The following is a 43,193-nucleotide window of genomic DNA, read 5'->3' on the forward strand; positions in this document are numbered from 1 at the left end:
ATGTTAATCGCTGTTCCCCAAGAAGGCAAAATAAGTATCACAGAGAATACTGAACCCAAAGTCTGAATCCAATCTGGCGTAGTCGAATAAATAAGGTGATGCCCGCCAGCCCAAATATACACAAACATCAATCCCCAGAATGAGAAAAGTGTAAGTTTATATGAGAAGATTCTTTGTCCAGATTCTTTTGGAAGGAAATAATAAATAAGCCCGATAATACCGGAAGTAAATACAAATGCCACAGCATTATGTCCCCACCACCATTGCACCATCGCGTCATTTGTCCCACCATAAAATGAGATAGAATGCCAAATACTACCAACACCTGCTACAAGCCCTGTTGGGACTGAAAGGTTATTGAAAATATAAAGTGTTGCGATACCTACAAATGTCGCGATGAAATACCAAAGCGAAATGTAAATAACTTTCTCTCTTCTCACACCCATACTTCCAAACAAGCTCACACCCCAAAGCACCCACACAAGCACCACAACAATATCAAGAGGCCAAATAAGCTCTGAATATTCTTTGCTTTGAGTAAGTCCGCCAAAAAGCGTGATAACAGCTAGTACCATAAGCACCATATAAAGCCAAAAATGCGCCAAGCCAACAGCTTTCAAAAACGGATGCTCGTGGTAAGTGATCTTAAGCACTCTTTGTCCTAAATAATACCAAGACGCCCAAATACCGCTTAGTGTGAATCCATAGATAATCCCATTTGTGTGCAATGGTCGCATCCGCCCAAAAGTCCCATATTCTGAAGCTAAGTGATTAAGCTCAGGGATTGCTAGCTGAAAGGCTGCTACAACGCCTATCAACAACCCGACAAATCCAAATAGCAACACAGAAAAGACAAACAACTTTGCTATCGAGTAGTCATACTCCAAAGTATTACTCTGCATACCCACTCCTTATTCTTGATGTTAGAGAAACTTACATTCTAATACTTCCTAAATTAAAGCTTTATTAATATGCAAATATAGATTAAATACTCTAAGAAATTTCAAGAAGATATTACTTTTTTACTCAAAATGAGAAGTGAAAGCCCAAGATTCCCTTTAGAATTCTTAAATGAATATAAAATTTTGTAGTTTTTGAGGAAGAAAATAGAGAATCTCACAACGCTTTTGCCAAAGTTTTTAGAATCTGCTTTAAAAAGATGATTAAACTTATCCCAAAAGCTCAAACATATTGCGATATTTTTAACTTCTCCTTAGCCTCCGGTGTGATAAAACGCACGCGAGGAAATTTGCGCGCCAGATTCTGCGCTCCATTGATTTTTTTCAGGTTTATTTATTACAGCAAGCTTGAGAAGCTCCTCCATACGCGCTTTATCACCATTTACAATAGCTTCGCTCACATCAACAGAATCTTGATAAAACAAGCAAGGGCACAGCACACCTTCACTTGTAAGGCGGATTCTATTGCAACTTTCACAAAAATCATCTTCATGCGGCGCGATAATCCCAAACGCATAAGGCTTGCGCCCAGCGCTCTTAGGCTCATCAATTTCCCAAATCTTTGCCGGTCCAAAATTTTCTTTTTGCAAAGGCTTCAGCGCATAACGCGTGGAAATGATGGAAAGAATCTCCTCGCTACTAAGCGAGCTTACATCATCTTTGGCGTGGATATTCTCCATAAATTCTATATAGCGCAGCATGATTCCGCGCGCCTTAGCAAATTCGAGCATATCTAAAATCTCATCTTGTGTGTAGCGCAGTGCCACCATATTGAGCTTAACTTTGAGCCCGGCTTTTTGGGCAGATTCTATCCCGCGCAGGATTTGAGGCAGAGCGTCTTTTTTAGAAATCACCCTTATACGCTCATTTTTTAGAGAATCTAGCGAAATATTAATGCGCTTTAGCCCCGCGTCTTTGAGCTTTTGGGCGAATTTTTCAAGCAAAAAAGCATTGCTTGTAAGCGCGATTTCTGTGTCTTTATTATGCGCATAGATTCCAGCAATAAACTCCGCAATATCTGGGCGCAAAAGTGGCTCGCCACCGGTTAAGCGGATTTTTTTAATACCATTATCAAGTGCGATTTTGACAAATTCCAGCAGTTTTGAAAGCTCCAAAGCCTTCGTATCAAAAAAATCTTCCGGCGTGTCCGGCATACAATACGCACAGCGGAAGTTGCATTGCTGTGTGAGCGAGATACGCAAGTAATCAATCTTGCGCCCAAATGAATCTATAAGCATCATCTAACCTATTTTTGAAGTAGGCGCAATCATACCTCAAAAAATATAATGCTTTTTAAAATATAAACACCGCGCGACAAAGTTTATATAATTTATGAAGTTTGTAAGGGATTACGCGCGATTGATAAAAGCCTATTTTTTGCCCTCATCAACGATACTAAAGCTCAAATCCAAAATTTCACTATGGGCTTTGATAAATTCATTTATCTCTTCAAGGCTTAAATCCGTGATTTTTGCGATATCTTGCTTGTGGCTATCAAGTGGCATGGAACGCAAATAGTTTGCAAACTTTGTATTCAAGCGCTGTGAAAGTGTCTCCTCGCCCAAAGGCTCACTGCCGAGCAAAAATGCCTTTGCGGAATCTAGCTCCTCTTGCGTGATTCCATTTTTGATAAATTCTGCCATAACCTCTTTTAGCACGCTTATAGCCTCATCTTTGGAATCTAGTCCTGTTTGCAATGCGCCAGAGCCGAAATTCACCAAATCACTTCCGCCATTAATACTAAAATACACAGAATACGCAAGCCCGCGCTTGACGCGCACTTCCTCCATAAGGCGCGAGCCAAAGCCAGAACCACCCAAAACAAAGCTCATCACTTTTGTTTTGTAATTTTCCTCTATCGATGCGTTAAAAGGCGAGGCAAAGTAGATAAACGCCTGCTCTGTTGGCTTTGTTTCGGTTATAGAAGTAAGCGTTGCACGCGGGGAAATATGAGGCTTTTTCACACTTTCACCCTTTGGCAAAAAGCCTAAACTCTCCTTCAAGCTCTTTTTTAGAGAATCTAGCTCCATATCGCCCCCAGCGACGATGACAAGGCGAGAAAGCACGAGATTTTTTTGCAAATAATCTTTAATATCTTGCAAATTTATAGATTCTATACTTTGCAAATCACCATTAGCAGGGAAAGCCATCGGTGTGCCTTCAAAGAAAATAGCGCGCAGATTTTTCTTTGCAATGTAATCAAAGTCATTTTCCTTGGCTAAAAGCGAGGCTTTGGTGAGCATTTTTACTTTTTGCAAAGCGCCTTCGCTTACATTTGGATCTTTTAAAAGCTCAAGCAAACAGACTTGCGCAAAATCTTGATACTCTTTCAAAAACTCCAAACTAAAGCTAAGCGTTTGCGTGCTTGCGCTTATACTTAAATCAATTGCCTTGCTTTCAAGCTTTTTGGCAAACTCCACACTTCCTAGATTCTGTGTGCCTTCATCTAATAAAAGCGCGCTTAGCTCCGCAAGCCCGGCTTTTGAAGGCGCATTTAGATTCTCCACATTATCATACAAGCTCCCGCCACCATTGAAAACAAGCTGGATAAAGCCCCGCGGTAAAAGTGTGCTTTTTTCAAAAATAATGGGCACGCGCACATCGTTGATTTCCACATATTCCACACTTTGATCGTCTTTTTGCTGACTTACCATCAAATACACACCCCCTATAAGTATCATAATCGCAATAATACCACTTAGGATTCTTGCTTTCATCACGCGCTCCTTAACAATGTTTTCAAAATTTTAATAGCGCTCTAAAATTTCATACGCCGTATTGCGCTTTGCAGCGTTGTAGCCTAAATCTTTGATAAGGCTTATCATCTCTTGCTCATTCATCGAGTGGCTCACACCTGCAGAAGAGACGACATTTTCTTCCATCATCGTGCTTCCTAAGTCATTTGCGCCAAAAAGCAAGGCAAGCTGTCCGATATATGAGCCTTGCGTCACCCACGAGCTTTGGATATTTGTAAAATTATCAAGGTAGATTCTACTGCAAGCCAAAAGGCGCAAATAGCGGTTTGAGCTAGCACGCTGGATATGAGGGAATTCAACTTTTAGCGGGGTATTATCCGGCTGGAAACTCCACAAGATAAACGCGCGGAATCCATGATATTTATCCTGCAGCTCCCTTATGCACTCCCAATGCGCCACGATATCTTCGTCCTTTTCTACTGAACCAAACATCATCGTCGCCGTGCCTTTCATACCGATTTTATGCGCGCTTTCATGCACTTCAAGCCATTCTCTTGTATCAAGCTTTTTTGGCGCGATAATATCTCTCACGCTATCGCTTAAAATCTCCGCGCCCGCGCCCGGAATCGAGCTAAGTCCGGCTTTTTGCAAACGCAATAAAACTTCAGAAATCGGAATCTTTGAAACCTTTGCGATATAATTAATCTCAATCGCGGAAAAGCCATGTATGGTGATTTGCGGGTATTTTGTGTGGATATGACTTACAAGCTCTTCATACCATTCGATTTTGAGCTTTGGATGCACGCCCCCTTGAAAGAGAATCTGCGTCCCGCCAATTTCTAGCAATTCATCGATTTTTTGATCAATCTCTGCAAAGCTTAGCACATACACGCCCTCTTCGCCAAGCCTTCGTTTAAATGCACAAAACTTGCAATCTACCCAGCATGCGTTGGTGTAGTTAATGTTTCTATCAATGACAAAGGTGATGGTTTTGCTCGGGTGGAGCATATCGCGGATTCCCCGCGCGCGCAAGCCAAGCTCTTTGAGCGAGGCATTTTTCATCAAATACAAAATCTCATCATTGCTAACGCGATTAGGTTTTAGCGTTTGTGTAGGTGTGTTGCTCATTAGATTTGCCCTCTTTGTTTAATCTTAGAATCTCGTCCCCCTAGAATCTCGTCCCCATAGTGAATTCAAATTTTGAAGTATAGTCATTTGGCTTTGGATTAATCGCTTGTGGGAATACAAGCACGATAGGACCAATGGGGCTAACCCACTCAATCGCCACGCCCCACGACGCGCGCTGCGTCTCTGTGAGGGAATTAATACCTATCATACCATAATCTGCAAAAAGCGCGATACGCATTTGCGCCTTTTCAAGCAAACCATAGCTTAGTTCCACAGAGTTTGTCAGCATATAGTTACCACCCACGCGGATTCCATTAGGCGCGGCGTCGTGGTAGTAGCGCGGTGTGAGCGAGCTTATTTGATAGCCCCTCACGCTTGTGATACCCCCCATGTAAAATTTACTTGTAATCGGTGCATAGCCTTGATCAAATATCGCGCCCCCTTGCGTTTTATAGCGCGCGATTAAGTCTAGTCCGATGAGGCTTTTTAAATGTTTGTAAGCAGCAAATTTTCCATAAATTTTGGTGTATTTCTCACTCCCGCCAAGCCCGGCGTATTCGATATAAACAGAGGCGATGATACCATTTTTAGGGAAGTAGTAGTCATCAGTATTGTCAAAGCTAATGCTCGGGCTAATCGCGCTTTTTATCGGACCATCTAAAGGCGTGACGCCGTTTTTGTAAGTTTGGGCGAAGTAAGCTTCATAGGCGGTTTGGATTGTAGAATCATAGAAGTTTAGAATCTGCGTGGTTGAAAGCGTGTAGCCTAAAGAGATTCTAAAAGTATCACTTAGCAAGCGCCCAAAGGTAAGGCTCACGCCATTTGTGCGCTCGCGATAGTCCCAGTTGTAGTAAGTAGAGACAAATGCGCTCACAGATTCACTATATTCAGAATCAAAAATGCGCGGGTTTGAAAGGGTGAAGTTAAAAAGCTGGCGTCGATAAGACCAATCCACATACAACTGCCCGCTATGCCCTGTCCCAAAGAGATTGCGCTCCCTAATAGAGGCATTCACCATAAATCTATCATAGCTCCCATAGCCAAAGCCAAACATAAGCTCGCCTGTGCGCGACTCCTCCACACTCACAAGCAAATCCATAGAATCTTCGCTCACCCTGCGCTCTTGTATCTCAACTTTCCCAAAATAGCCAAGCCTTTTTAGCGCATTTTCTGAGCGTCTTAATTGTGAGAGGCTGTATTCATCGCCCGGTGCCAAAAGTAGCTCGCGGCGGATGATTCTATCGCCTGTGCGTGTGTTTCCTGTGATGATTACATCATTAATCTTTACTTTCTGCCCCACCTGCACATAATAAATCACCTTGACTTCAGAATTTGTAGAATCTTTATCCAAATCCGGATTCGCCCGCGCAAAGGCATAGCCCAAATCCGCAACTTCTTGCTTGATAATATCAATATCTGCACGTAAGTTTTCAATATTAAAATACTCGCCCTCTTTGATTTTAAGCTTTTTTACTAAAACTTCTTCATCCATAACCGGAATCTGCAAAAGCACCTTCACTTCTGAAACCTTATAGCGCTCGCCCTCGTTAATTTTATAATGCAGCTGCGCGGTGTAGTCGCTAAAGTTTGCCTCCAAAAACGCCGGGCTCACATTTGCATCTAAGAATCCTTTGCGCATATAGGCATCTTGGATTCTCGCGTTATCATATTCTAAGTCATTTAAGCGCAGTTTCCCATCATTGCGCCCCCACAGCCAGCCAGCAAATTGCTTTTGCCTATTTGCCGCTAGCTCCTCGACTTCGCTAATGCTAAGCTTCTCTCTGCCCTCATACTGCGCTTTTGTGATGGTGATATTTTCGCCCTGATTGACATTGAGCGTGATAGCATACGCACCATCGCCGCCCACACTTTTTAACTCCTCATTCACCACGCTTCCATAATAGCCTTGGTATTCTAAAATCGTTTTTATCACAAGTTTTGCGCGCTCTAACTTGACTTCATCAAAGCTATCGCCTTTTTTAATGCCTATTTGGCTATAAAGTGTCTCTTTTTCTTGCTCGCTTCCATAGCCTTTAATTTCGACACTTGCGACTTTTGGGCGTTGCTTGAAATGAAAAGTTAGCACGCCAGATTCAAAGCTTGCATATACATCTTCAAAATAGCCCTGCTTGAAAAACTCCTGCACCGCAGTATCCACAGCTTGGATATTAAGCTCATCACCGGGCTTAATCTTAGAAATCTCGCTTGCAAGCACATCTGAGATAACTTGCGAGCCTTGATAACGCACCGCACTAATTTGCACCGCACCTAGAATCTGCACGCTACATTGCAAAAGCACAAATATGGGAAAAAAGATTCTGATAAAAGTTTGCATATTCCTCTTAAAATGATGTATTTTTTGGGACTTAAACGCCCTTGCAAGCGCAAGAAAATGCACTTGAATCTAAAGAGGCGCAATTATACTTTAAATTTCTAAAGATAATTTAAAAATTGATGAAATTAAAAGTATTCTAAAGCTATAATGCGCCTGCAACTTCGTGCAACTTCAATTTTATTTAAGGAGAATCTATGTCTTACACAAGCAATGTTTTAGCCAAGCTCAAGGAACAATATCCTTCACAAACACTTTTCCATCAAGCAGTAGAAGAAGTTTTTGAATCTCTCGAACCAGCGTTGCAAAAAGATAAAAAATACGAGTCTTACTCGATTTTGGAACGCCTCGTAATCCCTGATAGAGAAATCCATTTTCGCGTGAGCTGGGTAGATGATAAAGGCAAGATTCAGACAAATCGCGCGTATAGAATCGAGTTTAACTCTGCAATCGGACCATACAAGGGCGGTTTGCGCTTTCACCCAAGCGTAAATGAAGGCGTGATTAAATTCCTAGGATTTGAGCAAATTTTCAAAAACTCACTCACAACGCTTGCAATGGGCGGGGGCAAAGGCGGAAGCGACTTTGATCCAAAAGGCAAGAGCGAGGGTGAGATTATGCGTTTTTGTCAGGCATTTATGAATGAGCTTTATCGCCACATTGGCGCGCATACCGATGTCCCAGCGGGCGATATAGGCGTGGGCGGACGCGAGATAGGCTATCTTTTTGGGCAATATCGCAAGATTACCAACCGCTTTGATGGCGTGCTTACAGGCAAGGCGCTTAGCTGGGGCGGAAGCCTTGTAAGGACAGAGGCTACAGGCTATGGTTGCGTGTATTTTGCACAAGAAATGCTAAAAGCGCGCAAAGAAAGCTTGGAGGGCAAAATCTGCGCAGTTTCTGGAGCTGGAAATGTGGCAATTTATACCATTGAAAAGCTCTTGCAGCTTGGCGCAAAACCTGTGACTGCGAGTGATTCTAAAGGTATGATTTATGATGAAGATGGCATTGATGTGGCACTTTTAAAAGAAATCAAAGAAGTGCGCAGAGAATCTTTAGAAGAATATGTAAAAGTGCGAAAAAGCGCAAAATACACAAAAGTAAGCGATTACAAAGACGGCACAAATGCTGTTTGGAGCGTGCCTTGCTTTGCAGCATTCCCAAGCGCGACACAAAATGAGCTTAATTTAAACGACGCAAAAACACTTCTTGCAAATGGCTGTAAATGCGTGAGCGAGGGCGCAAATATGCCTTCAACAATAGAGGCTGTGCATCAATTCTTGCAAGCAAAAATCTGCTATGGTCCGGGCAAAGCTGCAAATGCTGGTGGCGTGGCAGTCAGCGGGCTAGAAATGGCACAAAATGCAAGTATGAATCCATGGACTTTTGATGTGGTGGATGCGCGCTTGCATAATATTATGGAAAATATTTTCCAAAACGCCTCGCAAACTGCTGCGGAATTTGGCGATCCTACAAACCTCGTGTTGGGCGCAAATATCGCAGGCTTTAGAAAAGTCGCTGGAGCGATGATTGATCAAGGTGTGATTTAAGGATTTTTCCTTAAATCTAGCGGGGGATTTTATCCCCTTCCCACCATTTCATTTTAAAATTTCAGAATCTGCTATTTTTAAACTTAACCTTACAAATCTTATTTTTTCTTTCCAAGTACAAAAACGCATTCATACTCAAGGTTGTTGTCGTAGCGCGTGCTGTATTCTTGCAAAAGGGCTTTTTTAAGGAAAAATCCTTTTTTTAAACCATTGACACCGCTCAAAGCAAGGTGTTTGAAAACTTTTAACGCGCTGTTAAAATGCAAAGTTTTTGTCTGCGCGCTTAGGTGCAAAATCTCAAATTTGCTCTCCATCAACGCGCGGTATTCCTCCAAATCCAAATATTCTAACCCCACATTGCAAAGCTCTTTTACCTGCCACAGGTTGCGCTTGCCAAAAGTGCTAAACGCAAGCAATCCCTGCGGGCGCAGAAATGTTGCAAGTTGTGCTAAAACTTTTCTTTGCTCTAGCCACTGCAAACAGGCGTTTGAAGTAATGCAAGAAAATTGCTGGGTGAGAAAATTTGCGCAATCATTCATATCAAAACGCGCAAACTCCACGCCAAAATCGCTAAATGGCGGATTCTCAAAAACTTTTTTATAGTCATTAATGTCGTTACAAAGCATTTTTTTGGGTGCGAAATTTTCTAACAAAAGGCGCGTATATTGCCCCTGCGCGCAACCAAATTCAAAAACATTGCTAAAAATATCAGCTAAATTTTCACTTTGCAAAGGCGCAAACTCGCGCAAAAGTGCAATCAAATACCGCGCCATAAATTGCTGCACCAAAGCTTCAGAATCATAGCTCCTTGCGCGCTTTACAAACTGCGTGGCAAACATTGCTCCTCCCAAAGTTTTTCATCAATAAATACAAAATGTGGCGCGTTGGTATGTAAAATCACAAAATCCTTATGCGTTTGTTTATAAGATTCCCACGCGAGATTCTGCGCTTTTGGTGGGAAGATTTTGTCATCATCACTTATAATTGCCTTGTTCCAAACAAATGCGCTTCGGCGCGGATTTTCGCCCCTTTGTGCGCAAAATTCTTGCAAATTTTTAAGCTCATTTTTTAGAGAATCTATAGGCGCAAGCAAAGATTTTTCACGCATATTTTCATCTCTCAAATCCCCTCCAAATGCCGAGTTTAAAAACGCCTCACGCTGTAATTTCTGCTGTGTGAGCGAAAAAATTTTAGGCGAGATTCCAAAATTCTTATGCACGCCAAAAATCGTCCCATTAATGCCAAGCGCGCTTTTAACTTGCAAACTTGAAAAAAGCTCTTGCGCCACGCACACGCCCATAGACCACGCGATGAGATGGATTTGCGGGAAAGATTCTAAAATTTTTTGCAAATTTTTGGCATTAGAAAAATCGCTGTAATCATACAGCATCGCACTAAGCGCATTTTGCGGGAGTTTTAAACTTTCAAACGCGCAAGGCAAAAAGCCAAAGCCACTTACAAAAAGTAAAAGTGGCGCGTTAGCGGGCGTGAGGTTTTCACGCGTTTTTAGGTTGATTAGCTTCATTTTGCCCCTTTAGTGCTTGTGCGCGAAAAACTCTTCTAGCGCGCAAAGTGCTTGCTCTAAATGCTCTTGTTGCATGAGCGCAGTGAGTGAAAAGCGCAGGCGCGCAGTGTTTTTAGGAATCGTAGGATAGCGGATCGCAGGGGCGAAAATCCCATGTTTGCCTAAAATCTCATACGCTTTTAGCGCGCGCTCATTACTTCCAAGTACAAGAGAGAGAATCTGCGAGTTTCCAAGCACAAGGTTTTGAGGCGTAAAATCTGCATTTTCCTGCGCGTCTGCGTGTTTCTCCACAAGCAAGGAAAGATTTTTTTTGAAAAATGTGCTTAATTCCTGCAAATGCACCCTTTGTGCGTTAAAATCCGCAAGGTGCGAAAAAACAAAATAGCTAAAGGCAATATTTATCGGTGGCAAGGCAGTCGAGTAGATGAGTGAACGCGTGAAATTAATAAAAAATTCCCTCGCGTTTATCTCACATAGCACGCACGCGCCCACAGAGCCGATAGCTTTGCCAAAAGCAAGCATGATAAAATCAACTTCATTTTCCACGCCCAAGCTTTTTGCTAACCCTAAACCCAAATCCCCGTACACGCCTATGCTATGGGCTTCGTCAAGGTAAATTTTGAGATTGCTAAATTCTTTTTTTAAAGCAATGAGTTCTTTAAGTGGCGCAAAGTCCCCGTCCATCGAAAATAGCGCTTCAGTTACGATAATGCATTCTTTATATTTGCCAGCATTTTTTTGCAAAAGTTCACGCAAATGCGCCAAGTCATTATGCCTAAAACGCGCAAAACGCGCACGAGAAAGCTTAATCCCATCAAAAATGCTCGCATGCACGAAGCTATCAAGCAAGAAAAACACGCCTTCAATGCGGGAGAGCGATTCTATAAGTCCGATATTTGCGTGATAGCCGCTATTAAAAAGCAAGCAAGTTTTATTAAACATCGTCTCCAAAAGGCTTTCAAGCTTATGCGAAATCTCAAATCCCCCGCTTAAAAGTCGCGAAGAAGAGCTTGAAAAAAACGCATTTTCCTTCATAAGTGCAGAATCTAAAAACGCCGCACTCTGCGTACTTAACCCCAAATAATCATTTGAAGCAAAGTTAAGAAGCTTTTTTGCCTTTGGATTTTCTACAATATACACACCACAATGCTTGAAATCGCGCAAAGTGCGTAAATTGTGAGAATCTTTTAGCGCATTAAGGGCTTGGGTAAAAAAATCCACTTTCAAATTCCTTGTCATAATTTTGCAAAATTAAGTCTGAAATTATAGCACTTATGCAGGAAGTCGCGCACAAGCTATGCTAAAATGCGCGCGAGAAAAGCATTGGGGGAATTATGTATATTGGGATTTTAAATTATAACATTGGCAATCTTGCAAGCGTGCAAAATGCGCTTAACAATGTCGCGCAAGAGTTTTCAAACATCACAATCAGTGTGGAATCTGATCCTTGCAAAATTGTGAAGTTTGATAAGATTATTTTGCCCGGCGTTGGGGCATTTGGCGATGCGATCGCGCATTTAAGGCAAAATGGCTTAGATGAGGCGATTTGCTCTTTTGCAAAAAGCGGAAAGTATTTGCTTGGAATCTGCCTTGGCATGCAACTTCTTTTACAAAAAAGCTATGAATTTGGCGAACATTCCGGGCTTGGGCTGATAGAAGGCGAGGTGGTAGAGTTTGACAAAGCGCGCTTATTAGCCAAAAGCACGGAATCTAATGTGCTCAAAATCCCCCAAATTGGCTGGAATAAATGTATTTTGAGTGAATCTGGCGCAAAAAATGGGCTTTTCAACGACTGTGAAAAAGAATTTTTCCTCTACTTCGTGCATAGTTTTCACGCAAGCAAAGTCACAGATTCTCACACTTTAGCGCGTTGCGAGTATGGCTACAGCTTCCCAGCAATCATTGGCAAGGACAATATCCTAGGCATACAACCCCACCCAGAAAAAAGCCACAAAATGGGCTTAAAGCTTCTAAAAAACTTCATCGCACTTTAAAAATGAGGATTTTTTGCTAGCTTTTAGCAATATTTTTTAGATTCTCACAAAATTTTTCTGCAAATTTGTCAAAAAACCTTGTTTTTTTTTTTTTTTACTTCTGTAATATTATACCTCTTTAAATTTTATTTCAAAGGAAAAACAATGGCTTTAAGTATGCAAACACAAATGCTTTTCGCGCAGTGGGGCTCAAAAATCCCTGATACCAACAGGCTAGCTATCCAGCAGGCGCTTGAAAAAGTCCCAGATGATAAAATCGCTAGCCTTAGCTTTATCCCGCTCAAAGATCCCATTATAGGGCTTATTTTGGGATTATTTTTCGGGGTGTTTGGCGTGGATAGATTCTATAAAGGTGATATTGCACTTGGTGTTGCAAAGCTTCTTTTTGGCTGGGTTACGCTTTTTATATGGAATCTGCTTGACTTATATTTCGTGTGGAGCGGGATTAAAAAGGATAATTTCTACAAGATTATGCAGGCAATCACCTTTGCAAAATAAATCTACTTCAAGGAGAAATTCATGGATTTAAATTCAATTCTTATGATAGTGCAGGATAAGATTCCAAAAAATAGAGATAGCATCAATGCCTTGAAAGAACAGCTTGACAAACTCAATGAAAGCCAAAAAGAAAATGTTGCATTCAAAATCAGTTTTCTTGGACTTAAGAATCCTGTGCCTGTGTTTTGGGTAGGGAGCTTTTTATTTGGCGTGTTTGGCGTGGGACGCTTTATGATTGGTGATGCGGGATTAGGTATTCTAAGATTAATTGCGTTTATAGGGTGTCCTATATTGAGTTTTATCGGATTTTTTGCGTATATTTTATCGACTCCAGATGGTGTTTTAGGTTCAGACACCTACTCAAAACTTTTTACTGCTTTTGGAATTTTTTTGCTCATAGTAAGTGCTTTACTAGCTTTAACTACGGCGCTTTGGTGGTTTATTGACTTATTTTTGGTGGGTAAAAAAGTGCGAAAAAAGAATTATGATGCATTGATGGAGCTTATTTCTGCAGAGCAAAAGAAGTAGGCGCCTTGCTTTTTGCGCGTTTTTTGTGTAGAATCGCGTCCTTTTTGTGTCATCAAAGCCAAAGCCCAGCCCAAAGCTAGATGACACTTAAAAATCTTATACCATCACAAGGAGGTCGTTATGGCTTTAGATATGGCGAAAAAGAAAGAGATTATTGCAAATTTTGCAAGAGATTCTAAGGATACTGGTTCTTCAGAAGTGCAAGTGGCGCTTTTGACGCAACGAATCGCTGACTTGACAGAGCATTTGAAAGCAAATCCAAAGGATCACTCAAGTCGCCTAGGACTGCTTAAGCTCGTAGGACAGAGAAAATCGCTTCTTGCGTATCTCAAACGCACGCAGTATGAGCGCTATGCAAAGCTTATCAGCACGCTAAAACTCAAAGATAGATAATCTCATCAGGCTAGCCTTTTGGCTAGCACGCTACGCAAAACCTCTTAAATACTTCTTGCAAATTTCCTAGATTCTAAACTTTCAAACACACAACTTGTTGCTTTAAGCCAGCAATCCTTTTTTAGGACCGCTTTTGCCATGGCAGAGCTTGTATTTTTTGCCACTTCCGCACGGACAAGGATCATTGCGCGAAATTTTTGCTTTTGGCGCGTTTGTCGCGCTTTCATCTTTATTGAATGAAAAATTCTCTTCGCTTGATTCTAAAGAATCAAGCACTTTTTGCGCGGCTTGTTTCTCGTCCTCTTGGGATTTTAAGCGCACGATTTGCAAGGTTTTGGTGGTGTCGATTTTGAGATTCTCGACAAATTCCAAAAAGAGGTTGTAGCTCTCTTTTTTGTATTCCACGAGCGGATCTTTTTGGTTATAGCCACGCAAGCCGATACCGGTTTTGAGATTATCCATCGTGTAGAGATGCTCGCGCCATGAGTTATCAAGCACCTGTAAATAGATGATGCGCTCGATTTCATTGCGTTGCTCTTTACTCAAAAGCGCCATTTTGGCTTCATATTCCTGCGTGATTTTGGCATTGAGCGCCTCTTGCAACTCCTCATATTCTAAGCCTTCTAAATTTTGAGCAGATTCAATGCCCAACTCCTCTTTTAAAATTGCCCGCAGTGTGTCTAAATCAAAACTCGCACTATCTTCATTTGGGAAAATCTGCGCGCGCTCTAGCAAGTAGCTAAGCGTAGCAGTGCGGTTTTGTGCGATTTTTTCGCCCATATCAAATTCCGCATTTAACAAATCATCGCGCAGGCGGTAAATCGCCTTTCTCTGCTCGTTTGCGACATCATCGTATTCAAGCAAATGCTTGCGGGATTCAAAATGCAGGCTCTCCACCTTTTTTTGCGCGTTTTCAACTGATCGCGTCACAAGGCTAGATTCAATGTATTCGCCATCTTTGAGCCCCAAGCGCTCCATGATATTTTTTAGTTTATCGCTTCCAAAGATTCTAAGTAGAGAATCTTCCAAGCTCAAATAAAATTGACTAACGCCCGGATCACCCTGCCTACCAGCGCGCCCGCGCAATTGATTATCAATGCGGCGGCTTTCATGGCGCTCTGTGCCGATGATATATAGCCCGCCAAGCGCGCGCACTTCATCATCGATTTTAATATCCACACCGCGCCCCGCCATATTTGTAGCGATTGTCACCGAGCCTTTTTTGCCCGCGTCTTTGATGATTTCAGCTTCTTTGGCGTGCTGTTTGGCGTTAAGCACATTGTGCGGGATTCTGGCTTTTTTTAGCAATTCGTGCAAAACTTCGCTTTTTTCAATGCTAGCAGTCCCCACAAGCACAGGCTGTGTGCTTTTGTAAAGCTCGATAATCTTTGCCACAACGGCATTAAATTTTTCCCTCTCGCTTTTATAAATCAAGTCGTTTAGATCCTTACGCTTGATTGGGACATTTGTAGGGATTGAGACGACATCAAGGCTATAAATTTGCAAAAATTCGCTTGCTTCAGTTTGCGCTGTCCCCGTCATCCCCGCGAGCTTATCATACAAGCGGAAGTAATTTTGGAAGGTAATGTCTGCAAGCGTTTGGGATTCTTCTTTAATCGCGACATTTTCTTTGGCTTCGATTGCTTGATGTAAGCCCTCGCTAAAGCGCCTGCCTTCACTTAGTCGCCCTGTAAATTCATCGACAATCACCACTTCGCCCTCACGCACCACATAATCTTTATCTTTCAAAAAGAGATAATTTGCCTTAAGTGCTTGATCGAGATGGTGGGAAAGCGCGGCATTTTCGATGCTGTAGAGATTATCAACCTTAAAAAGCGTCTCGGCATTTTTAATGCCCTCTTCTGTGAGCAAAATCACGCGGTTTTTCTCATCAATGCTAAAATCAGATTCTGCCTTGAGCTTCTGCGCCACGGTGTTTGCAAGCTGATAGTTTTGCATAGTGCGATTTACAGGAGCTGAAATAATCAAAGGCGTGCGCGCCTCGTCAATCAAAATAGAATCCACCTCATCGACAATGGCAAAAAAATGATGCTTTTGCACCTTTTGCGCAAGATCGTATTTCATATTATCGCGCAGGTAGTCAAAGCCAAATTCATTATTCGTGCCATACACGACATTGCTTGCGTATGCGTTAAGCTTAAGCTCATCATCGCGCAAATCTGAAGTAATAATGCCAACGCTCAAGCCCAAAAAATTATAAAGCGGTGTAAGCTCGGTGCCATCGCGGTTTGCTAGATAGTCATTCACCGTTATCACATGCACGCTCTTGCCACTTAACGCATTGAGTGCCACTGCCAAGGTTGCCACAAGCGTTTTTCCCTCACCTGTGCGCATTTCAGCGATTTTCCCTTCATGCAATGCCATACCGCCAATAAGTTGGACATCAAAATGTCTCATTCCTAGCACCCTTTTGCTCGCCTCGCGCGTGATTGCAAAGCTTTCATTGAGCACAGAATCTAAACTTTTTCCTTCATTTTGCACGGCATTTTTGAGTGATTCAAATTTTGCTTGTAATTCCTCATCGCTTAAAGGTTGCAGGCTGGATTCTAGCGCGTTTATGGCATCTACGCGCTTTTGGTAGATTTTGAGCATTTTGGTATTTCGTGAGCCCAAAATTTTATTAAGTATTGCTTTTAGCATTGTTTCCTCGCTGATTTTAAAGTGGATTGCCTAAATTAAAGCGCGATTCTAGCATATTTTATTAAAGTCTTTTGCTTGAAAACGCGCCTAAGTTTGAGCATATTTACATTTTTTGCTTAAGATTTTGGGATTTTGGCATGCAAAATTTTGGCATATGAGAAATTTAAAATAAATTTTGGAGCAAATATCTAATGAAGCGCGTGATAAGAGTGTGTTTTTTTGGGCTTGTGGGCTTTTTGGCTTTTGGTTTTGGGGCAGAATTTGAGCTAAAAAATCTTAAGAGTTTAGAAGCGGATTTCGTGCAGGTGGTAAGCACGCAAGAAGAGATGACTCTAAGCTATAGTGGCAAACTGCAAGCAAAAGCGCCAAATAAGGCGAAGTGGAGCTATGAGCCGCCAATGCAAAAAGAAGTTTTTGTCAATGATAAAGAACTTATCGTCTATGAGCCAGCGTTACAGCAAGCGCATATTCAGAGTTTGAGCACACAGCAGGATTTTTTTGAGATTCTTAGCAAGGCAGAGCAAATTGAGGGTGAAAAGCGCTTGAAGGCTGAAATTGATGGCGTTGTGTATGATATTTTTTTAGATTCCAAAGGCTTACCAAAACGCATAGAATATAGCGATAACTTAGAAAACACGACAATCATCACGCTAGAAAATATCAAGGTAAATCCAAAAATAGCAGATTCTGTGTTTGTCTTTGTCGTGCCAAAGGGCATTGATATCCTTAAACATTAGGGTTTTGCAGGGCGAGAGATTTTGCAAGTTTAGATATTTTGCGGATTTAAAAAATAGCGGATTGAGGCAAAACCGCGTAGATTGCAAGTATTATCAAAGTTAGCTTTGAGGGCGGATTCTAGCTCTGCGCGTTTTTGTGGCGTATCTATCCCGCCGAGTGCAAAAATGCGTGAAAGAAGTGCAGAATCTAAGCTTAAAAGCGTCTCTATCCCTAATGGTGCGCCCTTATTTGGTGTGGAAAAAATAGGGCTAAGCGTGCAGTATTGCGCTCCAAGCGCGAGTGCAGATTCTACTTCTGCAATGCTGTGCGCGCTAAAGCCTAGGCTAAAATTTTTTGGCAAATCCCGCAAAATGGGTAGCAAATCTCTTTGCGCACCTTTTAAATGCACGCCATCAAAGTGGGCAAAAAGCTTTTCTTGCATTTGTGTATTTTGAAAAATCTGCGCGATATTTGGAAGATTAAGAAAACTTAAAACTCCATTTTGTTTGCAAAGCTTTGCAAAATCTAATGCGAGAGCGAAAATTTCAGAATCTAGATTCTCTAAATTGTAAGAATCTACTCGAAACATCGCGAGATTTGGTTTGAAAGCAAAGAGAATCTGTGGAAAATCGCGCAAATAATCGCGCGTAGGGTTTGGGGTGATAAGATATGAGCGCAATGCCTAGTGGTCGGAATCCACCACCACAGCACCATGCAAATACACATAAGTAAGAATCATAAAAACAAAGGCTTGCAAAAACGCCATAAAAGTAAGAATCGCAAATGGCACCGCTGGCACAACCCAAGGCGCGAGCATTAGGATAATAAGCAAAAACATATCATCGCCCTTGATATTCCCAAACAAACGGAATGAAAGCGAGATAATGCGCGAAAAATGCGAGATGATTTCAACCGGCAACATCAGCGGAGTGAGCCACCACACCGGACCAGCAAAATGCTTGAAGTAGCTAAACACACCTTGTGCGCGAATACCTTCAAAATGATAGTAAAAAAACACCACAAGCGCCAGCACAAGCGTAAAGCTAAGGCTTGAAGATGGTGCCTCAAATCCGGGGATAATACCAATCAAGTTAGCAAAAAGCACCATAAAGCCAATTGTCCCAGCAAGCGGGAAATACTTCCTTGCGACTTCCTCACCCACAATATCTTTTGAAAAATTTATCACGCCACTAAGCAATGTCTCATACACATTTTGAATCCCGCTAGGCACGAGTTGCATCTTACTTGTAGCAAGTTTGGCAAAGAGCAGAATCAACAAAGTAATTAAAAGCGTGTAAAGCCCGATGACGAAATCTTGATGAGAAAAAAACTCCTCGAATGTGTGCGAATACAGCAAGCCCGCAAAGGTGAAAACTCTCTCTTCCATACCCATACCCTCATTTTAAATTTTTAGCTAGGCATTATGCCTAGTTTTGAGTAAAAGAAATATTAAATTTGCAAGAATCAAATAAACTTTGTATTGATTTTACGCAGGAAATAAAGACTAATGAAAAAAAGTAGTAAAAATGGGCTAAGTACGCCTGCTTCTGGCTGTAATAAGCCACTAATGCTAAGTTCTGAAAAAGAGAAAAATAGCCCCCACACGATTAACGCGCCCACAATGCATGCAAAGCTGATAAGTGCGAGATTCCCATAACGCGCTAGAGAAGGGATAAAAGAGGCGATGATAAGAATGCTTAATGGCACAAAGAAAGGCACAATCATTAGCCCATAGAGAATCGCGCGCATTTTAGTTGAGCTTGTGCCTTGCTGTAGGGAGATTTTCAGTGTATCAATTGCATCAACAATTGAAACGGTGGGCTTATCTTGTGAAAAAGTATCAAGCACCTTTGGACGGAATCCATTCAGCACTTCCAAATGCGCTAATTCCTCGCGTTTGAGCGCTGGTTTGCCAAGTTGTAAATTTTTATTAATATCCAAAAATACAGCATTTTCCAACTTCCAAGAATCATTTGCAAAAAACGCGCTTTTAGCGGTGTAATAGCTTCTTAATTCCCTATTTTCTAGCTCAAAGATTTTGATATTTTCCGCGCGCGCACTGCCATTTTCAAGTGGGAAAATTTTACCCATAAAAATGTATTTATTATTAAATTTCAAAAGCACATCTTGACGGACATTAAGCACCGCTTGATTATTGATGATAGATTCTGCACTTTCTTGTGCGTAGGCAAAAGGCGTGCAGTTTAGCCCGATATGCAGGCATGTCACCAAAGTCGCCACAAATAAAATTGGCTTTAAAATGCTAAAACGAGAGAATCCAAGTGCCAAAAGCGCGGTGAGTTGGTTGCTTTTCAAAAAAGTGATAAAAAACATAATCGAGCTTAACACCAGCGAAATAGGCAGTGTGTAGCTCATCGCATACACGCTATCATAAAACAAAAACAGAATAAAAAGGTTTGCAGAATCTGGCAAATCATCGACATATTTCAGCGTGTCAATCCCCACAAAAAACAGCTCGAGCGCGAGAAACACGACTAAAAAATATTTCAAATAATATTGCGTGATAAAGCGAAAAAACATTCTAGCTGTCCTTAGATTCTCTATTTGCAGGGTTTAAATTTTGTGTAATTATAGCTTTTTTGGTGCGGATTTTTTGCAGAATTTTAAAGAGTTTTTAGGTTTGGGACGATTTAGGGTGTTCTTGTAGTATAATGCGAGATTTTAAATTTTAGTTTCAAAGAAGGAGTTTGAAAATGAAAGCGCAATTTTTGAAAAAACTTGCTTTTGCTGGTGTGCTTAGTGCGCTTTGCGTTGGGAATCTAAGCGCAGCGAGCAATAACAACTACTTCCAGCAATACAAAAGCTATGAAAGCTCACTTTTGTCAAACTTTGGCAATGGCAGGGTTATCAAAGCAAGCACAAAGGCAAATTCCGCAACTTGGGTGTTTTACAATGAAGGGCATTTGGGATATTCGTATTCAAAGCTCGGAAGCACGATTTTAAATTCCGCTGACATCGGCTATTCTAGCTATATTATGGCAATTCGTAGCGCGCAAGGTTTGCATCCTTATGTGGGCTTAGAAATCACCGTGCCTATTTATTTGCAAGCGCGCGGTGATAGCAATATTTTTGCAAATCCCTCTAGCATGCTTCCAAATGGACGCGCTGTGTTGGGTGAGACAGGATTCACAGGTTGGGGCGTGCAAGTGCCTGTCGTCATAGGCGTGCAAGCTGGCTCATTTTATATACAAGCAATGGGAGGCTATGCATACCACGCGATTACTGATACATTTTACAAAAGCGAAGTAGAGAACAACTGGAGCGCAGATACCGCATATCAGGGGATTATCTATGGTGGCGGTGTAGGCTGGAGGCTTAATAATACCTTTAGCATGGGCGTGCGCTACATAATGGGCAACCTCACAAACACCACAAGAACGCCAACAAGCGAGAATTTCAACGCGCTTAATAGCGACATTAAGACAAAAGACTTCCAAGTCCCATACTACCGCGCTTCTGTGATTTTTGGGTATGTATTTTAAGGGATAATCTAAACTTTTTAGATTCAATCTTTATAAGCCCAAATTCGTCGCCGAGCCCCCTCGGCGTGAGCTTGTTTTTTTGGCGTTAAAATTTTATATGCTTTCATAAAGATTCTAAAAAAAATTCAATCTTTCTCATCTTTTAGAATCTTTAGTGGTTAGATTCTCCAAAATTACCTTATTTTTGATATTTCTCCCATTCTTGACATTGCCAAAACAACAAGGCAAAATGTCGCAAATTTTGGCACAATTTATCTACCGCAAAGGTTACAAATTATAAAAAACTACTCTTATTTGGGTTTTTTTAACCAAAAGCCTAATTAACGCAATAGATTCTGCGCTATTTTTATTCCATTTCAAATTTATATCGTGCCCACAAAGCCAAAAACCACAAAACTAAAAACAACCTCAAATTCTTGCATTTCTTAATAAAAAGTTTAATGAGTAAATCAAACCTAGCGTTTCAACCCATTCACCGTCTGCAACATAGAATCTGCTGTTTGGATGCTCTTTGAGTTTGCCTCATAGGCGCGCTGTCCGGTGATTAAATCCGTCATCTCCTCCACAAGCTTGACATTGCTAAGCTCTATGAAGCCCTGTCGCAACTGCCCAAATCCATCAATGCCCGGCACACCCGCGATTGGCTCGCCTGATGCGTTGGTATTGATGAAAAGATTATCGCCCAAAGAGTGCAAGCCCGCAGGATTGATAAAATTTACAATCTCAATTTGCCCTAGCACATTGATTTCAGTTTGATTGCCTTCTTTGACACTGATTGTGCCGTCCGTTCCGATATTTATCTCTGTGGTGTTTTCTGGCAGTGTGATATTTGGCACGAGCAAATAGCCATCAGAATTTACCAAATTCCCCTCATTATCGATTTTAAAGCTCCCCGCGCGCGTGTAGGCGATATTGCCATCTGGAAGCTGAATCTGAAAAAATCCATTCCCCGTAATTGCGATATCAAGGTTATTTTCCGTCTCTTTTGGGTGTCCTTGTGAAAACATCTTTTGCACCGAGATTGGGCGCACGCCCACACCCACTTCAATGCCTGTTGGCGAAATCGTCGTCTCACTCGTGCTTGTGCCCGCATACTGCAACACTTGATAAAACAAATCCGCAAACTCCGCGCGTTGCTTTTTATAGCCTATCGTATTGACATTTGCGATATTATTTGAAGTCGTATCAATCTGCAGTTGCTGCCCGAGCATTCCTGTAGTGGCAGTGTAAAGCGATCTCATCATGGCTCACTCCTTATAAAATCTAGCTTAGAATCTGGCTTCATTCTTTAATTTTGCTTCTTTTTGCGCTTAAAAGAAAAAATCCCTAATTTTTATCTATCTATAAAGCAAAAGCAATTATAATGCCGCTTTTATCCCGCGTGCAAAAATAAGGCTAAAAAATGACTATCGATGATGCCACCTTACTAACTTGGCTCTTTGTGCTTGGCATCTCTGTAGAAGCGATAACCGGCGCGCTTGCGGCTGGGCGACATAATATGGATTTATTTGGCGTGATGTTTATCGCGCTGGTGACTGCCATAGGTGGCGGCTCGATACGCGATATGTTGCTAGGGCATTACCCGCTTACTTGGGTGGAGCACCCACAATATGTGGTGTTAATCTGCGTTATCGCCATTCTCACCACAAGGATTCCAAAAACGCTGGTGCGCTTTGAGAAACTCTTTTTAAGCCTTGATGCGCTGGGGCTTGTTGTCTTTAGTATTATCGGTGCGCAGGTGGCGATGAAGGGCGATTATGGCTTTATCATCGCGGTGAGTTCTGCGTGTATTACAGGGATTTTTGGTGGAATCTTGCGCGATATTTTTTGCAATCGCATTCCGCTTGTTTTCCAAAAAGAGCTGTATGCGGGCGTGGCGATGATAGCAGCGAGTTTGTATTACATACTTGTGAAATTTGTAGGGGTGGATTCTCTGCTTGCGGTGGTGATTACGCTTATTTTTGGGACACTTTTGCGTCTTTTTGCGATTCGCTACAAGCTTGATTTGCCGACCTTTTCTTATGATGAAAACACACAAAATAAAGGATAATTGATGTCCCTTGCCTTGGCATTAAAATACCGCCCAAAAACTTTTGATGATTTAATCGGACAACATGCTGTCTCACAAACACTTTCTTTAGCGCTAGATTCTAAGCATATTTCGCATGCGTATCTTTTTAGTGGATTGCGCGGGAGCGGGAAAACAAGCAGTGCGAGAATCTTCTCACGCTGTTTGCAATGTGAGAATGGACCCACAAGCAAGCCTTGCGGGGAATGTGAAAACTGCAAAGCCGCGCTTGAAGGCAGGCATATGGATATCATCGAAATGGACGGCGCATCAAGTCGCAAGATTGAGGATATCCGCGCGCTTATCGAACAGACAAAATACCGCCCGAGTTTTGGCAGGTTTAAGATTTTTATCATCGATGAGGTGCATATGCTTACGCGCGAGGCATTTAACGCGCTTCTTAAAACACTTGAAGAACCGCCAGAATATGTGAAATTTATCCTTGCTACCACCGATCCGCTCAAGCTTCCAGCGACCATCCTTAGCCGCACACAGCATTTTCGCTTTAAGCAAATCTCACAACGCCTCGTCGTGGAGCATATCGCAAGCATTTTGAATAAAGAAAATGTCTCTTTTGAGCCGCAAGCCCTAGAAATCATCGCGCGTAGTGGCTCTGGGAGCTTGCGCGATACGCTTACTTTGCTCGATCAAGCCATTATTTTTTGCAAAGGAAATATTGACACAACAAGCGTGACAGATATGCTAGGCGTGGTTGATCCGCAGATTTTTGAAAATCTTTTTAGCAATCTCTTAAGCACGCCAAGTAATGAAAACACCCTAAGCGCGCAGGTTGAGGAAAGCCTGCAGGTTTTGCAAGAATATGAATGCGAGATGATTTTAGATGAAATGATGCTTTTTCTAAAAGATAAGCTTTTGCACCATGATAAGCGTTTCGCGCCCGCAGTGCTTGATAGATTTTTTAGAATCTTAGTGGATTCTAAGTATCTTTTAACACTTAATACTGATAGCTCGTTTGTGCTGCTTTTGAGCTTGCTAAAAATGCAAGAAGCGCTAAAGATAAAAGATATTGAGTTAATGATTGAGGATTTGGAAAATGAGATTTTTGGCACAAGTTCGCGCGCGATTTCAAAAGCACAAACGCCACAAATGCCACAAAACGCGCAAACTAACCAAAACACGCTAGATTCTAAGAATCCTAGCGCAAATAGCACAATTGCAGCCAATGCGGATTTGCAAAATGCCCCAACAGCGCAACCTTTACAAACGCCTCAAAGCACCTCGCATATTTTGTTTGAAAAGCTCACCCGCGCGATTTATGATAGGAGCTATGATTTGGGCGAGTGCTTTAGCAAAAATGTGTCATTTGTGGATTTTAGCAATGATATTTTAAGCTGGGATTCCAAGGCACAGGGGAATGACAAGCAGATTTTGAGCGAAGGCTTTAGCTTTATTAAAAGCAAAATTGCTGAAATTTTTGGCACGCAAACAAAGATTATCCAAGTCAAGCAAGAATCCCAAAGCACGCCACAAAACACGCAAGAGGCGCAAGATTCTAACCAACCAAACAACGTTGCAGAATCTGAAAATCCTAGCAACCAAAAAGCGCCAAATATGGATGCGAGCACGAGCTCGGTAGAGCGGGATTTAACTACGCAAAGCGATGCAATTGATAGGACAGATTCTCAAACTAACCAAACAGCGTTGCAGAATCCACAGAATCTTAATAACCAAAAAAATGCCGAGTATGAGCGCGCAACGCAGTGGAGCGGAGGCGAAGCGGAATTTACTTCCGCGCAGACGATACAATCTAAAGGAATAGAGGCGAAGCGGGATTTATCCCAGCGAGACGATACAATTAATGGAATAAGCACCACCACACAAAGTGACAAAGACTTTATCATACGAAACAAATCCCTCATTAACGGCATCCACGAGCATTTGGGCTTAAAAGATGTCATCAAATCATAAGGAGCAATCATGCAAGAGAGCATTTTCACACTTTCAGAAGAGAATCTAAGCGCGCTGTGCGAGGCTTTGGGTGCGTTAGAAAAAGAGCATAAACATATTTTTTTCCTTCTTAATGGTGATTTAGGAAGCGGGAAAACCACGCTAGTAAAGGAGTTTGTGCGCCATAGTTTGGGGGTTGAAGGCGTGAGTTCGCCCACCTTTAGCCTTTCGCAAGATTATGAAGACAAGGTGTTTCATTATGATTTTTATCAAAAAGAATTTAATCAGCTTTTAGAGCTGGGCTTTATCGAGCTTTTTGAGCGCGAGGGCGTGCATTTCATTGAATGGGCAAATCCGCGCATTAAAGCGCTTTTGAAAAAATGCAATTTTCTTGTGTATGAAGTGGCGATTACGCCGCTAGATTCTCACCAAAGGGAGTATAAAATAATCCATGAATAAGCTAGAAGCGCGCAACCTAAGCAAGCAAATCAAAAAAACAAAAATCGTTAATGATGTCTCTGTGAGTGTCAGTAGTGGCGAAGTGGTGGGCTTGCTAGGACCAAATGGCGCGGGGAAAACGACGACTTTTTATATGATTTGCGGGCTTTTGCACCCAAGCTCTGGCGCGGTGTTTTTAAACGGGCATAATATCACAAGCCTGCCCTTGCATGCGCGCTCAAATATGGGTATAGGCTACCTTCCGCAAGAATCTAGCATTTTTAAGGATTTGAGCGTGGAGCAAAATTTGATGCTTTCCGCCGAAGCAAGTATAAAAAGTGCGCGCGAGCGCAAAATCCGCATTGAAAAAATGCTTGAGGAATTTAACATCGAGCCTATCCGTGCGCGCAAAGGCGTGAGCCTTAGCGGTGGGGAACGCAGAAGGGTAGAAATCGCACGCGCGCTAGTGAAAAATCCAAAGTTTGTATTGCTTGATGAACCCTTTGCCGGCGTGGATCCAAAGGCGGTGATGGATATACAAAATATCATTTTAAAGCTCATTGAGCTTGATATCGGCGTGCTTATCACCGATCACAATGTCCGCGAGACGCTTTCTGTCTGTCATCGATCCTATGTCATCAAAAGTGGCTCACTGCTAGCAAGCGGGAATGCAGAGGAAATCTACCAAAATGCGCTGGTGAGAAAATACTACTTAGGCGAGCATTTCAAAGCATGAGCGTAGCATCCAAACTCCGAACCAATATCGCCATAAAACCGCGCCTCTCGGCTACGCTCAAAAACTGGCTGCCGATTTTGCAAAGTGGCGCAGGCGAAATTGAAGAGGTGCTAAGCACCTTTGTGGAGGAAAATCCCTATGTTGAGATTCAATCTAAACGCACGCAAAGCCTTTCAAAGCCAAAGACAGCCACGCTTAAAAACTCTGTGAGTGACAAGATAGAATCTCTAAGCGTCAATGATGAAGATTTATATGAAAAATTGCTCGATCAAATCACGCCTTCGCTCTTCCCCACAAAAACCTCGCAAAAAATCGCGCACTGCGTAATTGAAAACATTAACGAAGATGGCTTTTTAGATTCTGACATTGCGCTTTTGGCGGATGAAATCGAAGTGAGCGTGGAAGAGTTTGAGCGCGTGAGGAAGCGCTTTTTTATGCTTGAGCCTTGCGGTGTTGGGGCGAAAGATTCAAAAGAGGCGTTTTATTTCCAGCTCCAAGAAAGCGACTTAGATGACGCGCAATATGAACTAGGCGTGCAAATTATTGAGAATCTTAGCAACCATTCCGCATACAAAAAAAATCCGCATTATGAAAAAGTTATGCAAACAATTAAGCTTTTTAAAAACCCGCCCACAGGGGAATTTAGCGCAAAGATTCCAGAAATTATCCCAGATATTTTTATTTTTGAGCGCTTGAAAGAGGACTCGCTTACCCCCACTTATGAGCTTGAGGTGCGTATAAATGATGCGTATTATCCAAATATCATAATCGAGGGCTTGCCAAAAAATCCCAAAAACGCGCCAGAATCTAAAAAAGATTTGCAAGATTCCGCGCGACTTGAAGCCAAACTTGAAGCCCAAAAGCAAGCTCAAGACTTCACAAAAGCAAAGATAAAAGAGGCAAAGGACTTAGTCGATGCGCTTGATATGCGTAAGGCGACGATTCTAAAAATCGCGTTAAGCTTACGCGAAAATCAGTATAATTTTTTTATGGGTGGCGAGATCACGCCAATGAAGCTTAAAGACATCGCGCAAGATTTGGGTTATGCGCCTAGCACGATTTCGCGTGCCATCGCTAATAAATACCTAGAATGCGACAGGGGCATTTTCCCAATTAAGAGCTTTTTTACCGCGGCAATTGATGGAGACACTTCAAACGCCTCAATTAAGGACTTTATACTAGGTCTAGTCAAAAATGAGGACAAGAAAAAACCGCTTTCGGATTTGAAGATTCTAAAAAGTGTGGAGGAGAAATTTAGCATCAAAATGGTGCGTCGCACAATCACAAAATACCGCCAGCAGCTAAATATCGCAAGCTCGAGTGAAAGAAAAAAACTTTATGAAATGAGTATGTAATGTATCATCTAAATTATTTTGCAAATTTCCCGCAAAATGCGCGCGCGATGGAGATTTTGAGCGCACAAAGATTCCCAAACGCAAATCCTTTCAATTCAGAATCTAGCGCGCAAAAAAGCCATTTTTTAAAGCTTCTTTCAACTCTTTTTGAAAAAGAAAATATTGCCTTTTTCCCTTGCACGCAAGAGGCGTATTTTTGGCTTTTCACACATTTAGGGTTTGCAAACTGCGCGCTAATGCCAAGCTTTTCGCATTCTGCTTTTAAGGCTTTTCAATTAGCAAAAAATCTTAGCAAAATCCCAATTGCGCACTATGAGGAGTTTTTGCAAAACACGACGCAGAAATTTCTTTTTTTACCAGCGATTAACGAAGATCTTTTAAGCTACAATAATTTGCGTGCCTTGCGTGAGTTTGTGGATTCTAAAAAAGAATCTTTTTTATTTGTTGAGATTTCTACTTTGTTGCAAAATGGGGATTTTAGCGCGCTAAAAAGCTTAAAAAATCCGCGCATAGCGTATATTGTGGATTTGCAAAAGTTAGGTTTTATGCGAGGGTGCGGATTTATCGCGCATTCTATGGATTCTAATTTTTTAGAATCCATAGGGGAATCTTTAGAATCTTTTAGCGCGGGTTTAAACTTTATTGCGCCAAATGGCATTTTTGCATGTGCGTGGGAATGCGTGCGCGCAGTGAAAGAAAATGAAGCGTTGCAAAACTACTGCGCGCAAAAGCATAATGCTTTCTTTTTTGAGCGCTTGAAAACACATGCAGATTCCCTAGAGCAAGGACTTTCAAGCCAAATTGAACTTTTTGCACCTTTAGAATCCACCCCGCCAAATGCGCTTGCCCTGCGCCTGCGAGGGATTAAAGCGCGCGCGTTAGCACAGAGTTTGCTTATACAAAAAGTTGAAGTCATCAACGGACAAGACTGCATGCTAGGGAATTTTAGCCCCTCGTTTGTACTAAAAGAAATGGGCTACAAAGATGAGGAATGCAGAGAGCTTTTAAGTATTAGCTTTGTATTTTTGGATTCTGCCTCGCTTGATGAGGTGGCAAAACGCATTGCACAAGCCTTTTTCACGCTAAAAAAACTTAGAATCTAATCTCTAAGAATCTAGCGTAAGCTAATTTCACTTTTGCACAAATTCTTTTCATTTTAGGACACCATGTTAAAATTATTTTTTCTCCTTTTTTGTGGCGCGCTGTGTTTGCTCACACCCGCCTATGCGCAAAAATCCCCTAAAAAAACACAACAAAATCTTACAAATTTTTCAACTGAAACTTCAGAAAATATAGAGTTAAAACTGCAAGAACCAAAAGATTTGCAAGATGAAACCACAGCGCAAGAAAGCCCCAAAAAGCCCTTTGGGATTAAGGTTGATGGTGGCACGAGCGCTGGATATTCCGAGCTTGAGCTTAATCAAAAAACCTTTCAAGAAAACGAAATTGAATCTGGACTTTGGCGCGCGGGGCTTGGCTATGATGTGTTTTATGAGTTTTACCCCATTGATCGTATTGTGATAAATCTTTTCTTTGGTTCAAGCATTGAAATCACGCAATACCGCACAGGCGGGAAAGTCAAAGCCTACAATGATGGAATCCACAACGAAGACAACGCCTATGATTGGGGTGGGAGATTCTATGCTGGCTCGCAGGTGAGCCATATTGGCGTAGTGATTAGAATCTATGAAAACCACAAGCTTTCCATTATCCTAAGGCGCGCATTTTTGACAGATTTTAGACTTGGAAGCTATGGCTTGCCATTTTCAAATAATCCTTGGGTTTCCTCGCAAAATGTCCAAATCTCAGGAAGCGATATGAGCACGCGCGCGATAAATAACACGCAGATTCTTGTAAGCTACAGCTTGTATTTTTAGGTGCTGTATTTTTCTTGGAAGCGTAGGATTCTCTCTCCTGCGGCGTTAAGAATGTATTGCTCGTCGTATTTTTCTTGCAAGCGGGTTTCAAAGATTTTCAAAAGATGGCTAAATTCTGGCGTGCTGTAAATATCAATCACAATGCTATAAAGCTGGATATCTTGCAATAAAATATCAAAAATTTTCACGCGATCTTGCAAATAGAGCTTTTCATCTTGTGCATACTCAAGCACGCGCAGGGTGATTCTATCCATGATACGCGGAAGGGCGTAGAGATTTGGTTTGAGATACTCGCTTAGTGCTTCGTTTGCGCGAGAGAGCAAAATATCAACATGAATCTTATCCGCATACACCACGCATGGGATTATGGCGATGATTCTATCGATATTTAGCCCCAAAGCGCGCGTCTCCCATTTAATGAGAAATTTTTCCATAAAACTAAAATGTCGTTGCTTTAAAGTTGTATTTTTATGCATTTTTCAGCCCTTAGGTTTTATGATTTGAAGTTTTAATGTTCCTACAAAAATCAATATTGTAAAATGTTTTGGCTTAAAAGTTGAAACAACAAAGGTTGCGCGCTATGCTAAAGACTATCCGTTCTAAGATTATCGTAATGATTGTGGCATTTTTGGTAGTGCTACTGGCAATGGTGTATGTGCATCTGCAAAATGGTTTTAGCACCATTGCAAAGAGTAATTCCACAAGCGAGCTTCAAAAACTCAACGCTATGCTTTTTGAAGGTTTAAAAATCGCTATGAATACAGGCGATCCTGAAGTGATTAATACCTTTATAGAAGGCTCAAAGCATGTGGAAGGCATCGCGGGGCTGGCGATTTTTCCTGCGGATTCTGTGATTGAGCTTATGGGAATGGAAAATCCGCACAAATCAGATGAAGCCGAGGTGCTAGAAGTTTTTGCAAATAAGACGCAGAGTTTGCGCCCCTATACGCAAGCTCAAGATTCTGGCTACATTATGATAAAGCCAATTTTAGCGCTTGAAAGCTGTCTAGATTGCCATGTCAATGTCAAAGAAGGCGATGTGCTAGGCGTGGCAAAAATCCAAATTTCTAACAAAACGCTTATGCAATATTTAGAATCTGTGCAGTTTGATATCGTGCTGTGGGTGGTTGGGCTAGGATTTATAGCGCTTTTGGGATTGCTCTTTTTCTTTAATCGCTTTGTTTTTTATCCAATTAATAACCTCACTCAAGTGGCAAAAGATCTTTCCCAAGGCGATGGCGATCTCACAAAGCGCCTCCCGATTAAAAATAACGATGAGATTGCCAAAGCAAGCGGGTATATTAATGATTTTATTTCTAAAATTAGCAATACCATCGCAAGTACAAAATCTTCAAGTCATCAAAATATCGATCAAGCAAACAAGCTCGCCAATGCCTCTGAAGAGATAAACACGCGCATTGAAAAAAGCGTAGAAGTCGTGCATACAAGCGCAGAGCTAGGTAAAAATATCGAGCTTATTTTAAATAACTCTATCGATCTTGTGCAGCAAAGTGCTACAGAAGTAAGAGAATCTTCCAAACAGCTTCTGCACACACGCGATATGCTTTCAAAAATGGTGCAAAGCCTGCAAGAAAATATCAGTGCCGAGCATGAAATCGCCCAGCACCTCGCCCAAAGCGCGCAAGAAACTACGCGTATAAAAGATGTGCTTACAATCATCGCAGATATCGCAGATCAAACAAGCTTGCTAGCGCTTAATGCCAATATCGAAGCAGCGCGCGCAGGCGAAAGTGGCAGAGGCTTTGCGGTGGTGGCTGATGAAGTGAGAAAATTAGCCGAAAGAACGCAAAAAGGCTTAAGTGAAATTAATGTCGTTGTCAATGCTGTCGTGCAGTCAATAAGTGATGCAAATATCGCAATGAGCGAAAATGTGGAAAATATCTCCAGCATGACTGATGTCTCAAAAGAAAGCACAGAAGTGCTAGAACACAGCGTGCAGTCGCTCAAAGACGCCGTGCAAGCCTCCGCGTTAAGCTTGCAAAAAACAAATGAGCTTTTTGATGCTGTCAAGGCGATTTTAACGCAAGTAAGCGAGGTAGAAAGCCTCACCAACCAAAACAGCCAAAGCGTGCGCACTATCAACAACATATCCCACGACATCGCCACAAAAGCAAAAGAGCTCAACTCGCAATTAGATTCTTTTAAATGCTAGGAATTGCTTAGTTGCTTTTCTAGCAATATTTAAACTTTCCTTGTATTATGCGCGCCTATTTTAGAAATTAACGCCTAAAACAAGGATTGCAATGAAATTTTTTAAAACAGATTCTCTTTTCCTTATCAAGGGGTTTGTGCCATTTTTGGCGATTGGGTTTTTAAACGCATTTGTGGATTTGGGGCATAAGATTCTTATCCAAAACACCATTTACCACACGCACACCGGCAGTTCGCAACTTTTGCTTACAAGCATTGTGAATCTGCTGATTTTGCTTCCCTTTGTGCTTGCTTTTAGCCCGGCGGGATTTTTAGCAGATAAATTCCCCAAAAACAAAGTCATGCAAATAAGCGCGTGGGTGAGTGTGGGGCTATGTTGTTTTATTACGATTTGTTATTTTAATGGCGCATTTTGGTTGGCATTTTTTGCAACCTTGCTTATGGCGCTTCAAAGTGCGATTTATTCTCCGGCAAAATTTGGCTTTATCAAAGAGCTTGTGGGCAAAGAGCGCTTAGCTTCGGGCAATGGCGCAATACAGGCGGTTAGTATTGTGGCGATTTTATGCGGGATTGGGGTTTTTTCGTTTCTTTTTGAGATGTTTTTTATCTCAAGTCAAAGTCCTTCTGATGTGCTAGATTCTATCGCGCCACTTGGATTTTTACTGATATTTTTTGCGCTGTGTGAATTGTATCTAAGCTACAAGCTCCCTACCCTCACGCAAACTCAAGACATACATTTTGACACAAACGCCTACAAAAAAGGCGCGCTTTTAAAGCAAAATATCGCCATTCTTAAAAGTGATCGCGCGATTTGGCTTTGCATTATCGGGCTTAGCTTTTTTTATGCGCTTTCCCAGCTCTACATCGCCTCTTTTCCCTCCTACGCCAAAAGTGTCTTAGAGATAGAATCTGCTTTTAGCGTCAATCTCGCCATCGCGCTTTCTGGCATTGGCATTATCCTTGGCGCGCTTTTTACCGGGCGTTTATCAAAGCATTATATCGAGCTTGGATTGGTGCCACTTGGGGCATTTGGGATTTTTCTCATCAGCATAGGTATCGCATTTGGTGAGAATCTAGGCTTTTATATGATACTTTTTTTCTTTTTTGGAATCTGCGGGGCGTTTTTTAGCATTCCGCTTAATTCACTCATTCAATTTCGCGCGCGAGATTCTCAACTTGGTGCGATTTTAGCCGGAAATAACTTTTTGCAAAATATCGCTATGATTGGCTTTTTGCTCCTTAGCGTGGGCTTTGCGTATTTGGAAATAAGCGTTGAGGTGCTTTTTTATCTTATGATTTTTGTAAGTGCATTTGGCGCGCTTAGCGTGGTGCGTTTGATGCCTTTTTCGCTTGCGCGCTTGCTTGTGAGCCTTGCGTTTTTTCAGCGTTATCGCCTTATCGTAGATGGGTTTAAAAACTTCCCTGAACGCGGTGGCGTGCTACTTTTGGGGAATCATATTTCTTTTATTGATTGGGCGATTGTGCAGATGGCGCTACCTAGAAAAGTATTTTTTATGATGGAGCGCAGCATTTATTCGAGGTGGTATATTAGGATTTTCCTTGATAGATTTGGCGTGATCCCAGTCTCAAGCGCGCAGAGCAAGGGGGCGATTGAGCTAGCAGCGCAGAAATTGCAAGAAGGCAAAGTCGTGTGTATTTTCCCAGAGGGCGCGATTTCAAGGCATGGGCATTTAAATGCATTTAAAGGTGGCTTTGAGCTTGTGTGTAAGAATCTAGAAAATTCGCAAGCCTGCATTCTGCCTTTTTATATCCGCGGATTATGGGGCTCTAGCTTTTCGCGCAGTGATGAGCAGTTTCAGCTGCGTTATAGAAGCTTTGCAAGGCGCGATATTGCGATTGCTTTTGGGGAGAAAATGGATATCCACTCTACCAAAGAAAGCGTGAAAGCAAGGATTTTTGAGCTTTCTTTCAAAGCGTGGGAATCTCAATGCCAAAGCCTCTCTAGCCTTGATAAGGCATGGATAGATTCTGCAAAAAAATATGGCTCAAAAGTCGCGCTTGTAGATAGTATGAGTGGCTCATTTAGCTACTACAGGCTTTTAGCACTTTCCCTTGCACTTTCAAGCAAGATAAAAACTCTTTGCAAAAACGCACCGAGTGAAAGGGTAGAAAATCTCAAAGAATGCGTCGGCGTCATTTTGCCCGCAAGCCTTGCGTCAAGCTTGTGTAATTTTTCTGTCCTTTTAAGCAATAAAATTGTGATAAACCTCAACTTCACCGCTTCAAAGCAAAATCTCTCCCTCGCCATTGAGCGCGCAAAAATCCGCCATATTTTCACCTCAAGGCAGTTTTTGGCAAAGCTTGAAAATAAAGGCGTGAAGCTAGAATTCCCAGAATCTCTCTGCGTGCATTATATGGAAGACATCACCCAAGAGCTCAAAGCGCGCAAAGCCACGCTTTTGGGCTACATAGCGCTAAGCTATATTTTACCAGCATTTGCGCTCAAGGCGCTTTTCTGCGCGCGTGGGACGAGCAACCTTGATGTGGCGACGATCCTTTTTAGTAGCGGGAGTGAGGGCACGCCAAAGGGTGTGATGCTAAATCATCTCAATATTATGAGCAATATCGCGCAGATTGCCGATGCGCTAAGCGTGAAAGATTCTGATATTTTGCTTTCGTCTTTACCACCATTCCACGCTTTTGGGCTGACGGTTACGACATTTTTTCCGCTTTTGCAAGGTATCCCTTCAATCACCTGCGCTGATCCAACAGACGCAGTAGCCATAGCAAAGGCTGTGGCGCGTAATAAAGTTACCATGCTTTGTGGCACCTCGACATTTTTAGGAATCTATGCGCGCAATCGCAATTTGCACGCCATTATGTTTGAATCCCTGCGCCTTGTGGTAGCAGGTGCGGAAAAGCTCAAACCTGAAGTGCGTCAAGCCTTTAGCCAAAAATTCCACAAGCCCATTTATGAAGGCTATGGTGCGACAGAAACCACGCCTGTAGCAAGTGTGAATCTGCCGACTTGCTTTGATGAAGTCTTTTGGGAATTGCATAAAGCAAACAAGGAAGGAAGCGTGGGAATGCCACTGCCCGGAACTGCGGTAAGAATAATCAACCCTGAAACGCTAGAAACCTTGCCTATCGGTGAGCGGGGCTTGGTGCTCATCGGCGGGCATCAAGTGATGGTAGGCTATCTCAATGATGAGGCGCGCACGCGAGAATCCATCATCGAACTTGATGGCATAAGGTGGTATAAAAGCGGAGATAAGGGCTATGTCGATGAGGACGGATTCTTGCATATTGTGGATAGATATGTGCGCTTTGTGAAAGTGGGCGGGGAGATGGTGAGCCTTGGCGCGTTAGAAGAGCAAATCGCAGAGCTTATGAAAGGAAGCGCGTTTGAAGAAGTGCGCTTTAGCGCGGTGGGCGTAGATGACGCTAAAAAGGGCGAAAGTATCGTGCTACTCATAGAATCTGCAAAATCACATGCGCAAGATTCTCAAAATAACACTTTTAAAGGCACAGATTCTGAACTTTTGGAATCTTTTAGCGCGCGCATTAAGCAATCAGAAATGCCAGCACTTTATAAGCCAGCGCGCTATTTTATTGTGGAAAAATTACCAGTACTAGGAAGCGGGAAGCTCGATCTAAGCGCGCTTAAGGCGCTCGCAAAAAGTTTGATGGAATCTTAAGTTAGCTATGATAAAGCGCAGTTTCCCGCGCAAGACAAATCAAAGCGCGAGGATAAACGCAGGATTTTCTTTGAAGAATTTTCTTTGAGAGGAACTACTTTAAATTACTAAGCAAAAAGGCATAATATTAAAATAACAAATCCGCATCGACATTTGTAGCGCTTTGTGTTTGTGCGGGGAGCTTAGAAATATCAGTGTAGAGATACTCGCCATCTTCTAGTGTTTTTTTCATCACGCCTTGAGGCACATCAAATTTGCGCTTTAAGCCCGGCTCGAGATTCACAATTTTATTGAAAAAATACGCGCTCGCAGGAGTCGCCACGACGCCACCTGTCTCATTTGGACCGATTGGCGTATTATCATCGCGCCCATACCATGTAATCACCTGCAAACTCGGGGAAAATCCACAAAACCAGCCATCGATATTTTGGTTTGAAGTGCCGGTTTTGCCTGCAATCTCCATATTTTGCATTCTAGCGCGCGAGCCTGTCCCGCGATTTACAACATCACGTAAGATATTTACCACCAAAAATGCCTGCTTTGGCTGCGTGTATTCCCTTGAAAGAAGCGGGAACTCATACACTTCACCATTTTCATTAGTGATAGAATCCACTAAGCGCGGGGTTAGCATCGTGCCGTAATTTGAAAAAAGCGAATATTCCTTTGCCGCATCAAGCGGGGAAAGACTTAAACTTCCAAGGATAATTGACATATCATTTGGCACGGATTGAAAGCCATAATCCACGATCCCGCGATAAATGCGATCAAAGCCAATTTGTTGCACAAGATTGACCGCAGCGAGGTTTGAAGAGCTTCGCAAGGCGTAATGCAAGCTCACAATCCCGCTATATGCGCCCACATTTTTTGGCGTCCAAATATCCTCTTCAGCTTCCTTGTTGGCGTCTTTTATCTCGCTTAAATTTTCTTTTGTTGCATCTGCCCCAAAGCGTCTTGGCGCATCTGTGATTTTCCACGCGGGCGAGTAGCCTCTATCAAAGGCTAGCAGGTAGATAAAGGGCTTTATGCTTGAGCCAAATTGCCTTTTTGCTTGCGTGGCGCGATTAAAGCTAGATTTTCTATAATCCACCCCACCAACAAGAGCTAAAATTTTCCCCGTGTCTGATTCTGTCACAACAATAGCGCCATTAAGCTCGCCCATTTTTTTAGGATATGCAGGCTTTGCAGTAATTTCTAGGAGGTTGTTTATCCCATCTGGGCTTTCTTGCGCAGAAAGTGGGCGAGGATTTGCAGAATCTAAATCCATAGAATCTGCTGTCTTTTGCTCAAAATATTTTGGGTATTTTTCAAGCAAACGCTCATTAATCTTGCTATACCCATAGCGCAGGGCTTCTTGCGCGATATTTTGGTAATCTAAATCGATATTTAGCTTAATCTTATAACCGCCTGTTTTCAAATCCGCATAAACAGGCGCAAGCTGACGCAAAACCTCATCAACGACATAAGGCGCGAGATTCTGCGTTCGTGATTCATCATAGACTTGTGGCACTTCATTAATCGCCACTTCATATTCATCTTTAGTAATCCAGCCAATATCAAGCATACGCGCCAAAATGCTATTTGCCCTGCTTAGGGAATAATGCAGATTTTTTGTCGGATCGTAGGTGCTAGGGGCTTTTGGCAGTCCCATAAGCATACAGATTTCTTTTAAAGTAAGCTCATTTAGATTCTTTCTAAAATACCCAAGCGCGGCAGTTCTCACGCCATAATAACCATGCCCTAAGAAAATATAATTAAGATAAATCTCTAAAATCTCTTCCTTGCTCATCTCTTTTTCAAGCAAGATAGCAAACATCGCTTCTTTTACTTTGCGTTTGAGCGTTTTTTCTGAAGTGAGCGCGACATTTTTCACCACTTGCTGTGTGAGCGTGCTTCCGCCTTCAATCCAGCGCATATTAATGGCGTTTTTCACCATTGCGCGCGAGATTGTATCAGGATTAATCCCAATATGCTCGAAAAATAGCGTATCCTCAACCGCCAAAAGCGCTTCAATCACGCGCGGAGGGATTTCATCAAATTTCGCATACAGCCTATATTCATTATCAAACACATTGGCAATCAAACGCCCTTTTCTATCAAAAATCTGCGTGGCGATATCCATCTTGTGCTTTTTGATACCCACAATCTCGCTTTTACTCTCTTTGTAGATTCCAAAAAGATACACGCCTGCCACAAGCACAGCACCCAAAAAGGCAATAAAAACAAGATAGCCAAAAACTTTTAAAGCCCTACGCACTTAAAGATCCAGCCTATTTTTGCTCTTGGGTTGGATTTGTAAGGCTTTTTTGCAATTGCTCGATTTCCTCGTTTGTTTTTCCTGAAACTTCGCTATAAATCTCATCAATTGAAGTCATCACGCCATCACTATCTTTTTCCATTGTAGTGATTTTGTCTTGTATATAGGATTTTGGACAAGCAACCTTTGGATCTTCAAGCGTTGTAGCAAGCGCAATGGCTGAGTTATGCACGCCCGCATGGAATGGATCAAGTTTTTTGTAGCCTTGCGTATCGCTAAAGAGCTCTTTTCCACGCCCTTCAAAATACCATTTTCCTAAACGGCAACTTTTATGATCCACTTTATTAAAGGAATCTTTAATGCCAAACAAGAAGCTGTAAAGATTGTTTTTATACACGGTGTGGTCGAGCTTTGCTAGGGTACAGAAGATTCTAGAACTCAAGCTTGAAGAGATTTGGTTATTTATAAGGCTTGCGATTTTGAGATCATTTACCACATTATTAAGTGTCGCAATCGCGTCTCTCACGGTGTTTGTCGCATTATTTGTTTCTTCTGTGCCACTTTGAATATCGTTTGCTTCTTGCTGCATTGACTTCACCACCACAGCAATTTCTTTTGTCGCTTTTTGCGTTTTTTCAGCCAATTTTCTCACCTCATCAGCCACCACCGCAAAACCGCGTCCATGCTCACCTGCGCGCGCTGCTTCAATCGCGGCATTAAGTGCCAAAAGGTTTGTTTGCTCGGCAATATCATCAATGAGTGAGACGACATTTGTAATCTCATTGCTTCTTTGCGTGAGAGAATCTACAAGCTGCGTTGAAATTTGCATTTTCTCATACAGCGTTTCGATTTTAGTAAGCGCATCATTACTCATATCCATTCCGTGTTCTGCGTGCTTGATAGCCTCATCGGAGCGCTTCACCACTTCTGCAGATTGATCGAGCACTTCTTGCAACGCACCTTGTGTGCCAGTGATCCCAATCGTCATAGATTGATTATACGCGTTAAAGACATCAAAGCCCCCGCGTTTATCACTGCGTAAGTCAAGCAAAAGAATCGAATAATACACCACATCGCCCGCTTGCATGGATTTTACTTCATATTCCCCTGATGGCAAAGCAATATCCGTAGTTGTTGGAGAAAGATTCTCAATAATTGAATCAAGATTCTGCATATTTTGCGCCAAGTGGTTTTTGAAAACTACCTCACGCCCTCTAAGCCCGATGATTATTTCTTTTTGTGTGAATCCAAACGCCGCGTTTTTAGATTCCAATTCTTGTTTAAGATGCGCGATTTCTTTTTCGTATTGTGCAACACGCTGATTTAAAGCATTACTTGAGCCAAACATAGACAAACCTTTTGTGTGGAATTTTAACAAATGATGATTATACTACAAACAAAGGCAAAAGTATAAAAAATTTGCACAAACTTCTATGAGAATCCCAAAAGATTACTGCGTTATGCTTATTTGTTTCTTTGTTAAGCTATAATTATGAGAATTTTAAATCAAGCTAAGGAGAAAATCCCATGATGGTGAGCAATACGAGATTAGAAACACTTGATGCGATTTTAGAGCGTTTGCGCGGGGATATTAAAAAAAATGGCTTAAAAAACTCCAAGCAACGCGAGGAAATCATCACTGTTCTTTATAAAAGTGGCACACACCTAAGCCCAGAAGAAATCACAAACCAAATCCGCACGCATGACAAAAACGCAAGCATTTCATCAGTATATAGAATCTTAAGCTTTTTAGAAAAAGAAGGATTTATCACAGCACTTGAGGCAGACAAAAGTGGCAGACGCTATGAAATCGCTGCAAAAGAGCATCACGATCATATCATTTGCCTAAATTGCGGGGATATTATTGAGTTTGTCAATCCGCAAATTGAAGAAATGCAAATCAAAATCTGCCAAGAAATCGGCGCAAAGCTCATCAGCCACGATATGCGCCTTTTTGTCAAATGCTCAAAATGCCAAGGACAAGGGCTGTAAAGTTATTAATTATACGAGCATTAGCAGAGCAATTATTAAGGATTCTCAAACTGTTAAATTAAGGTTATAGAATCTGCAAATCCTAACAACAAAAAAATGTAGATTGTGTGCGCGAGCGTGAGCGAGCGGAGGCGAAGCGGGATTTATTCCCGCTGAGACGATACTAACCAATGGAATACTTAACTCTGCGTGCGCAGGATTTTTATACTTGCATGCAGAGAATCCACAAGATATTCTATATCCTCTAAAGTATGCGTATAATGCAAACTCACACGCACCCAGCCGGGGCGTTTTTGCGGATTGCGGTATAAATCATTTAAAAGCTCAAATTGAGAATCCGCGCCCTTTTCACATGCCAAATGTTCCAAATCCATCAAATAATGTCCATAACTTCCAGCACACGAACAGCCCGCGCGCGTTTGGATTCCAAATTTTTCACTCAAAATCCTACTAAGGCTTGTAGGCGATACGCACGCGACATTAAAGCTAATAATTCCTAGATTTTCACTCGCATGCGCGCTTTCCCAATCGCCATAAAGGCTAAGCGCGGGGATTGATTTAAGCTCGTTAAGCAAAATTTGTGTGAGCACCTTTTTGCGCCGTGCAATGAGCGCAAATCCCACTTCATTACGCAACTGATATGCCAAACTTGCGCGCAAAAGCCCCAAAATCGGTGGCGTGCCAGCCTCCTCCCTATGCGTGGTGTCATTGACATACACATGCCCCTTATCGCTCACATATTCCACCACGCCACCACCGCTAAAGCTAGGTTTCTTAGAATCTAAAAGGCTCTTTCGCAATGCCAAAACGCCACATGCGCCAATCCCACCAAGCAATTTATGCGGCGCAAGGAAAAGCGCATCAAAACATTCTTTTGGGATATTAAAATACGGCGAACTACTTGCGCCATCAAATGCAAGTGGCGCATTTGGGACAGATTCTCTAAAAAGCTTTGCGATTTTTTCAAAAGGCGAGCAAATGCCAGTTACATTTGAAGCAAGGCAAAATGCGCCAATCACACGCGCGCTAGATTGCGCGCTAGAGTTTCCAGAGTTTCCATTAAAAGCCTGCAATTTTTTAGCCAAATCTTCTAGGTTAAAACGCCCTTGAGATTCTAAGCCTATTTTTTCAATCTCACAAAGTCCCTCGCGTAGGGAAAGTTCATTTGAATGATGCTCGTATGAGCTTATAAAAACTTTTGCAAGTTTTGCCCTCTCTTGCGCGCCCAAATTATGCAAAAGTCCGCTATTTTGGAGAATCTCAAGCGTTTTTGGCGAAATATAAAGCCCAAGCAATTCTTGAAACTTCTTAATCGCCCCACTCGCCCCACTCCCACACGCAATAAGCGCAAACTCGCTATCTAAGCCTAAACTCGCGCTAAGCCTTTCTCGCGCCTCCTCATACAGCGCTGAAGTGAGCTTTGCATGCGTGGCAAAAAAGGAATGCGTGTTTGCATAAAAAGGCAGAATCTCATTTATGCGCTTTTCAATAAGCCTAAAGCCAAGCCCGCTTGCCGTCCAGTCAAAATAGCGCGCGCCTTTTTCTAAAATAATATTTTCACGCAAAAGCTCCAAAATCTCGCGCTCGCCAGCATTTTCATCTAAGAGCGGCGCGAAAAACTTCTCAATAATGGGTGCAATTTGCAAGCGTTTCCTTTTTTATCAATCGCGCTCGATAATGTAAGGCACGCCAAGCACGCCACTTGCGATGATTTCATCAGTGTATTGTGCGACTTGATTTGTCTTAGAGCTAGGGTTGAGATTTTTATCTTTATTGTAGTATTTTTTTAACAAGGCGCGATTTTTGGCTTCATCATTGCTTTTTTCCTCCAAAATCTTTGCAGCCTTATACACAGAATTTGCACCCAAAAATCCCACGACCATCATCTTTACATTTCCAGATTCCAAACGCTCATCAAGATGCTCTAATTCCGCATGACAGTAAGGGCAATTCGCATCAGAGATGATATAGATTGTCTTAGGATTTTTCACATGTGGCTTTGCTTTGAAGGTAATGACAGCGTCTTTGTATTTAGAAAAAATCTCTAGGATTTTAGATTCTGTCGCCTCCTTTTTTTCTTTTTCAAATTGTGAGCGCACCTTTTCTAGCTTTTGAGAAAACTCCTTATCATCGCTCCACACTTCATTTACGGGCATTATCACCGCGCCATTACTTGTCGCTAGCAGTGGTAGTGTATTGCCCAGCTCCTCTACTTGCACGATGACAAAATCTAGTCCATTGCCAAGATTTTGCACTTTTAGCACCTTCACTTTTCCCCCACGCTCTTTGAAAATCCCCTCTATCCGCTTACTTTGCGCGCTAGATTCTTGAAATTGTGACTGCAAAGCTTGGATAATGCCATTCTCCCCAAATGCCAAACTCACACAAAACGCGCATATTGTTAGAATCTTCACTGCCTTGCTCCTTGCAAAATTTGGGCTTAATTATATACTAGAATGAAAAGTTTTTGGGAATCTCCTTGCAAATTGCCCCAAATCCCGCGCTAAAAAGCCTTGATGAAATTTAGCGTATAGCCATTATGCGGGGTTATGCCAACGCTTAGGGCGATATTTTGAGATTCCAACTTTGAAGCAAGCAAATACGAAAGCCCATAGCCCAAAATCGCGCCTGTGATGACTTGCGTAGTGGTGTGGCGCTCGGCATGGATTCTTGAAATGCCTGTAAGCGTGGAAAGCACACCTAAAGGAAGCGCAACCTTCCACCCATAGCGCTTGTGCGCAAATCCCACACTTGAAAAGCTAAAAGAAGTGTGCCCACTTGGGAATCCATCAAAACTCCCATTATTTGGGCGTTGCGAAATGCGCGCAAGATCCTCATCACTGCGAGAAAGTATCACAAAGCCCTGCTTTATCGCATGTGTGGTTAGCAGTGTCGCGCCCGCGCCAAGTGCCTGCTCTTTGACCCCTTGCATATCATCGATATAGTAGCTATACGCCATCATCACAAAGGGAAGCACCTGCATGCTATCACCAAAATATTCAAAGCCACTTTTTGCGTGCGAAATGTGCGGGAACAGCGCACAAAGCAAAATCAAAAAATATTTTTTCATTTATTGCGTATAACTTCTAAAATCTTAAGATTGTTAAGATCAAGCGGGGCTGGGAATGGGAAATGCGCACCGATTAAGCGCGTGTCTTTATACAGCTCTAGCATATCGCGCCTTGTCTGCGCTGCTTGAAGTTTATCAATATCATAACTCACAGAAATGCCCGGCTCAAGGCGTTGCAACTCAAAAAGATGCACCAAATCCGCGATAAAGAGAATCTTTTGCTCGCCTTTTTGAAACAAAATCATATTATGCCCGGGCGTATGTCCGTAAGCTGGGACATTGCGAAGCGCGCTAAGATTTTTTATCGGAATGTGCTTGCTATTAAAAAACTCTCTTTTCTCATACGCATTTATCGCCTTAATCGTCTTTTTTGTCGGCGCATTCGCCCAATATTCGTATTCTAAGTTATCAAGCAAAAGCGTGGCGTTTGGGAAATTTGGCTTATTTTGAGAATCTAATAAGCCCCCGATATGGTCCTTATGCCCGTGTGTAAGGATTATATGCGTGATATCCTTTGGCGTGAGGTTAAAATTTTGCAACGCATTTTCTAACCTAAAAAAAGTCTCTTTGTAGCCCGTATCCACAAGCGCATTTATACCATCTGCTTGCACAAGCGCGATGATGTGGTAGTTTTGCGCATTGCCATCAGGGTAGATTTGCTTTATGAGCTCTTCTTGCTCCTTATTTGTCGGCAGGGCGATATCTACGCTCATTTTTGGCGTTTCCAGCACGATAAAATGCACGCTAAAATCATTAAAATTTTCGCTAAAAATAGTTTCCGCCATGGGTTCTCCCGCCTGCAAACCAACCATACAAAGTAGCGCCATGCAAAGATTTTTCACCGCTTTCAGCTTTTTCAACTTTTTCAACTTGGTGCCTCCTAAAATTTAGGTGAGTTATTGTAGCAAAGAGAATCTAAAGACAGGATTTTAATAGTTTAGAATCTTTGTGATGGCTTAGATTCTTACGCGTCATTGCGAGGTAAAGCCGAAGCAATCCAGCTTTAGAATCTAGCTTTTTTTCAAATCTCATTTGTTTTTTAATTCCTTTAAAAAGATTCCATTTTTCAAAATCCTTTAATTTTGCCAAACCCCACTTGGCATTTTAGGCTTTCTTTTCGCAGGGGGACAAGGGGGCTTGAATTGCGAAGTCACCCCCTTATCCCCCTGCACCCCCAAAC

36 protein-coding genes and 1 pseudogene (1 of these 37 cut by a window edge) are annotated in these 43,193 nt (G+C 42.1%); 17 read left to right on the forward strand and 20 right to left on the reverse strand.

What is annotated here, in order from left to right; translation table 11 throughout:
• The 5 genes from ccoN to bamA form a co-directional block, all read right to left on the reverse strand.
• Positions 1-902 carry the 5' portion of a cytochrome-c oxidase, cbb3-type subunit I gene (ccoN, locus tag CQA49_RS00600; RefSeq protein ID WP_115574024.1) on the reverse strand. Its footprint begins 562 nt before the window's first position, so the window shows 902 of its 1,464 coding nt (coding positions 1-902); it begins with the start codon at positions 900-902; its stop codon lies beyond the left edge, outside the window.
• 311 nt (positions 903-1,213) lie between these two features.
• Complete coding sequence (gene moaA, locus CQA49_RS00610; RefSeq protein ID WP_115574026.1) at positions 1,214-2,197, reverse strand: GTP 3',8-cyclase MoaA; 984 nt, start codon at positions 2,195-2,197, stop codon at positions 1,214-1,216.
• 132 nt (positions 2,198-2,329) lie between these two features.
• Complete coding sequence (locus CQA49_RS00615; protein ID WP_258864129.1) at positions 2,330-3,676, reverse strand: pitrilysin family protein; 1,347 nt, start codon at positions 3,674-3,676, stop codon at positions 2,330-2,332.
• Positions 3,677-3,706: 30 nt separating this feature from the next.
• Entirely contained in the window at positions 3,707-4,783 is a 1,077-nt protein-coding gene (locus CQA49_RS00620; RefSeq protein WP_115574027.1) for a dehypoxanthine futalosine cyclase, read from the reverse strand.
• A gap of 40 nt (positions 4,784-4,823) precedes the next feature.
• Positions 4,824-7,118 (reverse strand): outer membrane protein assembly factor BamA, encoded by a 2,295-nt coding sequence (gene bamA / locus CQA49_RS00625; protein ID WP_115574028.1) that lies wholly within the window; start codon positions 7,116-7,118, stop codon positions 4,824-4,826.
• 194 nt (positions 7,119-7,312) lie between these two features.
• Here bamA and gdhA point away from each other — a divergent pair, with 194 nt between their 5' ends.
• Positions 7,313-8,665: an NADP-specific glutamate dehydrogenase gene (gene gdhA, locus CQA49_RS00630; protein ID WP_115574029.1), complete on the forward strand. Its 1,353-nt coding sequence runs from the start codon at positions 7,313-7,315 to the stop codon at positions 8,663-8,665.
• Positions 8,666-8,763: 98 nt separating this feature from the next.
• On the opposite strand, the gene CQA49_RS00635 is transcribed toward gdhA, so the two are convergent.
• The 3 genes from CQA49_RS00635 to CQA49_RS00645 are packed head-to-tail and all read right to left on the reverse strand — an operon-like array spanning position 8,764 to position 11,411.
• Entirely contained in the window at positions 8,764-9,504 is a 741-nt protein-coding gene (locus CQA49_RS00635) for a methyltransferase domain-containing protein (protein ID WP_115574030.1), read from the reverse strand.
• On the reverse strand, positions 9,483-10,190 hold the full coding sequence (locus CQA49_RS00640; RefSeq protein ID WP_115574031.1) for a pimeloyl-ACP methyl esterase BioG family protein: 708 nt from the start codon (positions 10,188-10,190) through the stop codon (positions 9,483-9,485). The genes CQA49_RS00635 and CQA49_RS00640 overlap by 22 nt, the downstream gene beginning before the upstream one ends.
• A gap of 9 nt (positions 10,191-10,199) precedes the next feature.
• On the reverse strand, positions 10,200-11,411 hold the full coding sequence (locus CQA49_RS00645; RefSeq protein WP_408938892.1) for an aminotransferase class I/II-fold pyridoxal phosphate-dependent enzyme: 1,212 nt from the start codon (positions 11,409-11,411) through the stop codon (positions 10,200-10,202).
• A 113-nt stretch (positions 11,412-11,524) separates the two neighbouring features.
• On the opposite strand from CQA49_RS00645, the gene hisH reads away from it, so the two are divergent.
• From hisH to rpsO, 4 genes are all read left to right on the forward strand, one after another.
• Positions 11,525-12,184, forward strand: a complete 660-nt coding sequence (gene hisH / locus CQA49_RS00650) for an imidazole glycerol phosphate synthase subunit HisH (RefSeq protein ID WP_115574033.1) — start codon at positions 11,525-11,527, stop codon at positions 12,182-12,184.
• A gap of 144 nt (positions 12,185-12,328) precedes the next feature.
• Positions 12,329-12,682, forward strand: coding sequence for a TM2 domain-containing protein (locus tag CQA49_RS00655; protein WP_258864130.1), 354 nt, complete (start codon positions 12,329-12,331; stop codon positions 12,680-12,682).
• 21 nt (positions 12,683-12,703) lie between these two features.
• Positions 12,704-13,210, forward strand: coding sequence for a TM2 domain-containing protein (locus CQA49_RS09955; protein ID WP_181882567.1), 507 nt, complete (start codon positions 12,704-12,706; stop codon positions 13,208-13,210).
• A 120-nt stretch (positions 13,211-13,330) separates the two neighbouring features.
• On the forward strand, positions 13,331-13,603 hold the full coding sequence (rpsO, locus tag CQA49_RS00665) for a 30S ribosomal protein S15 (RefSeq protein WP_115574034.1): 273 nt from the start codon (positions 13,331-13,333) through the stop codon (positions 13,601-13,603).
• Between the two features lie 102 nt (positions 13,604-13,705).
• Here rpsO and secA read toward each other — a convergent pair whose 3' ends face one another.
• The gene (gene secA, locus CQA49_RS00670) at positions 13,706-16,264 is read right to left on the reverse strand and encodes a preprotein translocase subunit SecA (RefSeq protein ID WP_115574035.1); all 2,559 of its coding nucleotides are present in this window, start codon (positions 16,262-16,264) and stop codon (positions 13,706-13,708) included.
• A gap of 191 nt (positions 16,265-16,455) precedes the next feature.
• Here secA and lolA point away from each other — a divergent pair, with 191 nt between their 5' ends.
• The gene (gene lolA / locus CQA49_RS00675) at positions 16,456-17,001 is read left to right on the forward strand and encodes a LolA-like outer membrane lipoprotein chaperone (protein ID WP_115574036.1); all 546 of its coding nucleotides are present in this window, start codon (positions 16,456-16,458) and stop codon (positions 16,999-17,001) included.
• A gap of 29 nt (positions 17,002-17,030) precedes the next feature.
• Here the strand turns inward: lolA and CQA49_RS00680 are convergent, their stop codons facing one another.
• The 3 genes from CQA49_RS00680 to CQA49_RS00690 form a co-directional block, all read right to left on the reverse strand.
• Positions 17,031-17,660, reverse strand: a complete 630-nt coding sequence (locus CQA49_RS00680; protein ID WP_115574037.1) for a thiamine phosphate synthase — start codon at positions 17,658-17,660, stop codon at positions 17,031-17,033.
• 3 nt (positions 17,661-17,663) lie between these two features.
• Positions 17,664-18,368, reverse strand: a complete 705-nt coding sequence (locus tag CQA49_RS00685; RefSeq protein WP_115574038.1) for a F0F1 ATP synthase subunit A — start codon at positions 18,366-18,368, stop codon at positions 17,664-17,666.
• 77 nt (positions 18,369-18,445) lie between these two features.
• Complete coding sequence (locus CQA49_RS00690; RefSeq protein ID WP_115574039.1) at positions 18,446-19,522, reverse strand: LptF/LptG family permease; 1,077 nt, start codon at positions 19,520-19,522, stop codon at positions 18,446-18,448.
• Between the two features lie 173 nt (positions 19,523-19,695).
• Here CQA49_RS00690 and CQA49_RS00695 point away from each other — a divergent pair, with 173 nt between their 5' ends.
• Entirely contained in the window at positions 19,696-20,484 is a 789-nt protein-coding gene (locus CQA49_RS00695; protein ID WP_115574040.1) for a hypothetical protein, read from the forward strand.
• 455 nt (positions 20,485-20,939) lie between these two features.
• Here the strand turns inward: CQA49_RS00695 and flgG are convergent, their stop codons facing one another.
• Positions 20,940-21,728, reverse strand: a complete 789-nt coding sequence (gene flgG / locus CQA49_RS00700; protein ID WP_115574041.1) for a flagellar basal-body rod protein FlgG — start codon at positions 21,726-21,728, stop codon at positions 20,940-20,942.
• Positions 21,729-21,886: 158 nt separating this feature from the next.
• Between flgG and CQA49_RS00705 the strand changes: the two genes are divergently transcribed.
• From CQA49_RS00705 to CQA49_RS00735, 7 genes are all read left to right on the forward strand, one after another.
• Positions 21,887-22,534 carry a trimeric intracellular cation channel family protein gene (locus CQA49_RS00705; RefSeq protein WP_115574042.1) on the forward strand — a complete coding sequence of 216 codons (648 nt, stop codon included), beginning with the start codon at positions 21,887-21,889 and terminating at the stop codon, positions 22,532-22,534.
• A gap of 3 nt (positions 22,535-22,537) precedes the next feature.
• Positions 22,538-24,481 carry a DNA polymerase III subunit gamma/tau gene (locus CQA49_RS00710; RefSeq protein WP_181882568.1) on the forward strand — a complete coding sequence of 648 codons (1,944 nt, stop codon included), beginning with the start codon at positions 22,538-22,540 and terminating at the stop codon, positions 24,479-24,481.
• A 9-nt stretch (positions 24,482-24,490) separates the two neighbouring features.
• Entirely contained in the window at positions 24,491-24,919 is a 429-nt protein-coding gene (gene tsaE, locus CQA49_RS00715; protein ID WP_115574044.1) for a tRNA (adenosine(37)-N6)-threonylcarbamoyltransferase complex ATPase subunit type 1 TsaE, read from the forward strand.
• Positions 24,912-25,634: an LPS export ABC transporter ATP-binding protein gene (gene lptB / locus CQA49_RS00720; RefSeq protein WP_115574045.1), complete on the forward strand. Its 723-nt coding sequence runs from the start codon at positions 24,912-24,914 to the stop codon at positions 25,632-25,634. The genes tsaE and lptB overlap by 8 nt, the downstream gene beginning before the upstream one ends.
• Positions 25,631-26,989 (forward strand): RNA polymerase factor sigma-54, encoded by a 1,359-nt coding sequence (locus CQA49_RS00725; protein WP_115574046.1) that lies wholly within the window; start codon positions 25,631-25,633, stop codon positions 26,987-26,989. The genes lptB and CQA49_RS00725 overlap by 4 nt, the downstream gene beginning before the upstream one ends.
• Positions 26,989-28,092: a hypothetical protein gene (locus CQA49_RS00730; protein WP_115574047.1), complete on the forward strand. Its 1,104-nt coding sequence runs from the start codon at positions 26,989-26,991 to the stop codon at positions 28,090-28,092. The genes CQA49_RS00725 and CQA49_RS00730 overlap by 1 nt, the downstream gene beginning before the upstream one ends.
• Positions 28,093-28,155: 63 nt before the next feature.
• On the forward strand, positions 28,156-28,866 hold the full coding sequence (locus tag CQA49_RS00735) for a hypothetical protein (protein WP_115574048.1): 711 nt from the start codon (positions 28,156-28,158) through the stop codon (positions 28,864-28,866).
• Here CQA49_RS00735 and CQA49_RS00740 read toward each other — a convergent pair.
• On the reverse strand, positions 28,863-29,342 hold the full coding sequence (locus tag CQA49_RS00740; protein WP_115574049.1) for a hypothetical protein: 480 nt from the start codon (positions 29,340-29,342) through the stop codon (positions 28,863-28,865). The two genes, CQA49_RS00735 and CQA49_RS00740, sit on opposite strands and share 4 nt — an antisense overlap.
• 104 nt (positions 29,343-29,446) lie before the next feature.
• Here CQA49_RS00740 and CQA49_RS00745 point away from each other — a divergent pair, with 104 nt between their 5' ends.
• Together CQA49_RS00745 and CQA49_RS00750 are read left to right on the forward strand one after the other, a co-directional pair.
• Entirely contained in the window at positions 29,447-31,039 is a 1,593-nt protein-coding gene (locus CQA49_RS00745) for a methyl-accepting chemotaxis protein (protein ID WP_115574050.1), read from the forward strand.
• A gap of 91 nt (positions 31,040-31,130) precedes the next feature.
• The gene (locus tag CQA49_RS00750) at positions 31,131-34,697 is read left to right on the forward strand and encodes an acyl-[ACP]--phospholipid O-acyltransferase (RefSeq protein ID WP_115574051.1); all 3,567 of its coding nucleotides are present in this window, start codon (positions 31,131-31,133) and stop codon (positions 34,695-34,697) included.
• 127 nt (positions 34,698-34,824) lie between these two features.
• Here the strand turns inward: CQA49_RS00750 and CQA49_RS00755 are convergent, their stop codons facing one another.
• Together CQA49_RS00755 and CQA49_RS10640 are read right to left on the reverse strand one after the other, a co-directional pair.
• Positions 34,825-36,951: a penicillin-binding protein 1A gene (locus CQA49_RS00755; RefSeq protein ID WP_115574052.1), complete on the reverse strand. Its 2,127-nt coding sequence runs from the start codon at positions 36,949-36,951 to the stop codon at positions 34,825-34,827.
• A gap of 13 nt (positions 36,952-36,964) precedes the next feature.
• Positions 36,965-37,801 (reverse strand): annotated as a pseudogene (locus CQA49_RS10640) (methyl-accepting chemotaxis protein); the annotation flags it as partial.
• Positions 37,802-38,481: 680 nt separating this feature from the next.
• Here CQA49_RS10640 and CQA49_RS00765 point away from each other — a divergent pair.
• A complete protein-coding gene (locus CQA49_RS00765) occupies positions 38,482-38,943 on the forward strand; it encodes a transcriptional repressor (RefSeq protein WP_115574067.1) in 462 nt (153 codons plus the stop codon).
• Between the two features lie 179 nt (positions 38,944-39,122).
• Here CQA49_RS00765 and CQA49_RS00770 read toward each other — a convergent pair whose 3' ends face one another.
• The 4 genes from CQA49_RS00770 to CQA49_RS00785 form a co-directional block, all read right to left on the reverse strand.
• Positions 39,123-40,589, reverse strand: coding sequence for an aminotransferase class V-fold PLP-dependent enzyme (locus CQA49_RS00770; protein ID WP_258864131.1), 1,467 nt, complete (start codon positions 40,587-40,589; stop codon positions 39,123-39,125).
• A 15-nt stretch (positions 40,590-40,604) separates the two neighbouring features.
• Entirely contained in the window at positions 40,605-41,357 is a 753-nt protein-coding gene (locus tag CQA49_RS00775) for a hypothetical protein (protein WP_115574054.1), read from the reverse strand.
• A gap of 89 nt (positions 41,358-41,446) precedes the next feature.
• A complete protein-coding gene (locus CQA49_RS00780) occupies positions 41,447-42,013 on the reverse strand; it encodes a phosphatase PAP2 family protein (protein ID WP_115574055.1) in 567 nt (188 codons plus the stop codon).
• Positions 42,010-42,882 carry an MBL fold metallo-hydrolase gene (locus tag CQA49_RS00785; RefSeq protein WP_115574056.1) on the reverse strand — a complete coding sequence of 291 codons (873 nt, stop codon included), beginning with the start codon at positions 42,880-42,882 and terminating at the stop codon, positions 42,010-42,012. Before CQA49_RS00785 ends, CQA49_RS00780 begins: the two co-directional genes overlap by 4 nt.
• Between the last annotated feature and the right edge of the window lie 311 nt (positions 42,883-43,193).

This window comes from Helicobacter sp. MIT 00-7814, from assembly GCF_003364115.1.
Lineage (GTDB): Bacteria > Campylobacterota > Campylobacteria > Campylobacterales > Helicobacteraceae > Helicobacter_F.

What these genes read in the sequence shown, in the direction of transcription:
- moaA (WP_115574026.1), bottom strand. Translation starts at nt 2,197, where the DNA reads ATGCTTATAGATTCATTTGGGCGCAAGATTGATTACTTGCGTATCTCG.
- CQA49_RS00615 (WP_258864129.1), bottom strand. Translation starts at nt 3,676, where the DNA reads ATGAAAGCAAGAATCCTAAGTGGTATTATTGCGATTATGATACTTATA.
- CQA49_RS00735 (WP_115574048.1), top strand. Translation starts at nt 28,156, where the DNA reads ATGTTAAAATTATTTTTTCTCCTTTTTTGTGGCGCGCTGTGTTTGCTC.
- gdhA (WP_115574029.1), top strand. Translation starts at nt 7,313, where the DNA reads ATGTCTTACACAAGCAATGTTTTAGCCAAGCTCAAGGAACAATATCCT.
- CQA49_RS00745 (WP_115574050.1), top strand. Translation starts at nt 29,447, where the DNA reads ATGCTAAAGACTATCCGTTCTAAGATTATCGTAATGATTGTGGCATTT.
- secA (WP_115574035.1), bottom strand. Translation starts at nt 16,264, where the DNA reads ATGCTAAAAGCAATACTTAATAAAATTTTGGGCTCACGAAATACCAAA.
- CQA49_RS00620 (WP_115574027.1), bottom strand. Translation starts at nt 4,783, where the DNA reads ATGAGCAACACACCTACACAAACGCTAAAACCTAATCGCGTTAGCAAT.
- hisH (WP_115574033.1), top strand. Translation starts at nt 11,525, where the DNA reads ATGTATATTGGGATTTTAAATTATAACATTGGCAATCTTGCAAGCGTG.
- CQA49_RS00705 (WP_115574042.1), top strand. Translation starts at nt 21,887, where the DNA reads ATGACTATCGATGATGCCACCTTACTAACTTGGCTCTTTGTGCTTGGC.
- CQA49_RS00640 (WP_115574031.1), bottom strand. Translation starts at nt 10,190, where the DNA reads ATGAAGCTAATCAACCTAAAAACGCGTGAAAACCTCACGCCCGCTAAC.
- lptB (WP_115574045.1), top strand. Translation starts at nt 24,912, where the DNA reads ATGAATAAGCTAGAAGCGCGCAACCTAAGCAAGCAAATCAAAAAAACA.
- tsaE (WP_115574044.1), top strand. Translation starts at nt 24,491, where the DNA reads ATGCAAGAGAGCATTTTCACACTTTCAGAAGAGAATCTAAGCGCGCTG.
- CQA49_RS00690 (WP_115574039.1), bottom strand. Translation starts at nt 19,522, where the DNA reads ATGTTTTTTCGCTTTATCACGCAATATTATTTGAAATATTTTTTAGTC.
- CQA49_RS00730 (WP_115574047.1), top strand. Translation starts at nt 26,989, where the DNA reads ATGTATCATCTAAATTATTTTGCAAATTTCCCGCAAAATGCGCGCGCG.
- flgG (WP_115574041.1), bottom strand. Translation starts at nt 21,728, where the DNA reads ATGATGAGATCGCTTTACACTGCCACTACAGGAATGCTCGGGCAGCAA.
- lolA (WP_115574036.1), top strand. Translation starts at nt 16,456, where the DNA reads ATGAAGCGCGTGATAAGAGTGTGTTTTTTTGGGCTTGTGGGCTTTTTG.
- CQA49_RS00635 (WP_115574030.1), bottom strand. Translation starts at nt 9,504, where the DNA reads ATGTTTGCCACGCAGTTTGTAAAGCGCGCAAGGAGCTATGATTCTGAA.
- CQA49_RS00710 (WP_181882568.1), top strand. Translation starts at nt 22,538, where the DNA reads ATGTCCCTTGCCTTGGCATTAAAATACCGCCCAAAAACTTTTGATGAT.
- CQA49_RS00685 (WP_115574038.1), bottom strand. Translation starts at nt 18,368, where the DNA reads ATGGAAGAGAGAGTTTTCACCTTTGCGGGCTTGCTGTATTCGCACACA.
- bamA (WP_115574028.1), bottom strand. Translation starts at nt 7,118, where the DNA reads ATGCAAACTTTTATCAGAATCTTTTTTCCCATATTTGTGCTTTTGCAA.
- CQA49_RS00765 (WP_115574067.1), top strand. Translation starts at nt 38,482, where the DNA reads ATGGTGAGCAATACGAGATTAGAAACACTTGATGCGATTTTAGAGCGT.
- CQA49_RS00780 (WP_115574055.1), bottom strand. Translation starts at nt 42,013, where the DNA reads ATGAAAAAATATTTTTTGATTTTGCTTTGTGCGCTGTTCCCGCACATT.
- CQA49_RS00695 (WP_115574040.1), top strand. Translation starts at nt 19,696, where the DNA reads ATGAAAGCGCAATTTTTGAAAAAACTTGCTTTTGCTGGTGTGCTTAGT.
- CQA49_RS00740 (WP_115574049.1), bottom strand. Translation starts at nt 29,342, where the DNA reads ATGCATAAAAATACAACTTTAAAGCAACGACATTTTAGTTTTATGGAA.
- CQA49_RS00655 (WP_258864130.1), top strand. Translation starts at nt 12,329, where the DNA reads ATGGCTTTAAGTATGCAAACACAAATGCTTTTCGCGCAGTGGGGCTCA.
- CQA49_RS09955 (WP_181882567.1), top strand. Translation starts at nt 12,704, where the DNA reads ATGGATTTAAATTCAATTCTTATGATAGTGCAGGATAAGATTCCAAAA.
- CQA49_RS00750 (WP_115574051.1), top strand. Translation starts at nt 31,131, where the DNA reads ATGAAATTTTTTAAAACAGATTCTCTTTTCCTTATCAAGGGGTTTGTG.
- rpsO (WP_115574034.1), top strand. Translation starts at nt 13,331, where the DNA reads ATGGCTTTAGATATGGCGAAAAAGAAAGAGATTATTGCAAATTTTGCA.
- CQA49_RS00725 (WP_115574046.1), top strand. Translation starts at nt 25,631, where the DNA reads ATGAGCGTAGCATCCAAACTCCGAACCAATATCGCCATAAAACCGCGC.